This window comes from Stenotrophomonas sp. STEN020, from assembly GCF_056760195.1.
This window is the reverse complement of the sequence record NZ_JBRREI010000038.1, coordinates 1-46,698: the sequence shown is the minus strand read 5'-3', so window position 1 is coordinate 46,698 and position 46,698 is coordinate 1. Positions and strand designations below refer to the sequence as shown.

The window sequence follows — 46,698 nt, the reverse complement described above, 5'->3', positions numbered from 1 at the left end:
GCTCCTGCAGCATGGCTGGCAAGGCCCCATGCCGAGCATGGCTCGGCACTACAGCTCCCTCCCTTTTGCGCAGCAAAGGGGAGGGTTGGGGAGGGGTAAGCTTTTTGCCGGTTGATGCAATCCCGGCTTCGCGGCTTACGCCGCTCCTGCGGCATGGCTGGTAAAGCCCCATGCCGAGCATGGCTCGGCACTACGCATAACCCACGCCACGTGACCTGCATTCCCCGCAGTCCGCCCGCGCTCCTGCATAATCAGCACGATGAGCGTCCTGCGTTTTGACAATGTCAGCAAACACTATGCCGGTGGCCATCAGGCGCTGCTGGATGTCAGCTTCGAGGTGGCGGCCGGCGAGATGCTGTTCGTCACCGGGCACTCCGGTGCCGGCAAGAGCACCTTGCTCAAGCTGATCCATCTGAGCGAGCGGCCCAGCCGTGGCGCTGTCATCTTCGGCGAGCGCAATCTGCTCAAGGTGCGTGGCGGCAAGGTTGCCCTGCATCGGCGCGAAGTCGGCGCGGTCTATCAGGACCATCGCCTGCTGGTCGACCGCAGCATCGGCGAGAACGTCGCCCTGCCGCTGATCCTGCGCGGCGACCGCCGTGCCGATACCGGCAAGCGGGTGCGCTCGGTGCTGGAGCGGATGGGCCTTGGCCATCGCGAAAAGGCGCTGCCCAGCGAACTGTCGGCCGGTGAGCAGCAGCGCGTCGGCATTGCCCGTGCAATCGTCGCCGAGCCCAAGCTGCTGGTGGCCGACGAGCCCACCGGCAATCTTGATCCGACCCTGGCCGCGGAAATCATGACCTTGTTTGCCGAGCTGCCGGCGCGCGGCACCAGCGTGCTGGTGGTCAGCCATGACCTGGCCCTGCTCAAGCAGATGCGCAAGCGCGTGTTGATCCTCGATCACGGCCGTCTGGTCGATGACATCTCGCCGCAGGACCTGGCCGAATGACTAGCAGCAACAGCAGCGAGAAGTCCGCAACGAACACCAGCACGGCAGCGCCGTCGCGGCTGGCAACCTGGATCAACCACCATTTGCACAGCGTGGTGTTCAGTCTCGGCCGCGCGCTGCGCAGGCCGTGGGCGACCGCGCTGACGGTGGCGGTGATGGCACTGGCCTTGGCACTGCCGTTGGGGCTGTCGATCGGCCTGGACAACCTCAAGCATTTCTCCGGCAGCGTGCAGCAATCACGCGATATCAACCTGTTCCTGAAGACCGACGTCGATGGCGCCGCTGCGCAGGAGTTGGCCAAGACCCTGCGCGCCCGTGCCGATGTGGCGCAGGTGCAGCTGCGCACGCCAGACGAAGGCTTGGCCGAGCTGCGTCAGAACGCAGGTCTGGGCGAAGCCATCGATGCGCTGGGCGAGAACCCGCTGCCCACGTTGCTGATCGTGACTCCAACCGGCGGCGTCGACGCCGACTTGGCCAAATCGCTGGAAACCCTGCCGCAGGCAGATCTGGTCCAGCACGACGCACTCTGGCGGCAGCGGCTGGATGGCTGGCTGAACTTTGGTGCGCGCCTGGTGCAGGTGTTGTCGGTGCTGCTGGGATTGGGCGCAGCGTTGGTGGTTGGCAACACGGTGCGCCTGGATATCCAGGCACGGCGCGAGGAAATCGGCGTGCTGCAGTTGCTGGGGGCCAGTGATGGCTTCATCCGTCGCCCGTTTGTCTATATGGGCGCGTGGTACGGGCTCGCTGCCGGTGCGCTCGCCTTGGGCTTGATCGGCGTATGCGGGCTGGCCTTGCGCGCGCCACTGGCCAATCTGTCGCAAAGCTACGGCAGCCCCTTCATGTTGCATGGTCTGGATCTGCTGCATTCGGGCATGGTGCTGGTAGGCACCACGATTCTGGGTTGGTTGGGGGCATGGCTGGTTACCGGTCACTTCCTCAGGCAGACTCGCCCGACTGAAACCTGAGGCCCGCATGTCCACGCACGAGCTCAAGCACCTGATCAGCGACGCGCCGCGGGTAATGGTGGTCGATGGATCCAAACTGGTACGGCGCCTGATCAGCGACGTGCTCAAGCGCGAACTGCCGGATGTCGAGGTTGTGGGCTGCGCCAGCATTGCCGAGGCGCGTGAAGCGCTGGCAGCTGGCCCGGTGCATCTGGTCACCACTTCGCTGGCCCTGCCTGATGGCGATGGCCTGGCGCTGGCGCGTGGCGTGCGCGAAACCGCCGGACAGGCCTATGTGCCGGTGATCGTGGTTTCCGGCGACGCCCAGCAGCATCTGGAACAGCGCCGCTTCACCGAATACGTCACCGACTATTTCGACAAGGCGCTGGGCCATGAAGCCTTGGCGACCTTCATCCGTGGCTATGTGCAGCCCGAGCCGGTGGCCAATGCGACCGTGCTCTATGTCGAAGACAGCCGCGTGGTGGCCGAAGCCACCAAGCGCATGCTCGAACGCCACGACCTGCATGTCGTGCACGTGCTTACCGCCGAGGATGCATTCTCGCTGCTCACCGCCGAGTCGCTGGGCCGCACCACGCGCCAAGTGGACCTGGTGCTGACCGACGTCACCCTCAAGGGCGAGCTCAGTGGGCGCGATGTGGTCGAGCGCATCCGCGTCGACTTCGCCTATGGCAAGCGACGCCTGCCGGTACTGGTGATGACCGGTGACAGCAATCCGCACAACCAGTCGGCACTGCTGCAGTCCGGCGCCAATGATCTGGTGCAGAAACCCATTGAAGAACGTCTGCTGGTGACCAAGGTGCTGTTCCAGCTGCGGCTGGCGCGCATGGCACAGCCGGCGGTGGTGCTGTGAGCGAAGACGGCGCACAGATCCAGCTCGAGCCCAGTTGGAAGGCGCGCATTGGCGATTGGCTGCTGCGCCCGGAAATGCGCGAGCTGTCGGCCTTCCTGCGCAAGCGCAAGGCGGCCGGCGTACACGTATTCCCGCCTGGCCCGGAAATCTTTGCCGCTTTCAACGCCACCCCGTTCGAGCAGGTAAAAGTCGTCGTGCTGGGTCAGGACCCGTACCACGGCTACGGTCAGGCGCATGGTTTGAGTTTCTCGGTGATGCCGGGTGTGCCGGTGCCGCCGTCGCTGCTCAACATTTACAAGGAGCTTGAAGCCGACCTGGCTATCCCGCGCCCGGACCACGGCTGCCTGCTGCCATGGGCGCAGCAAGGTGTGCTGCTGCTCAACGCTGTGCTGACGGTGGAAGAGGGCAAGGCCGGCGCGCATCAGGGCCGCGGCTGGGAGGGTTTCACCGACCATGTGGTCGACGTGCTCAACCGTGAGCGCGAAGGCCTGGTGTTCCTGCTGTGGGGTGCCTACGCCCAGAAAAAAGGCAAGGTCATCGATACCCGCCGCCACCGCGTGTTCAAGGCGCCGCATCCTTCGCCGTTGTCGGCGCACCGTGGGTTCCTCGGCTGCCGTCATTTCTCGCAGACCAATGACTATCTGGCCCGCAACGGCCAAACCCGGATCGACTGGCGGCTGCCGGCGCTTGCGGCCTTGACGGCGTAAAGCTGGCGTTTTGGGCGCCCGTCACATCTCTCTTACGATTGTGTGTTTTTATGCCGGCCACGGGGGGCATGCATCCTGCATGGTCCGGCAGCGTTGCGCCTTAGGGGGCGTTGATGACCAGGGGATTTTTCGGCGCGATAAGCGCTCTTTTTTCATGGGTGTCTTTCAAATCGCGTGCGTCAACTGATGCCCGGGCCTTGTTCGCGCGGGTGCTCAACATCGCGCTGATGTGCACGGGAATGCTGGCGGTGCCTGCGTTTGCGCAGTCGGTGAGTTCGACGGTAAGCCCGGGCAGCTTCACTGCTGCTGGCAATGTCCTTACCTTTACCTTCAACGTGAACTCGAAGGACAGCCCCATCACCGGGGTGAGCTTCAGTGGTGTGCCTGATCCTTTCCAGGCCGGGTCGAACTGCAGTGCGCTGACGGCGACAGGCTCGTGTACGGCCAGATACACGATTACCGCCGACGACGTGGCGCTGGGTGGCGTGCAGGTCTCGCTCAATTACACGATGACACGTTCAGGGGGAGGGTCGTGGGGCGGGGCGGTTTCGTCGTCGACGTCCTGGATCTCGCTCGCTGGTGTGCCAAGTGCCCCGAGCAACGTGACTGCGGTTGCGGGCAAACGGTCGGCGAAAGTGAGCTTCACTCCATCTGCAGAAAATGGCGGCGGCACAGTCACCTACTCTGTCACGGCAATGGCAATGAACGGTGGTGCCTGGAAGTCCGCGCAAGGCAGCGGTAGCCCGATCAACGTGGTCGGATTGACCGGCAACAAGCAATACCAGTTTTACATCAACGGGACCAGCGCCGGGGGGGGCAGTGTGCCCAGCCTCACGTCCAACACGGTGACAGCCTTGCCTGCGGCACCGGAGCTCAACGCTCTGAGCCGGAGCTCCGGCCCCACAGTCGGTGGCAATTCGATCAACCTCGACGGCGAATATTTCAGCGACGCCACGGCGGTCAAGTTTGGTAGTGCGATCGCCGTCTTCTCGGTCAGCGACGACAACCGCATCGTAGCGACAGTGCCCGCTGGTACCGGTACGGTGGATGTCACTGTGACCACCGCGGACGGCACCAGCGCGACCTCGCCCAGCACCAAGTACACCTATGTTCCAGCACCCGCAGTGACGTCGATCTCGCCGACCGCTGGCCCGATCGCCGGTGGCACCTCGGTGGTCATCAACGGTACCAACTTCAGCGGTGCAACAGCGGTGAAGTTCGGTGCGAGCAACGCGAGCAGCTACTCGGTAAACAGTGCAACCCAGATCACCGCGACCGCGCCTGCAGGGGCCGCCGGTACGCTGGACGTGACGGTGACCACGGTCGGCGGCACCAGCGCGACCAGTGCCGCTGACCAGTACACCTATGCTGCGGCGCCCACAGTGACTTCCATCGCGCCGAGCGCAGGTCCTGCTGGCGGCGGCACGACGGTGACCATTACCGGTACCAACTTCAGCGGTGCCACAGCGGTAACCTTCGGCGCCACTGCCGCGGCCGGCTTCACTGTCAATAGCGCCACCCAGATCACCGCGACCGCGCCAGCGGGCACGGGCACGGTGGACGTACGCGTGAGCACCGCTGGCGGTACCAGTGCGACCAGTGCGGCCGATCAGTTCACCTATGTGGCAGCGCCCACAGTGACTTCCATCGCGCCGAGCGCAGGTCCTGCTGGCGGAGGCACGACGGTGACCATTACCGGTGCCAACTTCAGCGGTGCCACGGCGGTGACCTTCGGCGCGACTGCGGCGACCGGTTTCACGGTCAACAGCGCCACCCAGATCACCGCTACCGCGCCAGCGGGTACGGGCACAGTGGACGTACGCGTGACCACGACTGGCGGTACAAGCGCGACCAGTGCGGCCGATCAGTTCACCTATGTGGCAGCGCCCACGGTGACATCGGTTTCGCCGACCAGCGGCCCGGCCACGGGCGGCACGACAGTGATCATCAGCGGCACCAACTTCAGCGGCGCCACGGCGGTAACCTTCGGTGCGACTGCGGCGACCGGTTTCACGGTCAACAGCGCCACCCAGATCACCGCGACCGCGCCAGCGGGCACGGGCACGGTGGACGTGCGGGTGACTACGATTGGCGGCACCAGTGCAACCAGTGCCGCTGATCAATACGCCTATGTGCCAAGCCCCAGCGTAACCTCCATCTCACCGACCGCCGGTCCGACAGGCGGCGGCACGACGGTGATCATCAGCGGCAACAACTTCAGCGGCGCCACGGCGGTAACCTTCGGTGCGACTGCGGCGACCGGTTTCACGGTCAACAGCGCCACCCAGATCACCGCGACCGCGCCGGCAGGTAGCCCCGGTACGGTGGACGTACGGGTGACCTCCGGCGGCGGCACCAGCGCGACCAGTGCTGCCGATCAGTTCACCTATGTGGCAGCGCCCGCAGTGACGTCGGTTTCGCCGACCAGCGGCCCGACCACGGGCGGCACGACGGTGACCATCACCGGTACCAACTTCAGCGGTGCCACAGCGGTGACCTTCGGCGCGACTGCGGCGGCCGGCTTCACGGTCAATAGCGCTACCCAGATCACCGCGACCGCGCCAGCGGGCACGGGCACGGTGGACGTACGCGTGAGCACCGCTGGCGGTACCAGTGCGACCAGTGCGGCCGATCAGTTCACCTATGTGGCAGCGCCCACGGTGACGTCGGTTTCGCCGACCAGCGGCCCGGCTACGGGTGGCACCTCGGTGATCATCAGCGGCATCAACTTCAGCGGTGCCACGGCGGTGACCTTCGGCGCGACTGCGGCGACCGGTTTCGCGGTCAACAGCGCCACCCAGATCACCGCGACCGCGCCTGCAGGTACGGGCACAGTGGACGTACGCGTGACCACGACTGGCGGTACAAGCGCGACCAGTGCTGCTGATCAGTACACCTATGTGGCAGCGCCCACGGTGACGTCGATCTCGCCGACCACGGGCCCGATTGCCGGCGGTACGACGGTGGTGATCAGCGGTAGCAACTTCAGTGGTGCCACCGCAGTGACCTTCGGCGGGACTGCGGCGACCGGTTTCACGGTCAACAGCGCCACCCAGATCACCGCGACCGCGCCTGCAGGTACGGGCACGGTGGACGTGCGGGTGACCACGGTTGGCGGCACCAGCGCGACCAGTGCCGCTGACCAGTACACCTATGCTGCGGCGCCCACAGTGACTTCCATCGCGCCGAGCGCAGGTCCTGCTGGCGGCGGCACGACGGTGACCATTACCGGTACCAACTTCAGCGGTGCCACAGTTGTGACCTTCGGCGCCACTGCCGCGAGCGGCTTCACGGTCAATAGCGCTACCCAGATCACCGCGACCGCGCCAGCGGGCACGGGCACGGTAGACGTACGCGTGAGCACCGCTGGCGGTACCAGTGCGACCAGTGCTGCCGATCAGTTCACCTATGTAGCAGCACCCACGGTGACATCGATCTCGCCAGCCAACGGCCCGACTGCCGGTGGCACCACGGTGGTGATCAACGGTAGCAACTTCAGTGGTGCGACGGCGGTGACCTTCGGTGCGACGGCGGCGAGCGGCTTCACGGTCAACAGCGCCACCCAGATCACCGCGACCGCGCCTGCAGGGGCCGCCGGTACGGTGGACGTGCGGGTAACCACACTGGGAGGTACCAGTGCGACCAGTGCTGCAGATCAGTTCACCTATCTGCTGGCACCGACAGTCAGCTCCATCACCCGGGTGGGCAGCAATCCCAGCAACGCCAGTACGCTGAATTTCACCGTGGTGTTCTCCGAAGCGGTGACCGGCGTGGATACGGCGGACTTCACGCTGACCAGCGCCGGCGGACCAAGCGGAACGATCAGCGCCATTACTGGTTCCGGTACCACCTATACGGTGACCATCACGGGTGTAAGTGGCACTGGCACGTTGGGCCTGGATCTCAACAGCAGCGGAACCGGAATCATCAATGGCTCGGGGATCGCAATCGCCGGTGGTTACACCAATGGCGAGACCTACACGGTGGACACCATCAATCCGGTGGTGACGACGGTGACCGTGCCTGCTGCGGGCCACTATCTTGCGCCCGACGCGCTGGGCTTCACGGTCAACTTCAGCAAGCCGGTGAACGTGACCGGTGCCCCGCGCTTGCCGCTGGTGATCGGTAGCAGCACGGTCTATGCCGGTTACTTGTCCGGTTCGGGCAGCAACGTGTTGTCCTTCAGCTACACCGTGGCCAGCAGCGATGGTGATACCGACGGCATCGCCGTTGCCAACGCAATCGATGCCAATGGTGGCTCGCTGAAAGACGCGATTGGCAATGACGCGGTACTGACGCTCAATAGTGTGGGATCGACCACCGGGGTATTGGTCGGGCAGAACCCGCAGAGCCTAGTTTTTGCTGCGCAGGCAGGGCAGAGCTTCGTGTCCAACGGCACGTTCGCATTGAACCCGGTGGCCACCGCCAGCAGCGCTCTGGCGGTCAGCTACAGCGTAGCCCCGGCAACCGCGACTGTGTGTTCGATCAGCGGTACCACGGTGACGATGCTTAGCGCCGGCAACTGCGTGATCGCCGCCGACCAGGCCGGTGATGCTTATTGGCTGGCTGCGCCGCAGCTGACCCAGACCATCAGCATCGGCCAATTGTCACAGGTGATCACCGGTTTTACCGCCAACCCGGCTGCACCGGTGTTTACCCCCGCAGGTACGTTCAGCGTAGCGGCTGTGGGTGGTGCATCCGGCGAAGCGGTGGTGTTTGCCTCCACGTCTCCGTCGGTATGTACGGTCAACGGTTCCAGCGTGACCATGCTGGCGGGTGGCAACTGCGCATTGACCGCAGACCAAGCGGGCAACACCAATTACTCGGCAGCCGCGCAGGTGCAGCTGAACGTGCTGATCAATGTCGCCACGCAGACGATCACCGGCTTTGTCGCCAATCCGGTCGCACCGGTGTTCACCCCCGCAGGCACGTTCAGCGTATCGGCCGCGGGCGGAGCGTCCGGCGAACCGGTGGTATTTGCTTCCACCTCTCCGTTGGTATGTACCGTCAACGGTTCCAGTGTGACCATGCTGGCGGGCGGCAACTGCACATTGACCGCAGACCAAGCGGGCAACACCAGTTACTCGGCGGCTGCGCAGGTGCAGCTGAGCGTGTCGATCAACGTCGCTACGCAGGCGATCACCGGCTTTGTCGCCAATCCAGCCGCACCGGTGTTCACCCCCACAGGTACGTTCAGCGTTGCGGCCGCGGGCGGAGCGTCCGGCGAACCGGTGGTGTTTGCTTCCACGTCTCCGTCGGTATGTACGGTCAACGGTTCCAGCGTGACGATGCTGACGGGCGGGAACTGCGCATTGACCGCAGACCAAGCGGGCAACACCAGTTACTCGGCGGCTGCGCAGGTGCAGCTGAACGTGCCGATCGGCGTCGCCCAGCAGGCGATTACGGGCTTCACCGCCGCCCCGTCGGCACCTGTGTTCGTGCCGAATGGAACGTTTACGGTATCGGCTGTGGGTAGCGTTTCCGGCGAGCCGGTGGTGTTCGCTTCCAACTCGCCGTCGCTGTGTACGGTCAGTGGCGCGACGGTAACGATGCTGGCGGCGGGCAACTGCCTGTTGACAGCCAACCAGGCTGGCAATGATCGTTACGCACCGGCAGCGCAGCAGACCCTGAGCGTGCTGATCAGCCCGGCGGACCAGGTGATCAGCGGCTTCGTCGCCAATCCGGTCGCACCTGTCTTTGTGGCAAACGGCAGCTTCACCGTTGCGGCCACCGGTGGAAACTCCGGTGTGCCGGTGGTATTTGCCTCCACATCCTCGTCGGTGTGTACGGTCAGCGGTTCGACGGTGACGATGCTGACGGCGGGCGACTGCATGTTAAGTGCCGACCAGGCGGGCAATGCCAACTATTCGGCGGCCGCGCAGCAGACCCTGCATGTGGTGATCGGTGCGGCGACGCAGGTGATCAGCGGCTTCGTCGCCAACCCGGGCGCACCTGTCTTTATGGAAAACGGTAGCTTTACCGTTGCGGCCACCGGTGGAAACTCCGGTGTGCCGGTGGTGTTTGCCTCCACATCCCCGTCGGTGTGTACGGTCAGCGGTTCGACGGTGGCGATGCTGACGGCGGGCGACTGCATGTTGAGTGCCGACCAGGCGGGCAATGCCAGCTATTCGGCGGCCGCGCAGCAGACTCTGCGTGTGGTGATCGGTGCGGCGACGCAGGCGATTAGCGGCTTCGTCGCCAACCCGGTCGCACCTGTCTTTGTGGCAAACGGCAGCTTCACCGTTGCGGCGACCGGCGGCAACTCCGGTCAGCCGGTGGTGTTTGCGTCCACGTCCACGTCGGTGTGTACAGTCAACGGTTCGACAGTGACGATGCTGGCGGCAGGTGACTGCATGTTGAGCGCCGACCAAGCGGGCAACGCCAGTTACTCGGCCGCTGCACAGCAGACCCTGCGTGTGGTGATCGGTGCGGCGACGCAGGTGATCAGTCACTTCGTCGCCAACCCGGGCGCACCGACGTACGTAGCGAACGGCAGCTTCAGCGTGTCGGCAACCGGAGGCAGTTCGGGTGCGCCGGTGACATTCAATTCGACGTCGCCGGGCGTGTGTACGGTGTCCGGTAGCACGGTGACGATGCTGTCGGCAGGCGCTTGTGCACTGACTGCCGACCAGGCTGGTAACGCCAACTACAGTGCTGCCGCACAGGTGAAGCTGGACGTGCAGATTGGCAAGGCCACGCCGGCCCTGACATGGGTAGCCAACATACGCCGCCTGCGCAGCGAAGGTGACTTTGATCTGCCGAACCCGAGCAGCAATGCACCGGGCGACTTCACCTTCGTCAGCAGCAATACGCAGGTTGCCACTGTCAGTGGCCGCAGCGTCAGCATCGTCGGCGCTGGTATGACCACCTTGACTGCTACGCTGGCGGCGTCGGGCAACTTCGTTGCGGCCACGATCAGCCTGGAGCTGACCGTCGATGAGCGCCCCGATCCGACCCGCGAAGCATCGGTAGCCGCTGGCATACAGGCACAGTTGGATGCCAGCCTGCGCTTCGTGCAGGCTCAGCAGGACAACATCCGTGGACGACTGGGCCAGTTGCGTCATGGCCGCAACACATCTTCCAACGGAATGTCGCTGAGCATGCAGGGCGGTAACAATCAGCCAGGGCTGTCGCTGAGTGCCGACCAGGTGGGTGCGAAGGTACCCAAGCTGCCGGCAGGGTGGGGCGTGTGGAGCGCCGGTTCCATCATCCAGGGTGAGCGTGATGCCCGCGGTGCAAGCGAGGGCTTCAAGTTCCGCAGTGATGGTGTGAGCTTCGGCGTCGATCGTGCGATAGGCGAAGCGCTGGTGTTGGGTGCAGCCGGTGGCATGGGCTGGAACGACACCGACTTCGATACCGGTGGCTCGTCGCTGGATGCCAAGCAGCAATCGTTCGCGCTTTATGGCGTATGGCACTCGAACAACTGGTTTGTCGACAGCCTGTTGGGCTTGGGGCAGCTGGACTTCGACAACAAGCGCCGCAGCACGGTAGCCAACGCAACGGCCACCGGCTCGCGCGACGGCGACCAGCGCTTTGCTTCGTTCACCCTGGGCTATGACCACAGGGGTGAAGTCAGCACCTTGACCGGCTATGGCCGGGTGGATGCCAGCAAGACCACACTGGACGCCTATCGCGAACATGGCCTGGGCATCTACGACCTGCAGTACGAGCAGCAGAAGGTGAACAGCAGCTCGGCGGCTGTGGGTGTGGAGGGGCGCTACAACTTCCGCACCGCCACGGCGATGCTGCGCCCGACCTGGCTGCTGGAATGGCGTCAGTCGCTGAACAGTAGTGGCGATGCCGAGTTGAACTATGTGGTTGCACCGCGTGACAGCAACTACGTACTGGGGCTGCGCAGTTACAACGATGACCTGTTGGCGGTGGGTGCCGGCTTGGATGTGGACTTCAGTAATGGCTGGAGCATGTCCTTCCTGTTCCGTCGCGAACAAGCGCGTGATGCGTTCGCCAACAGCTTTGGTCTGCGTATTGGTTATGGGCGGGCACTGGCGCCGATCAATGCTGAGCAGGCCTGGTTCCAGAACAACGGCCTGACCCGGCCGGTGGTTGAACCAAACCGGGCGACGAGCAAGCCTTAAGGGGCGTTGAAGTTCGGGCTGGCGGTCCGCGCAGCTGCGCTGGCCAAGAGGGAGGGAGCAGCGATGCTTCCTCCCTCTGCTCTTTCCGCCGGGAGGCTCGGCGGACAGCCGAGCGGGACAGCCCGACGGGACAAAGCCTGCGAGCGGCAAAACGCAGGCGATCGTCCCGATGTCGGCCGGCCGCTGGCTGAATCTCATTGATCCTTGTCATATGCGGGAGACACTGGGTTTGCTACGTTAGTAGTCCTGTCACGGTGTCATCGTTTCTGTTGCCTATTCAGGTTTAATCTCGATTTCGCCGACAAAAATAGAACGCTGGAACTTTTTCTGTACTGAGCAGTCCAATAGTTCGACTGCTAAGATGAGGTCCTATGAACCTGAACACCTCTACTGCCCTTGTGGCAAACAATCTCCCGATCCCCAGTGCGCTCGGTTCGCTGGACGCCTACATCGGTGCCGTGCACCAGATCCCGGTGCTGTCGGTCGATGAGGAGCAGGAACTGTCGCGTCGCTTCCGTGACGAGCAGGATCTGAACGCCGCGCGTGAGCTGGTGCATTCGCACCTGCGCTTCGTCGTGCACGTGGCCCGCGGCTACAACGGCTACGGCCTGCAGTTGGGCGACCTGATCCAGGAAGGCAACATCGGCCTGATGAAGGCGGTCAAGCGCTTCGACCCGGACATGGGTGTGCGTCTGGTCTCCTTCGCGGTGCACTGGATCCGTGCCGAGATGCACGAGTTCATCCTCAAGAACTGGCGCATCGTCAAGGTCGCCACGACCAAGGCGCAGCGCAAGCTGTTCTTCAACCTGCGCAAGTCCAAGACCCGCTTGGGCTGGATGAACGCTGCCGAGGTCAGTGCCGTCGCCAAGGATCTGAACGTCTCCGAGCGTGAAGTGATGGAGATGGAATCGCGTCTGTCCGGTCGTGACATCGGCTTCGATGCGCCGTCGGATGAAGACGACGATCATGCGCCGCCGTCGCCGGCTGCGTATCTGGTCGCGCGCGATGAAGATCCGTCGCAGGCCTATGAGCGCGAGGACAGCGAAGACAACCAGCTGAGCCTGCTGCGCGAAGGTCTGGCCAAGCTCGACCAGCGTTCGCGCGACATCATCGCCCGCCGTTGGCTGGAAGCCGACAGCAAGGTGACGCTGCAGGAACTGGCAGATGAGTACGGCGTGTCTGCCGAGCGCATCCGTCAGATCGAAGCCAACGCGCTGAAGAAGATGAAGGCACTGTTCGCCGCCTGAGCAAGGCAGCAGCAGTAACACGAAGGCCCGGGGAAACCCGGGCCTTTGTTTTGTAGTGCCGAGCCATGCTCGGCAAGAGGCCTTGTGCACGAACTAACCCCGTGTAGTGCCGAGCCATGCTCGGCAGAGGCATTACCGGTGGCGGTTGGTCCGTGCATGGAGCCCCTGCCGAGCATGGCTCGGCACTACCGGTGAGCTTTCCCGTGTAGATTCGGCATTCCTCTTGCAGACGGAGCTGGTGATGAAAGGGAACTGCCTGTGCGGTGCCGTCGAAGTGATCGCCAATGAGCATTCGGAAATCGGTCTATGCCATTGCAGCATGTGCCGGCGCTGGTCTGGCGGCCCGTTGTTCGCGGTGCATTGCGATGACCAGGTGCAGGTCATCGGCAGCGCGTTGAAGACCTATCGATCCTCCGACTGGGCCGAGCGCGGCTTCTGCTCACAGTGCGGTACGCACCTGTATTACCGGCTGGTACCGGACGGCGAATACTTCGTGCCGGCCGGCTTGTTCCAGGAACAATCGTTCGAACTGGCCAGCCAGATATTCATCGACGAAAAACCGTCGTACTACGATCTGGCCAACGAGACGCCGAAACTCACCGGCCGCGAAGTATTCGAGCAGTTCGCCAACGGCAACAGCTGATCACCGCTGGCCTGGCTTCGATCAACCCGCAGGCTCCTTGCCATCCTCCTCGTCGGCATCGCCGAGGATGATGCGCGCGCTGCGCTGGTAGCTCCAATACGCTACCGCCCAGTTCAGCAGCACCACCAAGCGGTTGCGGAAGCCGATCAGGAAGAACACGTGCGCGGCCAGCCAGAACCACCAGGCCAGCAAGCCGGACAGCTGCAGCTTGCCGACATGGACGATCGCCGCCATGCGGCCGATGGTGGCCAGATTGCCCTGGTCGTTGTAGCGGAATGGCGGTGGCGCTGGCTTGCCATCAAGACGCGCGCGGATCACCTGCGCCACGTACTTGCCCATCTGCTTGGCAGCAGGCGCCACCCCCGGCACCGGCCGGCCGTTGGCCTGCATCAGCGCGACCAGATCGCCACCGGCGAAGATCTCCGGGTGGCCGGGAACGGTGAGGTCCGGTTCCACCTGTATGCGGCCGGCGCGGTCCAGCGGCACGTCCAGCGTGCGCGCCAACGGTGAGGCGGCGACGCCGGCTGCCCACACCACGGTGCGCGCAGGCACGTGGGTGTCACCAAGCTGGAAGCCCTGTCCGTCGATATGGCTGACGGCAGTGCCGGTGAGCACTTCCACGCCGAGCTTTTCCAGCTGGCGACGGGCCTTCAACGACAGCACTTCCGGGAAGGTCGAGAGCACCCGCGGCCCGGCTTCAACCAGCCGCACCTTGGCGTCGGCCGGGTTGATATGGCGGAACTCGTTCTTCAGCGTGTGACGGGCGATCTCGGCCAGCGTGCCGGCCAGCTCCACGCCGGTGGGGCCACCGCCGACGATGGCGAAACTCAGCCATGCGGCGCGCTTGGCCGGATCGGGTTCGGCTTCGGCGCGCTCGAAGGCCAGCAGCAGCTTGCGGCGTAGGTAAAGCGCGTCGTCCAGCGTTTTCAGGCCGGGCGCATCGGCGGCCCATTCGTCGTGGCCGAAATAGGCATGGGTGGCGCCGCTGGCGACCAGCAGCATGTCGTAAGCGATTTGGCTGCCATCGCCGAGTTGCACCTTCCTGGCGTGCTTGTCGATGGACACCACTTCGCCCAACCGCACCTCGATATTGCGTTGCTTGCCGAGGATGTGCCGCAGCGGCGCGGCGATATCCGGCGACGACAGACCGGCAGTGGCCACCTGGTAGAGCAGGGGCTGGAACAGGTGGTGGTTGCGGCGATCGACCAGGGTGATGCGCAAAGGTGTATCGGCCAGCGCACGGCTGGCCCAGAGCCCGGCGAAACCTCCGCCGACGACAACAAGGTGCGGGTGTTGCTGCATGACGTACTCCGGTGTGGCCGGTGAACCGGCCGTGGGGGCGGGTTGTCAGCGCACATCATCGCATTGATGTGCTTTGAAACAGCGATGACCGATACTGGCACTCAGCTTGCCGCCATGGAGTGACCCGTGTCTGAGCCTGAGAAGCGCATCGCGCTGTTGATCGATGCCGACAACGCACCGTCATCGAAGATCGATGAGATCCTCGTCGAAGTGGCCGCCTTCGGCGTGGCCAACGTGCGCCGTGCCTACGGCGACTGGAAGAACCCGCGACTGAAGGGTTGGGAAAGCGTGCTGCACGAATTCGCGATCCGGCCGATCCAGCAATTCGCTTACTCCAAGGGCAAGAACGCCTCGGACATGGCGATGGTGGTGGACGCAATGGACCTGCTGTACGCACGCAACCTGGACGGCTTCGCGATTGTCTCCAGCGACGCCGACTTCACCCCGCTGGTGATGCGCATCCTCACCGATGGCTTGAAGGTCTATGGCTTCGGCGAGCAGAAAACACCGCTGGCCTTCGTCAACGCCTGCTCGAAATTCATCTATCTGGAAGCGCTGGGCAATGCGCCAGCGGATGTGGTCGAGCCGGCGGTTGCCAGCAACACGCCTGCAGCCGTAGCTGCTGCGGATTCGGCGGAGCCAGCTGCGGCTCCGATCAAGCCGCGCAGCACCAATGAGCTTCGTGGTGACACGCGCCTGCTCAATCTATTGCGCGGCGCAGTGGATGCCGTGGCGGATGAGCAGGGATGGGCCTTGCTCAGTGCCGTCGGCAACCAGATTGCCAACCGCGCCTCGTTCGACTCGCGCAACTATGGCTATCGGAAGTTGAGCGAATTGATTGACGCCACCGGCCTGTTCGAGGTCAAGCGTGCCGGCAAGGCATCGGCGGTACGCGCGCTGCCACGTATAGGCGCGCGCGATGAGTCCTGATTTGAGAGGAGTGGCGGAATGTTGAAAATCTGGGGTCGGCGCAATTCCAGCAATGTGCGCAAGGTGCTGTGGTGTGCCGAGGAAATCGGCCTTCCTTATGAGTCGATTGAAGTAGGCGGTGCGTTTGGCGGTACGCAGACCGCTGAGTACCGCGCGATGAATCCCAATGGCCTGGTGCCGGTGATCGAGGACCATGGTCTGCCGGTGTGGGAGTCCAACGCCATCGTGCGCTATCTGTCGGCGCGATATGCGCTGGACGTGTTGTATCCGTCCGATCCGGTCGAGCGTGCGCGCAGCGAACAATGGATGGATTGGACGACATCGAGTTTTGCGGTGGCGTTCCGTGATCTGTTCTGGGGCGTGGTGCGCACTGCGCCAGCGGATCGTGATGAGGCGCGGATTGCGGCGGCGTTGTTGCGCTGTGGTGAGTTGTTGGCGCTGGTTGATGCGGCTTTGGAAAATCAGCCTTGGTTGTCTGGCGAGCGGTTTGCGATGGGCGATATTCCATTGGGCTCGTTCATCTACGCCTGGTTTGAGATGCCGATTCAGCGCCCGGAGCTGCCGCATCTGGCAGCGTGGTACGCGCGGCTGCAGCAGCGACCGGCGTATCGGAAAGGGGTTATGACGGCGTTGACTTAGGCTTCTGTGGGATGCAGGAATGCAGGAGTGCTAGCCCCTCTCCCGCTTGCGGGAGAGGGGTTGGGGTGAGGGGAGCTTTTGATTGTCGGCTTGTTGTTTTCTGCATAGGCAGCACCGCAGCAACAGCAACAGCAACAGCCCCCCATCCGCCCTTCGGGCACCTTCCTCCGCAGGCGGGAGAAGGGAAAACGGTCTCCGCCAGCTCCAATTAAAAAGCCGCGCTGTTGCCAGCGCGGCTTTTCATTACCTCCGTGCGCTAGGCACGGTTACAACAGTCTTAGAACTTCCAGTTCACGCCGAAGTAGACGACACGGCCGGCGTAACCGTTGGAGTAGAAACGGGCCTTGGTGTCGTTGCCCAGATGGGTGCGCGTCTCTTCCTTGGTCAGGTTCAACACCGAGGCACTCAGGCTCAATGCCGGGGTGATGTTGTAGGCAGCGTTCAGGTCGATCTGCTGGTAGGGCTCCTGGTAGAGGTTCAGACCGCTGACCAGACCCTGCACCACTTCGCCACGACGGTTCCACGAGGCACGCAGCAACAGCTTCTCCACTTCATAGAACATGGTGAAGTTGGCCTGGTTCTTGGCGCTGCCAACCAGCGGCGACTTGCCGATGGCGGTGCCGTCTTCTAGGGTGATTGCCGCTTCGTTGGTGTCGTTCCAGGTGTAGTTCGCCTGGAAGCCCAGGCCGAAGTCCAGCGTGTGCTGGGCGTAGAACTCCAGACCCTGCGATACCGCATCACGACCACCGGCGGTGGTGGAGTAGTTCTGCACGACCACGGTCTGGCCGCCGACGTTCTGCGTCACGTCCTGCATCACCGGTACCGAGAAGTTGCTGACGTCCTTGCGGAACAGGCCCAGGCCCAGCACCGAGCCGGGGTGGAAGTACCACTCCACGCCGATGTCGTACTGGGTGGCCTTGTAGGCTTCCAGATTCTTGTTGCTGCCCGAGCCGTACCAGCCCTGCTCACCGGCACCACCGGTGAGGCGGCGGTCGTTGACGTATTCGGGGCTGAAGTACTCAAGGCTGCCAGGTGCGGCGATGTTGCCGTAGCTCGGGCGCGAGATCACCTTGGAGGCGGCTGCGCGCAGCAGCAGGTTCTCGGTCAGGTCATAGGCCAGGTTGAAGCTGGGCAGCACGTCGGTGTAGTTGCGGTCCAGGCCGCTGACCGCGAACGACTCTTTGCGCTGCTGGTCGTCCGAGAGCCGCCAGTACTTTTCGCTGCCGCAGTAGGTATCAACCGGAGCGCCACCCGGCACCGGATCGGTATCCTGGCAGGCCAACGGATTGCCGTTGGCGTCGTCGAAGAAGTAGTCGTTGTAGGACGTCACCTTGTCGGTGGAATCGGCGTGTTGGCGGGTGCTGACCACGCGCACGCCGACGTTGCCGCGCAGCCGCTCGGTGCGGAAGTTGGCCTGCAGGTAGGTGGAATAGATCTTTTCGTCCACGTTGTAGACGAAGTTGTCCTCGTTGCGGGTCTGCATCGGCCCGTAGGTCTTGTTCAGATGGGCGATGTAGGCCGGGTAGTTGATGGCCGGGAACGCGCTTGCATTGATGCCGCCGGCCAGGTTGCCCATGCCGTAGATGAAGTCGGGCGAGAACTGCTGGGCGACGTTGTTGCAGCGGCCGTTCCAGTAGCGGTTGCCGTAGTCGCTCGGGTCGGTGCCAGGGCAGGCCCAGTAGCTGTTGCCGGTGCTGCGGTGGATGCCGCCGTCACGGTACTTGACGCCGAACTGCAGCGATTCCAGGAAGCCGGAGTCGTTATGCCAGGTGGTATCGATCTGGGCGAACTTCTGCTGGTTGGTGTTGCGGGTCCATGACGAGCCGGTGGAGCCGAGGTCAACCTGCAGGATGCCGTTCTTCAGGTTCTGCATCAGTTCCGGCGAGAACGCCATCGACGGCGTGCCGATCAGGCTCCAGGAGCTGGCCAGGTTGCCCAAGTTCCAGCTGCCGTCCGCATTCTGGCTGCGCGGCTTGAGCGGCACCGAGAACTGCAGCGACGGGCCGCCCTTGGCCCAGGTGCGCCCGCCCTTGAAGGCGATGTCAACCGACTCGCCGCGCCATTCGGCGGAGAAATCGGCGGTCTGCGACAGTGACTTTTCGAGGTTATAGCTGCCGGTGATCTGCGGGGTCGGTACGGTGCAGTCGTCCGAGCCCCAGCCACCCGGCGCCATGCCGCCGGCGGCAGCTTGGTCTTCGCTGCAGTAATAGGTCTTGCCCGGGTGCTTGCTGTAGTCGGCGCCGGTGACGATGGTGCCACTGGCGTCCATGGTCAGCCCATCGAGCAGGCGCCCGCCGGCCCAGTTGCCGTCACCCCAATAGCGGGCGATGTTCCATTCCGGCACCTTGATGGTGTGGGTCTGGGAGTTCTGCGACAGGTCGAAGCGGAAGTAGTTCGCGGTCAGGGTGAGGTTGTCCAGCGGCTTGAACTGGAGGGTCAACTGGCCGCCCTTGCGCTCGCGCTCCTCGTCCTTGACGTCGAGGTTCACCGAGGTCGGCATCATGAAGCCGGTGTAGTACTTGCCGCTCTGGTCGTAGAAGCCGGTGCCGCCCCACCAGTTGGAATTGAAGTCGGAAGGCTTGCCGTTGACGTCAACCGCAGTGCCGCCTTCGTCACGGCCATACCAGGACCAGCCTTCAGTGCTGGCGCCCATGGTGCGGGTGGTGCGCTTCTGGTCGGTGTAACCGACGAACACGCCAAAACGCTCGTCCTTGTCATGCCACGAATACGAGGCGGAGAGCTGGCCGTCGGTCTTCTTGGTGGTGTCGGCCCAGGTGCCGTCGACGGAGACGAAGCCGGTGTTGGCTTCCATGTCCAGCGGGCGACGCGTGTGCAGGATCACCGTGCCGCCGATGCCGCCTTCGTCGATGCGCGCTTCCGGCGACTTGAACAGCTCGGCGCTGCCCAGCATGTTCGACGGCAGCAGGGTGTAGTTGAACGAGCGGGTCGGGTCGCCATTGGATTCGGCGGTTGCCACGTAGTTGCCGTTCAACTCGGTAAGGGTCAGTTCCGAGGACAGGCCACGCACGCTGACGTTCTTACCTTCGCCGCCGCTGCGGGTGATGATCACGCCGGGCACGCGCTGCAGCGCGTCGGCCACGTTCTTGTCGGGGAACTTGCCGACGTCTTCTGCGGTGATTACCTCGACCACGGCATTGGCGTCGCGCTTTTGCTCAAGGCTTTTTTCGATGGCGTAGCGGTAACCGGTGACGGTTACGCTGTCGAGCGTGGTGGCGTCGGGGCTGGTGCTGGCCTGTTGCGCGAACGCAGCGCCGGGGACGGCGGCCACGGCGAACAAGGCGAAGGCAATGGCGGCGGACAAGCTGTCGCGGCCGTGCTTGCGTGTGATCTGTTTCATTTCTCTCCCTCTCCTGGATTGAATCGTTAACTGTCACGTTGATTTGGACTTGTATCGATCTAAAAACGGGTGAAACCGGGGCCTTGTTGCGTTCGCTCAATGACTGCTTTGGCGCTCGAGCAGGGTTCCGTTGCCGGCGATCGTGGGGGTGTCGATTTGGATCGATCTAAACGATTGGCGCGCATTTTTTAGCACAGCCGGGGGTTGGACGCATGTTGCTTCGCAATATGGCGTGGGTTGGCGGGGCGGGCGTGGAGGGGGCAGTGCCGGGGGGGGGGGGGGGGGGGGGGGCGGGGGGGGGGGCGGGGCGGCGGGGGGGGGGGGGGGGGGGGGGGGGGGGGGGGCTCCGGGCGCACCCTTGCGGGGTTGCGGCGTGGCGGTTATCGCCCCGCCCCAGCTTGGCTCGGGGCACTACGTCGCAGCTGCGGAGGAGCGCAGCGATGCTGTTTGGGCCTTGCCGGGAGAGCCCTGCCGAGCATGGCTCGGCACTACGTCGCACCCCCGGAGCGCAGCGATGCTGCGTTCGGGCCTTGCCGGGAAAGCCTCTGCCGAGCATGGCTCGGCACTACGCTTCGCTCCCTCCCTTTGGCCGCAGGCCAAGGGGAGGGCTGGGGAGGGCTTGGCTTTTGGGGCGTTTGTGCTTTTTCAGCTTCGCGGTTTACGTCGCTCCCACGGGATGCCTGGTAAGGCCCCTTGCCGAGCATGGCTCGGCACTACGGTGGATTTTCCTGGTGATGTTGCGCCGCAGAATGCGTTGGGCGAAACCCCCGTGCTTTACTTGGATCGATCTAAATTTTCGGCAATGTGCTTCCGGGGATGCAGGTGAGGCCGCGCAGGGCGGGGTCCAACTAGCTGCAAGTCACTGAAAACACTGCCGGGCAGCCCTTTCCAAGGCCCAATGTTTGCTGCTTTTGCTCTGCTGGCCGCCGTCGTGACGGCCGTCGGGGCAACTGCGGGGGCCAACCCGTTTTGCTGATGCCTGGCATCTCTCCCCCATCCCGTTCCCGGATGGGCTGGACATCAGCGGCCCGGCTTGTCCGGGCCAACTTCTGCCGTACCGACATTGCCGCTGTACCGACCGACCCAAGGATCCAATGCATGAGCCGATCGCCATCCACCGTCCATTCCCGCCGCCGCCCGTTGGTAACGGCAGCCTGTCTGCTGGCGCTGAGTTTCGCGCCGCTGCTGCAGGCCGCGCCGTCGGCTGCGCTGGAGCGCGAGGTCAATACCTTCATAGGCAGCAAGGATGACGGCAATACCTTCCCGGGCGCGTCGGCACCGTTCGGCCTGATCCAGGTCAGCCCGATTGGCAGCCACTACTCCGGCTGGCGCTATGACGACGAAAAGATCCGCGGCTTCGGTCATTCCTTCATCTCCGGCGCCGGTTGCTGGGAGCAGGGCGGGCAGGTCTCGGTATTGCCGGTGACCGGCAGCATTGGCCCCGGCGGTGATTTCGACACCAAGGACCCCAAGCGCTTCGACCATAAGAACTACGCCTCGGCTTATAGCCATGACGGCGAAGTCGGCCAGGCCGGTTACTACAAAGTCCGCCTGACCGATTACCGCGGCATCGACGTGGAAACCACCGCGCTGACCCGCGCCGCCGCCGAGCGTTACACCTTCAGCGCGGGCGTCAGCGAAGGCCAGGTGCTGGTCAACGTCGCCCAAGCCAATGAGCGCCATTCGGTGATCGGCAGCGTGATCGACGTGGTCGGCGACCGCGCGGTGGAAGGCAAGCTGGTCACCAAGAGCTTCTGCGGCGGCCACCAGTACACCACCTGGTTCCGCATCGAGTTTGATCGCCCGTTCAAGGCGCATGGCACCTGGGGCGAAGAAGGCGGCCTGCCCGGCGCACGTCACAGCATGGAAGGCGAGGCCAAGCCGAACGGTGCGTGGCTGAGCTTTGATCTGGCCGATGGCCGCAGTGTCACCGCCACCAGCGCGATCTCACACGTGGATGCCGAAGGCGCGCGCAGCAATCTGCGCAGCGATGGCATGCAGGGCGGCAAGCTGCTGAGCTTCGATCGCATGCGCGCGCTGTCGCAGGCGCAATGGCGCGAGCAGTTGGGTAGCGTCAAGGTCGAAGGTGCAAGCGCCGATGACCGCACCGTGCTGTACACCGCGCTGTACCACGCGCTGCTGCAGCCGATGACCGGCAGTGATGCCGATGGTCGTTATCGTGGTTATGACGACGTCATCCATCGTGCCGATGGTTGGACGTATTACGAATATTTCTCGCTGTGGGATACCTACCGCACGCAGAACCAATGGCTGGCACTGACTCGCCCGGAAGTTGCGCGCGATATCGGCCGCAGCCTGCTTGCCATCAACGAACAGGGTGGCTGGTTACCGCGCTGGGGCTATGCCAACTTCGAAACCAATGTGATGACCGGCGACCCGGTTACGCCGTTCATGGTTGACCTGTGGCGCTTTGGCGCGCTGAAGGGGCGAGAGGCGGAAGCCTGGGGCGCACTGCGTCGCAATGCATTCGAAGTGCCGCCGATCAATTCGCGTCATGCCGGTCGTTCCGGCAATGTCAGCTATCTCGCCAACGGCTACGTCGGTTACGACCGTGCATTCCCGTCCAAGGGCATGGACGTTGATCCGCACCATGGCGGTTCGGCAACGCTGGAATATGCGCTGGCCGATTGCGCCTTGGCACAGATGGCCGATGGTCTGGGCCACGCTGACGATGCAGCGACGCTGCGCGCACGCGGCGGCAACTGGCACAAGGTATGGGATGCCGATGTGCGTGATGCCGAAACCGGCTTCACCGGCTTCCCGCGTCCGCGTGACGAGAACGGCAAGTGGTATACGCCGGCCGATGGCCATTACAGCCCGCGTTCGCAGCACGGCTTCCATGAAGGCACCGGCTGGCAGTACCAGTGGCTGGTGCAGCAGGACGTGCCCGGCATGCTGCAGGCCATGCATGGTCGCGAGCAGGCCGGCAAGCGTCTGGATGCGTTCTTCGCTTACGACGCGCTGCTGCAGGCACCGCTCACCGCCGCGCGCAAGGAGTGGGTGGTTGGCCCGTACAGCTATTACAACCAGTACCGCTACAACCCCAACAACGAGCCTGACCTGCATTCGCCGTGGATGTATACGCTGATCGGCCAGCCGTGGAAGACCGCTACCGTGGTCCGCGCCGCGCAGCAGCTGTTCACCAATGCGCCGAACGGCGTCACTGGCAATGACGATCTGGGCACGATGTCGGCCTGGTACCTGTTCAGCGCATTGGGCCTGTATCCGGCGGTGCCGGGCAGTGGCCAGTTCCTGCTGCATGCGCCGCGCTACAGCAAGGCCGAGATCACCCTGGGCAATGGCCGCACGTTGCGCCTGCAGGCGCCGGGCGCCGATCCGCGCAGCCTGCAGTACATCCAGAGCGTGCAGGTCGACGGCAAGCCGCAGCCTGCGGTGTGGCTGGATTGGCAGCGCCTGCAGCAGGGTGGCGATGTACGCTTCACCCTCGGTGCGCAGGCACCGGAGCAGGGCTGGGGCACTGCCCAGGCCGACCTGCCGGTGTCGTACTGCGCCACTCCGGGCAGCGCCCAGTCGTGAGCTCGGGCAGCGCCAAGGCCGGAAAGAAGGGTACGGGCAGCGCAAGCGCTGGCCGTGATCCTTTAGGCTTGGCGCATCCCGGAACCGCAGCGGAAATGATGAAAGACACTTCTACCGGCGCCAAGGGCGCACGCAAGACCGGCCAACGCGCGGTCACCGTCACCGACATCGCACAGGCGGTGGGCGTGTCGCGGGCGACCGTATCGCTGGTCCTGCGCGGCAGCCCACTGGTCAATGTCGACACCCGCGCCAAGGTTGAAGCCGAGCTGCGCAAGCAGCGTTATGTGTACAACCGCACCGCCGCCAACCTGCGTCGTCGCACCTCATCATCGATCGCGCTGGTGATCAACGATCTATCCAACCCGTTCTTCGCCGAATTTGCTTCAGGCGTGGATGAGGCGTTGGGTGGCAAGGGCTTTGTGACCCTGCTTGGCAGCACCGGCGAATCGCCGCAGCGTCAGCAGGCGGTATTGAGCACCTTGATGGAGCACACGCCCACCGGCTTCATCCTGTCGCCTGCCGAGGGCAGCGATGCTGAGGAGCTGCGGCATGTATTGGGCGCGCACGCCAACGTGCTGTTGTTCAACCGTGAACTGGCAGGCGCGGACTGGGATTTCCTCACCCTGGACAACCAGCACGGCGCGTACATGGCGACCCGTCACCTGATCGAGCGCGGTCATCGCGATATCGCCTTCTTTGGCGGGCATGGGGCATCCAGTTCCTGCGCGCAGCGTCGTTTGGGTTATCAACAGGCATTGAGTGAAGCGGGCTTGCCCTTCCATGCGGATTGGTTGATCGAGTCCGCACCCAATCGCCTTGAAGCCGCTGCACGCACTGGCGAATTGTTCGAAAGCGCACAGCGTCCAAGCGCGGCGGTCTGCTACAACGATACGGTTGCATTGGGCCTGATGCTGGGCCTGACCTCACGTGGCATACGCCCGGGCGGCGACTTCGCCGTTACCGGGTTCGACGATATCTCCGAGGCTGCGGTCGCGGTGCCGCCGTTGACCACGTTGACTGCTGATCCGCGTGAGCGTGGTCGTCAGGCAGCAGCCTTGTTGCTGCAGCGCCTGGATAACCCCGATGCGGCACCGATGCGCACCGTCGCACCGGTGCAGCTGCGGATCCGCGAGAGCAGTGCAGCAAGGCCAAGTTGATTCCGTAGCCCCACCTTCCGATTACCGTATCCAGGCAGCCCACATGCACATACCAACATCGCCGTCATCTACATCAAGCCAGTCGGCGCCCGTGGTCAATACGCGCGTGGCCTTGGCGGTGGTGACCACCATTTTCTTCATGTGGGGCTTCCTGACCTGCCTCAATGACATCCTGATCCCACACCTGAAGTCGGTGTTCCAGTTGAATTTCGCGCAGGCGATGCTGGTGCAGTTCACCTTCTTCGGTGCGTACTTCCTGATGTCCTTGCCAGCTGGCCGGCTGGTGGCAAGGGTGGGCTACAAGCAGGGTATCGTCATCGGTTTGGTGATTGCCGGCATCGGCGCGCTTGGTTTCTGGCCGGCGGCAGAGCTGCGCATCTATGGCGCGTTCCTGACGGCGCTGTTCGTTCTGGCCACGGGTATCACCGTGCTGCAGGTCGCCGCCAACCCTTATGTAGCGCTGCTTGGCCCGGAGCGCACCAGTTCCAGCCGATTGACGCTGGCGCAGGCGCTGAATTCGCTGGGCACCACGCTTGCACCGTTCTTCGGTGGCGTGCTGATCCTGTCCAATACCGTGCGTAGTCCAGAACAACTGGCGGTGATGCCGGAAGTCGAGCGCGCAGCCTACTTCGCCCATGAGGCACAGGCCGTGCAGGGCCCGTATCTGGGCCTGGGCATCTTCCTGTTCCTGCTGGCGGTATTCGTATTCCTGTTCCGCCTGCCGGCGCTGACTGAAACCACCGAAGCGGCCGACACCAGCAGCCACAGCTGGGGCGATGTACTGCGTCATCGCCATCTGGTCTTTGGCGTGCTGGGCATCTTCTTCTATGTAGGCGCCGAGGTTGCCATCGGCAGCCTGATGGTCAATTACTTCTCGCTGCCGGAAATTGGTGGCATCAGCGAGGCACAGGCTTCGCATTACCTGATGGCATACTGGTTCCTGGCGATGGTGGGCCGTTTCGCTGGCTCGGCGTTGATGGTCAAGCTGTCACCGCGCAAGCTGCTGGCGACGTTCGCCGCCATCAACATCGCCCTGCTGGCCATCACCATGACGAGCACCGGTGCGGTGGCGATGTACAGCCTGATCGCGATCGGCCTGTTCAACTCGATCATGTTCCCGACCATTTTCGCGCTGAGCATCGAGCGCCTGGGGCCGTTGACCAGCAAGGCCTCCAGCCTGCTGATCATGGCCATCGTGGGTGGCGCCATCGTGCCGTACCTGCAAGGTGTGCTGGCTGACCGCATCGGCCTGCATCACTCCTTCATCCTGCCGTTGCTGTGCTACGGCTACATCATTTTCTACGGGCTGGTCGGTTCGCGTACCAGCACCGGCGTTACCCAACAGGACTAAGGCCAGATGGGCAAGATTGTTTGTTTCGGCGAGATTTTGATCGATCTATTAGCGCAGCCGCCGGCCTCGGCGGACACCCCGCGCGCGTTCCTGCAGTACGCCGGCGGTGCTCCCGCCAACGTCGCGGTGGCGGCAGCGCGGCTGGGTGCCAGCAGCCATTTCGCCGGCATGCTGGGCCGCGACATGTTTGGTGACTTCCTGCTGGAGAGCCTGCAGCAGACCGGTGTTGAAACCGACTGCATCGTGCGCACCGACGCAGCCAAGACCGCGCTGGCCTTCGTCGCGCTGGACGCGCATGGCGAACGCAGCTTCAGCTTCTACCGGCCGCCGGCGGCGGACCTGCTGTTCCGTGCCGAGCACTATCTGCCGGCCTGCTTTGACGGCACCGCCTGCTTCCATGTCTGTTCCAACAGCCTGACCGAAGCGGATATCGCCGCAGCCACGTTCGAAGGCATGGAGCGCGCACGCGCCGCTGGCGCCGTGGTCAGTCTGGATCTGAACCTGCGTCCGGCGCTGTGGCCAGCCGATGTCGATCCCTCGCCGCGCCTGTGGCAGGCGCTGGACCGCGCCGACCTGATCAAGCTATCGCGCGAGGAACTCGATTACCTTGCCGCGCCGCTGGGCGCCGATGGCGATGCACAGGTGCTGCGCCGCCTACTGGCTGCGCAGGCGCGCTGGGTGATCGTCACCGACGGGGCGGGCACGCTGCGCTGGTATACGCGCGATGGCCAAGGCGAGGTGCCGAGCTTCCGTGTGCAGGCGGTGGATACCACTGCTGCTGGCGATGCCTTTGTTGGTGGCGTGCTGGTGGGCCTGGTCGAACGTGGTGGTGCGGGCGCTGGCTTCGCCGCGTTCTGCGAGCAGCCTGAAGCAATCAATGGCACCTTGCGTTTCGGCGCCGCCGTAGGCGCATTGGCGGTTACCCGCAAAGGCGCGTTCGCCGCCATGCCGAGTCTGGACGAAGTACAGCAGCTGCTGCAGCAACAGGAAGCCATCGCATGACCACTACGCCCGATTTCCGTTCCCCGGCCTTCCTGCGCGCGCATATCGCCGACACGATGGCCTTCTACCACCCGCATTGCATCGATGCGGATGGCGGCTTCTTCCACTACTACCGCGACGACGGCAGCATCTACGACCGCAGCCATCGCCACCTGGTCAGCAGCACCCGCTTCGTCTTCAACTATGCGATGGCCTACCGCGAGTACGGCAACGCCGAGTACCTGGATGCGGTGAAGCACGGTGTGCGCTACTTGCGTGAGGTGCACCGCAATCCCGCCACCGGCGGCTACGCCTGGACCCTGCGCGATGGCAGGGTCGAGGACGACATGAACCACTGCTACGGCGTGGCCTTCGTATTGCTGGCTTACAGCTGTGCGTTGAAGGCTGGCATCGAGCAGGGCCGTGAGTGGATGGACGAGACCTGGCAGCTGCTGGAGCGCCACTTCTGGGAGCCGCAGCACGGCCTGTATCGCGACGAAGCCGACACCAACTGGAACTTCACCGGGTATCGCGGCCAGAACGCAAACATGCATATGTGCGAGGCGATGCTGGCGGCGTTTGAGGCGAGCGGCGAACAGCGCTATCTGCAACGCGCTCTGCAGTTGGCCGACAACATGACCCGCCGGCAGGCGGCCAAGGCTGGCGGTCTGGTCTGGGAACACTACGACATCGATTGGAACATCGATTGGAACTACAACCTGGACAATCCCAAGCACCTGTTCCGGCCATGGGGCTTCCAGCCCGGCCACCAGACCGAGTGGGCCAAGCTGCTGATGATTCTCGATCGTCATGTCGATGCCGATTGGCTGGTGCCGACCGCGCGACACCTGTTCGATACCTCGATGACGCGATCGTGGGATGAAGCGCGCGGTGGCCTGTATTACGGATTCGCACCGGAGTCGCGCCGCCAGCCCAACATGGACGGCGCGGCAATTGGTGGCGACAGCTTCGTCTGCGACGACGACAAGTATTTCTGGGTGCAGGCCGAGTCACTGGCTGCCGCTGCGCTGCTGGCCAAGCGCACTGGGGACGCCAGCTACTGGGGCTGGTATGACCGCTTGTGGGCGTACTCGTGGCAGTACTTCGTCGATCATCGTTTCGGCGCGTGGTTCCGCATCCTCGATGCAGACAACGGCAAGTACGACGACGAGAAGAGCCCGGCCGGCAAGACCGATTACCACACCATGGGCGCCTGCCATGAAGTGCTGAACGTAGTGCGCGAGGGCTGACGAACAGCGCTCGCAATACTCCAGTCGTCATCCCCGCGAAGGCGGGGATCGCTCTTGCTCTTCGCTTCAGTAGTGAATTTCAGAGCAAGAGTAGTTACAGATTTTCGTTGGTAACGGTTTGACGGCAGTTGCTACTGGGCAAGAAAAGCGCAACCAGCCACAAGGAGGAAACAGCATGCAGCACGTGCACCTGAAATTTGGATCGATGCAAATTCATGCTCAACGCGCATGCCGTGGCCTGTTGCTGTGCGCCCTGTGGCTGGCTTCCAGTGCCGCAGTGGCTGCGCCATTGCAGGCGCAATGGAACTTCCGCCTACTGCCGGGCGACGCACAGCTGCAAGCGCATCCGGGCATGGACGCGTGGAAGAACGCAACGGTGCCCGGCAGCGTACATACCGATCTGATGGCTGCCGGTTTGATCGCAGATCCTTACGTAGGCGCGGCTGAAGCCGGCCTGCAGTGGATCGGCCTCGCTGATTGGGAATACCGCGCGCGTTTCGACGTGGATGCGGCGACCTTGGGGCGGCCACACGCCGAGCTGCGCTTCGATGGCTTGGACACGTTTGCCGAAGTCCGCCTCAACGGCCAGCCGCTGTTGAAGGCCGACAACGCGCACCGCACCTGGCGCGCACGCGTGGATGGCCGCCTGCGCGCGCAGGGAAATGAACTGCAGATCGTGTTCCGCTCGCCGATCCGCACGCTGCTGCCGCAGGTGCAGGCGATGCCGCACAAGATTGCCGGCAATTATCCTTCGCCTTACGGCGATGAGCCCAAGGATGCGATGGTAGGCAACTTCGTACGCAAGCCGGCCTACCACTTCGGTTGGGATTGGGGCCCGCGCTACGTTACTGCCGGCGTTTGGCGGCAGGTGCACTTGGACAGCTGGGATCAGCAGCGCATCACCGACCTGGCCGTGCGCACCGATACGCTGGATGCGGACAAGGCAGCGCTGAACGTGCTGTTGCAGGTGGAGCAGGCAGACAAGGCCGCGACCCAGCAGATCGTCATCGATGTGCGGGATCCGGACGGCAAGACGGTCGCGCAGATCAAGCGCGATGTCGCGCTGACGCCGGGTGAGAACAGCGTGTCGCTGCCGCTGCAGATCGACAAGCCGCGCCGTTGGTGGCCGGTGGGCTATGGCGCGCAGGATCGCTATACGGTGCAGGCACGGCTGGGCGACGGCAAGCAGGACGCATTGGAGTCCCGCATCCGCATCGGCCTGCGCACCGTGCAGCTGCAGCGCGACGAAGACAAGGACGGCGGGCAGGGCTTCGCCTTCGTCATCAATGGCGTGCCGGTGTTCGCCAAAGGCGCGAATGTCATTCCGTTCGATGCGTTCCCGGCACGGGTGACACGCGAGCGTCTGCGCCGTGATCTGCAGGCCGCGCGCGACGCCAACATGAACATGCTACGCAACTGGGGCGGCGGCTATTACGAAGACGATGCCTTCTTCGACATCGCCGACGAACTCGGTCTGCTGGTGTGGCAGGACTTCATGTTTGGCGGCGGCATGCAGCCGGGTTATGACCCCGCGTTCCGAGCCAATGTAGTGGCCGAGGCACGCGACAACATCCGCCGCCTGCGCCACCACCCCAGCATCGTGCTGTGGTGTGGCAACAACGAAGAAGAAACCGCTTGGAAGGATTGGGGCCACGGCAAGACCTTGAAGGAGGCCGATCCGATGTTCGCCGAGAAGGTCTGGCAGGGCTATGTGGACCTGTTCGGCAAGGATCTGCGCAGCGTGGTCGCCGAGGAAGGGCTGGGCGTGCCTTACTGGGCCAGTTCGCCCAGCAATGATCTGGATACCAAGGCCAACGACTCACGTCGTGGTGACAAGCATTACTGGGAAGTCTGGGGAAACCCGGCCTTGCCGCCGACCGCCTATCTGAAAGAAACCCCGCGCTTCATGTCCGAGTTCGGCCTGCAGGCCTGGCCGCAGTTGTCGACCATCAACGCCTTCGCCACGCCGGATGAGCAGCATGTGGATGGCCCAGTGATCCAGGCGCACCAGAAGTTCCTGGCAGGCAAGGGCAATGAGCGCCTGCTGCACTACATCGAGATGGAGTTCGGTACGCCGCGTTCCTTCCCCGACTTCGTCTACCTGAGCCAGATGATGCAGGCCGAAGGCATCGAGTTGGCGGCGCTGCACCACCGCGCCTCGCGCCCGTACACGATGGGCTCGCTGTACTGGCAGCTCAATGATGTGTGGCCGGGCGCTTCCTGGTCCAGCGTGGATTACTACGGCAACTGGAAGGCACTGAACTTCCACGCGCGTCGCTTCTTCGCCGAGGTGGCGGTGGCTGCGCTGCGCGATGAAGGTAGTACACGCTTCAGCCTGCTCAACGATGGCCGCGAGTCAGTGCAGGGGCAGTGGCGTGTACGCGTATTGGATTTCGATGGGCGCGAGCTGCAACAGCAGCGCCAGGCCGTCAGCTTGCCTGCGCTATCGGCTACCGAGGTTGCACGCCTCAGCGACGCCGAGCTGCTGCAAGGCGCGGATCCGAGCCGCAGCGTCGCCGTATTCGAACTGCTGCGCGGTGATGCGCTGCTGGCACAGCGCCTGGTCTATTTCGTCGCCGCCAAGCAACAAGCCCTGCAGCCGGCACAGCTGCGCAGTGAGCTGCGCGCCGAAGGCGATCATTACCTGCTGCAGCTGCACGCCGACAAGCTGGTCCGCGGCATCTGGATCGGCTTCGACAATGCCAATGCCAGCGTCGAGGACAACGCCTTCGACCTGCTGCCCGGCCAGAGCCGCACGCTGATCGTGCGCAGCACCGCACCGCTTTCCACCCTGCGCACGGCCCTGCACCTGCAGACGCTGGGCGACACCCTGCAGTCCCGTCCCGTTGCATCGCAAGACAACGCTTCCGTCGAGAGGATCCACTGATGACCCGTTCCCTGCGTACCGCCCCCCTGGTCGCCGCGCTGATGCTGGCGCTTTCCGCCTGTAGCCAGCAGGCCGCCGCTCCCGCCACCACCCCGGCTGCACCAGCCGCAGCTGCTGCACCGGCTGACGCCGCACTTCCGGCCGTCGATGACGCCGAAGCCGCACGCATGGCCGAGCAGGTCCGTGAGGCTACCCGCCATGCCTGGCAGGGTTACATGCAGTACGCCAAGGGCCACGATGACCTGAAGCCGATCAGCGGCCAGCCGCGCGACTGGTATCCCAAGCCGCTGCTGATGTCGCCGGTCGACGCACTGGACACGCTGCTGCTGCTCGGCCTCGACAAAGAGGCCAACGAAGCACGTGAGCTGATCGTCACCCAGCTGTCCTTTGACCAGGACATGGACGTGCAGAACTTCGAGGTCACCATCCGCCTGCTCGGTGGCCTGCTGTCGGCCTACCAGATGACCAACGACGAGCGCCTGCTCAAGCTCGCCGATGACCTGGGCACGCGCCTGTCGCCGGTGTTCGACAGCCCGACCGGGCTGCCGTACACCCACGTCAACCTGCACACCGGCAAGACCAGCGGCAAGATCAGCAACCCGGCCGAGACCGGCACGCTGCTGCTCGAGTTCGGCACCCTGGCCAAGCTCACCGGCAAGCAGGCGTACTACGACAAGGCCAAGCGCGCGCTGGTGGAAACCCACAAGCGCCGTTCCAAGATTGGTCTTGTCGGTCTGAACATCAACGTCGAAACCGGCGAGTGGACCAACAAGGATGCCTCGATCGCTGGCGGCATCGACTCGTACTACGAGTACCTGCTCAAGTGCTGGAAGCTGTTCGGCGACGAAGACTGCAAGAAGATGTGGGACGAGAGCATCGGCCCGATCAACCAATACCTGGCCGACGAAGTGCGCGAAGGCGAGCTGTGGTACGGCCACGCCGACATGGACACCGGCGCCCGCACGTCCACCACTTATGGCGCGCTGGATGCGTTCATGCCGGGCCTGCTGGCCCTGGGCGGTGACCTGGATCGTGCCAAGCGCCTGCAGGAATCCAACCTGAAGATGTGGCGCCTGCACGACATCGAGCCGGAGTCGCTGGACTACGCCAAGATGGAAGTGCGTTCGCCGAGCTACGCGCTGCGCCCGGAGATTGTCGAGTCCGCGTACTACCTGCACCATTACACCGGTGATGTGCGCTACCGCGGCATGGGCAAGGAGTTCTTCGATGACTTCGTGCGTTACACCCGCACCGATCACGGCTTCTCCGCGCTGAAGGACGTGCGCAGCAAGGAGAAGGACGACTCGATGGAGAGCTTCCTGTTCGCCGAGACGTTCAAGTACTACTACCTGCTGTTCGCCCCGGCCAAGACCCTGGACTTCGAAGGCATCGTATTCAACACCGAAGCCCACCCGCTGCGCCGCACCTGGTAAGAGCGAGAGCCAAGGCTTCCCGGATTCATCCGGAGCAAGGCTTTCTGGTAAACCATCCGGAGCAAGGCTGTTTCGTAGATTGTCCGAAGCTGGGCTTCCTCCCCTCTCCCGCTTGCGGGAGAGGGGCAGGGGGTGAGGGCCGCCTCGCCTATTGATCCCAACGGAGGTAGCTTTTGCCGTCCCGAGGTCGCGGATAGCCCCCCGTAGAGCCCCATCACAATCCCACCATAAGACCACGCTAAACTCCGCCACAACACGGACCATGGCGGGGGCCGATGGAGCTGTCTTCCATTCTGATCATCGACGACGACGCAGCTTCGCTGGCGAGGCTGGCTCGGCTCGTGGCTGAATTGCTGGTCGAGCAAGCGCCGCAGATCCATACGGCCGACAATCTCGGCAGCGCCCGCACACTGCTGCAAACCCATCACGTCGACCTGGCCTTGGTCGACATGCAGCTACCTGACGGCACCGGCACCGATCTGATCAGCTGGATGCAGCAGCACGTACCGCAGTTGCAGGCGGTGATCGTGTCCGCATTCGCCGAAGAAGAAAGCATCTTCGCTGCATTGCGTGCAGGCGCCGTCGGCTACCTGCTCAAGGACCGCGACGACATCGAGTTGAGCATCGCGCTGCGCAGCCTGCAACGCGGTGGTGCGCCAATCGACCCCATGATCGCGCGGCGGATTCTGGCATTGCTGCCCGCCGAACAGCCGCCTGTCGCCGCACCGCCAACCCCCAGCGTGCATCTGTCAGAACGCGAGCTCGGCATCCTGAATCACGTCGCACAGGGCTATGGCAATCGCGAGATCGCCGAGCTTCTGGGACTGTCACGGCTCACCATCGAGGCCCACACCCGCAACATCTACCGCAAGCTTGCGGTAGGTTCGCGTACTGCTGCGGTATACGAGGCGCGCGCGATGGGGCTGTTGCCATGATTCGTTGGTTGTTGCTGTTGCTGTTGCTAGCCGACGTTGCTAGCGCCAGCGCGCAGCCAGCGGAGATTACCCCCATCGCCGCCGCCGAGGCGGTGCGTGCCGACTGGCAATCGTCAACGCCACCTGCGCAAGGCTGGGTGCAGGTGACGCTCGCTGACCAGTGGCAGACCCGCTGGCCGGATCATGACGGCGTGGTCTGGTATCGGCTGCGTTGGCAGCAAGGCGATGCCAGCCAACCGACTGGTCTGTTGCTGGACTACACCTGCATGGCGGCTGCTGTCTATCTCAACGGCAGCCTGATCGATCGTGATCCATCCTTGGTCGAGCCGCTGTCGCGCAGTTGGCACGTACCACGCTATTTCCTGTTGCAGTCGCCGCTGCTCAAGCAAGGCGAGAATGAACTGCTGGTGCGGGTGTCGGGCCTGGCTGCTTACCAGCCCTCGCTGGGTGTGGTGGACGTGGGCGATCCGCAGACCTTGCAGGAGCGGTTCCGCAAGGAGGTTTTCGTCCGCCATGACCTGCAGGTGCTGGATAGCGCGATTGGCTTCGTGCTGGCGGCGGTGATCGGCATGTTCTGGCTGCTGCGGCGCAAGGAGTCGATGTACGGCTGGTATGCCTTGAGCGCGGTGTTCGGACGCCTGTATGACAGCAATTTCTTTGCCAGCAGCCCGTGGCCGTTCGCCACCACCGATGGCTGGCAGGCTTTCATCGGTGCCTGCTACGTCGCAGCGGCAGCGGCGCATACGATCTTCCTGCTGCGTTTCTGCGAGCGTCGCTGGCCGCGACTGGAGCGCGTGTTGCTGGCTATCGCTGTACTGGTCATGGCAGGCGCCTTGCTGTGGCCGCAATGGCTAGGGCCAAACCGGAATGTCTACCTGGTACCGACCATCGCCTTCCTGTACATGGTGTCGTTCACCTTCATGGGCTATGCGCTGCGTAGTGGTCGTCGCGACTACCAGGTGCTGGCGCTGTGCATCATCCTGCCGATCGCGGTGTCGCTGCACGACCTTGGCGTGTACATGGGCTGGTATGGCGGAGTGAGTTATCTGGGCTCGTTCACCTCACCGTTGATGCTGCTCGGCATGGGTTTTGTACTCGCGTATCGCTTCGCCAACACCATGCAACGGGTCGAAGGCTTCAACGAAGAACTGCGTGATGAGGTACAACAGGCGACCATGCAGCTGGCCGATACCTTGCGGCAACAACATGCACTCGAACTCGCCCACAGTCGTGCTGGCGAACGCCTGCAGCTGGTGCGTGATCTTCACGATGGCTTCGGCGGTACCTTGGTGGGTGCCATTGCACGCCTGGAGCAGGCGCCGCAGGAGATGCCGCGAGAGAAGGTCATCGGCGTACTGCGCGAGATGCGTGACGACCTGCGTCTGGTCATCGACAGTACCGCACGCGAGCAAGCCGATCTGGCCGAGCTGCTGGCGCCCTTGCGGCACCGTGCCAGTGGCTTGCTGGACGCGGTCGATATCCAGGCGCACTGGCATCTACAGGATATCGATGGGATCGAGCTTGGCGCCAGCCGCAGCCTGGACCTGTTGCGCTTGCTGCAGGAAGGCCTGACCAATGTGTTCAAGCACAGCCGCGCGCAGCGCGTGGATGTTTACCTGCGCAGGCAGGGCGACCAGCTGCAATTGCATATCGACGATGACGGTATCGGCCTGGTACAGGGCGATGACGGAACGGTTGCGACGCGTACAGGCGCAGGATTGGCCAGCATGCGCTTGCGCGCGCGCAGGTTGGGCGGGGAGTTGCAGGTATCAGCCGCTGCCAACGGCGCGGGCACCCGGCTGGCGTTGGTGTTGCCACTGATAGCGTGAGCCGGAGGACGGACCGGCAATTTACCGATACCTGATTTCGTGGATGCGGGGCGGGCGCGCACGGCGTTAGGTTTCCCCTTGCTGATTCGGGGGACTCCACCATGAACCGTAATGTCGTTACCAAGGCCCGGCCGCTGGCGGCGGCTGCCATGTTTGCCTTGCTGCCATTATTGCCGGCGCAGGCCGCTGAAGTCGTTGGCGGTACCTCGCCGACGGGGCCTTGCACGCAGGACACCGCCACCGGTGCCATCGCCTGCCAGGACGGCAGCCGGGTGGGTAGTGATGGCCCCGCTGGCCCGCCGAGGCTTGGCTGGAGCAGCTCCGCTGGTGGGCTGGGCAATGCCACCGGCAACACCGCTTTCGGGCAGGGCAGCTCGGCCGGCATGGGGGGGCAGGGTGGCAATGGAACTGCGGGTGGAACAGGCGGGGTCGGTGGCAATGGCGGCACCTACAACCTGGCGTTTGGCAGGGGCAGCAGCGCGGGCAACGGTGGCACGGCGGGCACCGGAACTTCGGGCGGTACTGGCGGAAACGGCGCGGACGGTGGCAACTTCAATATTGCCTTGGGCGATGGCAGCCAAGCTGGCAACGGCGGTACTGGCAATGACATGTGCTGTGGTTTCGGGGGCGCGGCGGGTGCCGCAGGTACCGATAACAACGTCGCCATCGGCCGGAATGCCGTAGCTGCCGGTGGCGGTTCAGTAGCGTTGGGCTACGGGAGCAGTGACGGTGGCCTCGCCAACGTGGTCTCGGTGGGCTCGGCGACGCTGAAACGCAGGGTCACCAATGTGGCTGCGGGTGTGGCGGACAACGACGCAGCCAACATGGCGCAGTTGAATGCAATGGCAGCCGCCACAGGCGCGGGGCTGGCCGGCGTTACTTCGTGGCTGGGCGGTGGAGCGAGCTACAGCGGCGGTGTACCGACTGCGCCGACCTATTCCATCCAGGGTGCCGCACATCACGATGTTGGCAGTGCATTTTCCGCATTGGATGCGACCGTCAGCCAACAGCAGACCACCCTGCAGGCATACGCTGATGCCGGGGCCGTAGCGACGCTGGCGGCGGCCAATGGCCATACCACGGCACGCGAAGCCGCAATACGCACGGACATGGGAGCGGGTGATGCGGCCACCCTGGTGTCCGCCAATCAGTATGCGGATGCGCGAGAAACTACTGTTCGCGCGGATATGGCCGGTGGCGATGCCACGACCTTGGCCGCTGCAAACCAGCACACCGATACCCGTGAAGCGGCAATCCGTGCAGACATGTCCGGCGGTGATGCAGCAACCCTTGCTTCTGCAAACAGCTACACCGACACCCGTGAGGCGGCCATCCGTGGTGACATCGCAGCCAATGGCACCGCCGCGCTGGATGCGTCCAAGGCACATACCGACGCACGTGAAGCGGTGGTCCGTAGCGACATGGCCGCTGCGGATGCACAGACGCTGACGTCCGCCAACCAGTACACCGACACCCGCGAGGCCGGCATCCGCAGTGACATGAGCGCTGGCGATACGGCGACGTTGAAATCGGCCAAGCAATACGCCGATACGCGAGAGACCGCTGTCCGCAGCGATCTGGCCGCTGGCGACGTCGCAACCCTGGATTCGGCAAACCAGTACACCGACCAGCAGGTCGCCAACAGTCAAGCGATGGGTGTGCAGGCGGCGCGCGCGCATGCCGATGCCGGCGACGTCGCGACCTTGGCCGCGTCCAACGGTTACACCGCTACGCAGGTGGCGACAGTGCGCAGTGAAGCCCGCGCGGGAGATGCCGCGACCTTGGCTTCTGCAAACCAGTACACCGATACAACCGCAACCCAGACCCTGCGCAGCGCCAACGCCTATACGGACAGCGCGCTGGCGGCATTCAGCGACGATTTCACCCGTTTCCACGACGGCGTGGAGCAACGCCTGCGTAATCAGGACCGGCGTATCGACCGGATGGGCGCGATGACCTCGGCGATGACCAACATGGCGATGAATGCTGCCGGCGGACAAAGCGCACGCGGCCGCATCGCGGTGGGTGCTGGGTTCCAGGGTGGCGAGCAAGCGTTGTCGATCGGCTATGGCGTGCGACTGGGCACGCGCGGTTCGTTCTCGCTGGGGGGCGCCTTCGGTGGCGGTGAGAAGTCTGCCGGTGTTGGCTTCGGCGTTGATCTGTGATGTCGATGGACGCGGATGCATAGCGTGGCAGCCGTCGCGGTGCCGATGGAGATGCGACTGGATGGGCCGGTGTTCGCTGCCGAGGCGAGCGTGAAATGGCCGAGCCGTCGGGTCTGCAGTGGGCCATGCATCGTGCATGATCCAAGGCTGCGGCGTGAGCTTGAATTATCCGTCGGTAGTTCAGCGTGGCATGTCGTCATCCGCGAACAGAAGATGATGCAGATGCTTGTGCAACATTCTGGTCGCTGAGTTTCGCAACGCCAGGCTCGACCCAGCCATGGCGCCAACGAATGCCTAGCGCGGGTGATCGGGGGTTTTAAACCTTTTCGTCGTTTCAAGCATCCAAGTCTGGAGTCGGTAATTGCGGTGGTCGCGATCCGGCTTTCCCCAGCCAGTCACGACCGGAGCCAGACGATGCGATGTGCAAGCCCCCGAAACCTGCTGTGCCTGGCGGCGTTTCTCTGTGTGCTTCCTTTCCAGTTGGCTGCGGCCACGCTGGATGCTGCCAATGACGCGACGCGGCGCTTCATCGCCGCCACGATGAAGGACAGAGGTATTCCGGGGCTGCAGGTTGCGGTGATCAAGGACGGCAAGGTGGTGTTCTCGGAGGCGCATGGTCTGGCCAATGTCGAGAACAAGGTGGCAGCTACACGTGCAACGTTGTTTCCACTCAACTCGGCCACCAAGGCGTTCACCGGCGTAGCAGTGATGCAGCTGGTCGAGGCGGGAAAGCTGGATATCGATGCCCCGATCTCCACGTATCTGCAGCAGCTGCCCGCTGCATGGCAGCGGATACGGGTGCGACAGCTGCTTGCCCATACCTCCGGCTTGCCGGATATCGTCGATGCGCAGGGCCTGGTTGGTGGTGGCTCCGAGGCACAGGCTTGGAAGCTGGTTGAACAGCGGCCGATGCAGGCTTTTCCGGGTGACCAGTTCGTCTACAACCAGACCAACTACGGCTTGTTGGCGAGGATCATCAGCCAGCGCACCGGCAAACCTTATGAGGACTATCTGGCGGCCAGTCAGTTGCAGCCGCTGGGTATGAACCATGTCGCGTTCGGCGACAGCTACGATCTGCTACCGAATGCGGCCACCATGTACAGCTTCTTCCCGCGTAGCAGTGATGCCGCCGATGCACCGAAGCGTCTGTCGCGTTGGTTCTACGACATGCCGCACGGCTTGTGGGCGGGCGGCGGAATCCAGACCACCGCCGATGATCTGGCGCTGTGGTTGGCGGCTTTGTTGCAGCAGCGCCTGCTACGCGCCGACAGCTTGGCGCGGATGTGGACGCCCGAGCGTTTGAACAACGGCAAAGATGGCGCCTGGGCCGCAGGCTGGCCGGTGTCAGGCCCGGCTGCGAAGCGTCAGGTCAGTAGCTTCGGCGGTACACGTGCGGCGTTTGTGGTCTATCCGGACGAGGGCTTGGCGGTGGTGATGCTGACCAATCTGGTTGGCTCCAATCCGCAGCAGTTCACTGGACAAATTGCCGATTTCTACCGTTAGCAGCGTAGTGCCGAGCCATGCTCGGCAGAGGCTTTCCCGGTAAGGCTTCAGCCGAGCATGGCTCGGCTCTACCGGGCTTGCATGCATTGCCAGCCTTTGCGGCTTACGCCGCTCCCGCAAGGCACGAGGTCAATACAGATCCATCGGGTCCACATCCAGCGACCAGCGCACGCGGCGCGCCTGCGGCAAGCCGTAGGCCTGTGCCATCAAGCCATCCAGCGCAGCATGCAAGGGTCGCCGCTGCTCGGCTGACAACAACAGCTGTGTACGCTGGAAACCGGCGCGGCGCGGCATCGGTGCCGGCATCGGCCCAAAGCGTTCGACGTCGTTCTGTTTGGGAAGCAGGTGCTTGAGCGCAGCCAGGAATTCATTGGCCTGCTCCACCTGTTTGGCTTCGGCACGCAGCATGGCCATATGCGCGAAGGGTGGAAATCCGGCCGCTTCGCGCTGCAGCAGTTCGGCTTCGGCAAAGGCGTGGTAGCCGCCGTTGACCAAGGTGTGCAGCAAGGCGTTGTCCGGATGATGCGTCTGCAGCCAGACCTCGCCGGGGCGCTCGGCTCGACCGGCGCGGCCGGCGACCTGGATCAACTGCTGTGCCAGTTTTTCGCTGGCACGGAAGTCGGACGAGAACAGGCCTTCATCGATGCCGACCACCACCACCAAGGTCAGCTTGGGCAGGTCATGGCCCTTGGCCAGAATCTGCGTGCCAACCAGGATGCCGGGTTGATCGCCGAGGGTTGCCAGCGTCTGCTCCAGCGCATCGCGGCGACTGGTGGTGCTGCGGTCGATGCGCAGCACCGGATAGTCCGGAAACAACTGCAGCAGCCGTTCTTCCAGACGCTCGGTACCAATGCCCTGCGGCTGCAGCGCAAGGCTGGCGCAATCCGGGCAGGCCAGCGGCACTGGTTGGCGCGCGCCGCAATGATGGCACTGCAGCCGCCGGCCGCCGCCGTGCACGGTCATCGGTGTCTTGTGCAGTGGTGTGCTGCAGCGTTTGCACGGTGCGGTCCAGCCGCAGTCATGGCAGAGCAGCACCGGCGCATAGCCGCGGCGGTTTTTGAACACCAGGACCTGGCTGCCGGCTTTCAGCTGCTGCTCGATGCCGACCAGCACCTCCGGTGACAAACCATCCTGCAACGGCCGCTTGCGCACATCAAACACGCGCACGCCCGGTGGTTTGGCATCACCGGCACGCTGCTGCAGACGCAGATGCGTGTAACGACCGCTGCGTGCGTTGTGCAGGGATTCCAATGATGGCGTTGCGCTGCCCAGCACCACCGGCACGTTCAAGGCCTTGCCGCGCACCATGGCGAAATCACGCGCGTGATAACGGATGCCGTCCTGCTGTTTGTAGCTGCCGTCGTGCTCCTCGTCGATGACGATCAAGCCGGCCTGCGGCAGTGGCGTGAAAATCGCCGAGCGGGTACCGACGATCACCCGCGCTTCGCCGCGCGAGGAGGCTGCCCAGACGCGTGCACGCTCGTTGTCGTTCAAGCCCGAGTGCAGTGCATGTACCGGAATCCCCAAGCGGCTGCGGAAACGATGCAGGGTCTGCGGGGTCAGGCCGATTTCCGGCACCAGTACCAGCGCCTGCTTGCCTTGTTGCAGGCAATGGCAGATGGCCTGCAGGTAGACCTCGGTCTTGCCGCTGCCGGTAACGCCGTCGAGCAGGAAGGGCTGGAAGCCCTCGGCCGCCTGCAGTGCGTCGATCGCCGCTTGCTGCTGTGGGTTTGGCACCGGGCCGGCGACAATGCGGGGCTGCGGAATCACCGCCGCCACTTCGATGCGCTGCGCGTGCTCGCGCTTGAGCAGCGCGCGCGCGGCGCTGCGCCAGTCGTCCAGCTGATCGTCCAGCAGGTCTTCATTGACCGCACCTTCCAACAGCAGCGTGGCCAGACGTTGCGGACGGGTACCGCTGCGCAGGCGGTCGTAACCGGCGTGGCCGGCTTCGGTCAGTTCCCAGGCCCAGCCGTGGGTGTCGGGCAGCGGCTCGCCGCGCCGCAGCGGTGCGGGCAGCGCGGTGGCGATCACCTCGCCCAGCGGGGCGTGGGTATAGCGCGCCAGCCAGCGCAGCGAGGCGCTGAGTTCGCCCTGCAGCAGCGCGGCTTCATCCAGCCATTGCAGGGCCGGGCGCAAGGCCGCCGGGTCATCACTGTGGCCGATGGCCTCGACCACCCCGACCAGCTCGCGCGGGCCGAATGGCACCCGCAACCGACGTCCCACATCGCTGGCCTCGGGCGCGGGGGCGCCGGCCGGGGGCAGGTAGTCGAACAGCTGAGGCAGGGGCACCGGCAGGGCGAGGCGCAGAGTGGGGCAGTCAGGCATGGGCCAAGTTTAGCCGCTGGTGGAGGTTTGGCTGCCGCCATTCACCCGCGTCCAGATGCTGTGAAGTCCTGCATAAATGCGGCGTAAACGCTGGCTGCGCTTGGAGATTTATTGTTATCCACACTTCCTGTGGATAACTCTGTGGGTGAGTAATGTGCTCCACGCGTTCAGGGCGATGGAGCAAGCCTTTGGGTCAACTTGGTCAAAAAACAGCCACATCAAATATTCAATTAAAATCAATGAGTTATCCGTGAAACAAAAAAGAAATACAGTCTCACGGCGGCTTGCTTGAGTCGCTTGTCACAGCGTATTGACGCTGTGCACAAGTTGTTGCAGCGGCTTGCAGAATCGGTCCGCTGATGGCTTGGGGCGTCGGCAGCAGGGTGTGCGCTCGGTATCATCACTGCATGACGGAGTTCACATGATGGCTGCACCAGCCCCTCTTTCGCCGGCCGCAGCCAACGCTCTGTCCGCCTTTTTGCGCGGGGTGGAACGCCGCGCCCTGGTAGTTGCTGAATTGCAGGCCGGCGATGCCGCCGTCGGCGAACGTGCGGTGGCCGTAGCCATGCGTGCGTTTGCCGGGCATGCCGCGCAGTTGCTGATGGTCGAATGGCCGGCCCGCTTCTGGGGCCTGCTATGCAGTACCCCGCAGTTGCTGAAGCCAACCAACCCAGGCAACTGGGAGCCAGCCTTGGCACATCTGGGTACGCTGGCGGCGGGCGAGCGTCTGGCGTTGTTGCTGCGGATTGGCGCCGGCCTGGATGAAGCACCTGCCTCGGCGGTGCTGGGTGTGGACGCTAATGCCTATCGGCAAGCGCTGGCTGGCGCCTGCCCGATGGATGCGGGTGGTCGCCCGGATGCCGCCAGCTGGCGTGCCTTGGCCGAGCAGGTGCAGGCGCTGATCCGTGATCTGTCGCCGCCGCGCCTGCAGCAGCTCGAACAGCTGCGCGAATCGGTTATTACTGGTGCCTTGCCTGCTGCTTCCGTTCCGGCCGCCAGCGCAAGCAGCAGCCCGCGCGTGGAAGACGACCGTCGTCGCAAGCCCGCACCGCGGCGCAAGCAGTCCAAACCGTGGACGCTGCGCACCTGGCTGCTGCTGTGCCTGCCGCTGTTGCTGCTGGCGGTGGTGGCGTTGTGGTGGTGGCGTTCGCATACGGTAGTGAGCGCCGACCCGAATGGCGGCAATGGGGTGGCCGACAATGGTCCGGTGCAGGTGGAATCGCTGCCCGACGACAGCACCCCGGCCGGACCGGGCGAAGACCCGCACGCGGCCGCCGATGCGGCCATGTTGGCCGATCCTGCGTTGGACACGGCTCGCGATGCCGATTTCAATGCCTGGTATGCAGCCGGTGGCCCGATCCCGGTGGATGAATCACAGCCACAACCCAGCCGACCGGAACCGGCCGGTGCTGCGCTGGAGACGAGCGATGCGGATGAATAAGTTCGGCGTGGTCTGGCTGGTTCTGATCGTGGCGCTGCCCTTGCATGCTGCCGCACCGACTGCGGTGCCCGTGCTGTCGCCCAGTCCCGTCACCACCAGCGTCGTTAGCACGCAGGCTGCCTGGGCCTCGATGAGCCCGGAGCAGAAGCGCGAGGTTCGCAGCCGCTATGCAGCCTGGCAGGCACTGCCGGCCAGTGAACAACAACGCATCCGCCAGGCAGCGGCAGCAATCGCTGCATTGCCGGATGCGCAGCGCCAAGCCCTGCGTGCGCGCTATACGGCTATCGACCAGATGCACCGCGATGGTTGGTTGCTGGGCCCGCAACTGGGTGTGTTGTATCCACGCCTGCAGCCCTTGCTGGGCTATCTGCCGGCTGCCGAGCGTGAGCCTGTGATTGCCCTGCTGCGGCAACTCGACGCTGCCCAGCTGGAGCAGCTGAGCCTGATTTCGCAGCGCACCCCGCCGCAGCAGCGTGAAGAACTGCGTACGCAATTGCTGGCCCTGGCACCAGCACAGCGCGATGCCTGGCTGCGCGAGAAAGTCGGGCACTGAGTGCCTCGCGGTGCGGCACCGCTCCGCCCGTTCATCCGCGGTGCGGGGCCGTAACTGCCTTGCCACGCTAGAATAGGCGGCCCGCGACCCGGCATCTGTGCGCTTCCTGCGCCGGCCGCAGTCCGCGTCTCCCTTGTTTATGTCCATGTCTCCCGCCACGCCGCGCTTCATGCAAGAAGTGCGGACGACCGGTCTGCTTGCCCTGCCTCTGGTGCTGGGTCACGTCTCCACCGGTCTTATTGCCTTTGTCGACAACACCATCGCCGGCCACCACGGCACCGATACCTTTGCTGCGGTCAGCATTGGTACGGCCCTGCTATGGCTGCCGATGCTGGTGCCGATCGGCACCCTGATCTCGCTTACCGCCTCGGTATCGCAGCTGCACGGCGCTGGCCGTGACCGCGAAATCGGCCCCTTGTTCCGCCAGGCACTGTGGCTGGGCGTGGGTCTGAGCGCGCTGATGTTTCTGTTCCTGAGCGTGGTGCCGGCGTTCCTGCCAGCGTTCGGCATCGCCCCTGAAATCGTGCCCGGTGCCACCGACTTCCTGCATGCCATCCGCTGGGGCGTGCCCGCGCTGACCCTGTACTTCTGCATGCGCTACCTCAGTGAGGGCATGCACTGGACACTGCCGACCATGTTGATTGGTTTCGGTGGCCTGCTGGTGTTGGGGCCATTGGGCTATGCGCTGTGCAACGGCAAGTTCGGCTTCCCCGAGATGGGCGCCGAAGGCCTGGGCATCGCCTCTTCGGTGACCATGTGGGTACAGGCCATCGCTTTCGCCACCTACCTGTGGACCACCAAGCGCTTCGCCCATCTGCAGCTGTTCAGTCACTTTGAACTGCCGCGGCCGCGTGCGGTATGGGACCTGCTGCGTACCGGCTTGCCGATCGGTATCACCGTGCTGATGGAAGGCGGTCTGTTCATCATCACCGCGCTGCTGATTGGCCGCATCGGTGCCACCGAGGCCAGCGCCCACCAGATCGCGATCAACGTGGCGCAGCTGTGCTTCATGATCCCGATGGGCGTGGCCGAGGCCACCACCGTGCGCGTCGGCCATGCTGTCGGCAGCAACGATCCGCTGGGCGTGCGCCGGGCAACCTGGGCCGGCTATGCGATCGTGCTGGTGACCCAGATGGTGTCGATCACCGCCTTGTTGCTGGGCCATGACGTGGTGGTGGGTCTGTACACCGACGACCTTGCGGTGGCCGCGTTGGCCTCCACCTTGTTGTTGTATGCGGCGACCTTCCAGATCCCCGATGGCATCCAGGTGCTGTCCGCCGGTGCTCTGCGTGGGCTCAAGGACACCCGGGTGCCGATGTTCATCGCCATGTTCGCCTATTGGGGCGTGGGCATGCCGGTCGGCGCCGGGCTTGGCCTGGGTCTGGGCTGGGGGCCGCAGGGTATGTGGATCGGCCTGATCATTGGTTTGACCGTGGCCGCGGTGCTGTTGGGTTGGCGACTGCGGGTCAGCAGCAGCCGGCTTATCGCCCAGGCTACCCCCTGACTTAAAGGCCATGCCGGTGGCCTCCGGTTATGCGTATCCTGACTTGCAACCAGCCCCCAACGGAGCGTCCATGAATCCCCCTCCAGTGCCACGCCGCAATCCCGTTGCCAGTTTCTTCATCGGCATCTGGGATGTGATGAACTTCACCCGCCGGTTGATCCTCAACCTGCTGTTCTTCGGCTTGTTGTTCCTGATCCTGATCGGCTTGATGGTTGCCGTGGGCAAGGGCGCCTCGTCGGCGCCGACGCTGCAGGAAGGCACCACCTTGGTGATCGCTCCTGAAGGCCGGCTGGTCGAGCAGTACAGCACAGACCCGCTCAGCCGCGCGCTGGGCAAGGCGCTGGGTGAAACCAATGCCGAAGAGCTGCAGCTGCGTGACCTGATCCGCGCCATCGAAGCGGCCAAGGACGACAAGAAGATCAACCGCGTGGTGCTGCAGCTGGACAAGCTGCAACCCAGTGGCTTTGCTTCGATGCGTGAAGTGACCGCTGCGCTGCAGGATCTGCGTGCTGCCAACAAGCAGGTCGTGGCTTTCAGCGAAAACATGGGCCAGTCGCAGTACCTGCTGGCTGCGCAGGCCGATGAGGTCTATCTCGACCCGATGGGCGGTCTGTTGCTGGAAGGCTTGGGCCGCTATCGCCAGTACTTCCGCAGCGGTCTGCAGGACAAGCTGGGCGTGGACGTGCATCTGTTCAAGGTGGGCGAGTTCAAGTCTGCCGCCGAGCCTTATGTGCTCGACGCCGCCTCGCCGCAGGCCAAGGAAGCCGACCTGTTCTGGATGAACGACGTGTGGCAGCGCTACCTCGGCGACATTGCCAAGGCACGCAAGCTCGACGCCGCACAGCTGGCCGCCGGCATCGACACGCTGCCGGAAGGTGTTGCCGCAGCCGAAGGCGATCTGGCCCGTTTCGCCCTGCAGCAGAAGCTGGTGGACGGGCTTAAGACCCGCGAAGAAGTAGATGCCCTGCTCACCGAGCGCGGCGTTGCCGACGGCGATGCTGACGGTGGCTACCGTCAGATCGGCCTGGGCGACTACCTGACCCAGCTCGACGCACGTCGCTCGCCGATGGATTCGCGTCCTCAGGTGGCGGTGGTGGTTGCCGAAGGTGAAATCGGCGGCGGTGACCTGCCGGCCGGTCGCATTGGCGGCGTCTCGACCTCGGCACTGCTGCGCGAGGCACGCGACGACGATGACGTGAAGGCAGTTGTGCTGCGCGTGGATTCGCCGGGCGGTGAAGTATTCGCCTCCGAGCAGATCCGCCGTGAAGTGGAAGCGCTCAAGGCCGCCGGCAAGCCGGTGGTGGTGTCGATGGGTGACATGGCCGCATCCGGTGGTTACTGGATCAGCATGAACGCCGACCGCATCTATGCCGACGAATCCACCATCACCGGCTCGATCGGCATCTTCGGCATGATCCCGAACTTCGCCCGCAGCCTGGACAAGATCGGCGTGCACACCGACGGTGTCGGCACCACCCGTTTTGCGGGTGCGTTCGACGTGACCAGGCCGATGGACCCGGCCGTTGGCCAGGTGATCCAGTCGGTGATCAACAAGGGCTATGCCGATTTCACCGGCAAGGTGGCAGCGGCACGCAACAAGCCGGTTGAAGCGGTGGATGAGGTCGCACGCGGCCGCGTGTGGAGCGGTGCGCAGGCCAAGGAGCGCGGTCTGGTGGATGCCTTCGGTGGTCTGAAGGCGGCCGTTGCCGATGCAGCGCAGCGCGCCAAGCTTGGTGAAAGCGACAAATTCCGCGTGCGTTACATCGAGAAGGCAGCCACTCCGTTCGCGCAGTTCATGACCGGCTTCGCCGGCAGCCGCGCCGGCGCGTGGATGCTGGCCGACTCGGGCATCGCACGCATGCTGATCGCCAAGCAGATGCCGGAGCTGGACACCCAGCTGCGTTTCGTTGAAGACGCAGTGAAGGACCGCAATGGCGCACCGGTGAAGTCACTGGCGTATTGCTTCTGCGGTTTGTAAGCGCGTTCGCGAGATGTGTAGTGACAACGCCGCCCAAGGGCGGCGTTGTTGTTTGCCATGTAGTGCCGAGCCATGCTCGGCAGGGGCTTTCCAAGCAATGCCCTGACATGTAGTGCCGAGCCATGCTCGGCAGATGCTTTCCCGGTATTGCCCCTTGCCGAGCAT

The 46,698-nt window shown here is 64.0% G+C and carries 29 protein-coding genes; 24 read left to right on the top strand and 5 right to left on the bottom strand.

From position 1 onward, the window contains the following. The first annotated feature begins 259 nt into the window (after positions 1–259). Genes ftsE through ung form a run of 4 tightly spaced genes read left to right on the top strand, consistent with a single transcriptional unit; the run spans position 260 to position 3,468 of the window. Complete coding sequence (ftsE, locus tag ACVOLZ_RS15445) at positions 260–946, top strand: cell division ATP-binding protein FtsE (protein ID WP_481510910.1); 687 nt, start codon at positions 260–262, stop codon at positions 944–946. Continuing rightward, positions 943–1,911: a permease-like cell division protein FtsX gene (gene ftsX / locus ACVOLZ_RS15440; protein ID WP_481516904.1), complete on the top strand. Its 969-nt coding sequence runs from the start codon at positions 943–945 to the stop codon at positions 1,909–1,911. The genes ftsE and ftsX overlap by 4 nt, the downstream gene beginning before the upstream one ends. Before the next feature lie 7 nt (positions 1,912–1,918). Continuing rightward, positions 1,919–2,761 carry a response regulator gene (locus tag ACVOLZ_RS15435; protein WP_282272954.1) on the top strand — a complete coding sequence of 281 codons (843 nt, stop codon included), beginning with the start codon at positions 1,919–1,921 and terminating at the stop codon, positions 2,759–2,761. After that, positions 2,758–3,468: a uracil-DNA glycosylase gene (ung, locus tag ACVOLZ_RS15430; RefSeq protein ID WP_481516903.1), complete on the top strand. Its 711-nt coding sequence runs from the start codon at positions 2,758–2,760 to the stop codon at positions 3,466–3,468. The genes ACVOLZ_RS15435 and ung overlap by 4 nt, the downstream gene beginning before the upstream one ends. A gap of 100 nt (positions 3,469–3,568) precedes the next feature. Here ung and ACVOLZ_RS15425 read toward each other — a convergent pair whose 3' ends face one another. After that, positions 3,569–3,922: a hypothetical protein gene (locus ACVOLZ_RS15425; protein WP_481516902.1), complete on the bottom strand. Its 354-nt coding sequence runs from the start codon at positions 3,920–3,922 to the stop codon at positions 3,569–3,571. A gap of 241 nt (positions 3,923–4,163) precedes the next feature. Between ACVOLZ_RS15425 and ACVOLZ_RS15420 the strand changes: the two genes are divergently transcribed. The 3 genes from ACVOLZ_RS15420 to ACVOLZ_RS15410 all read left to right on the top strand — a co-directional run bounded on the left by ACVOLZ_RS15420 (position 4,164) and on the right by ACVOLZ_RS15410 (position 13,454). After that, positions 4,164–11,564, top strand: coding sequence for an IPT/TIG domain-containing protein (locus ACVOLZ_RS15420; RefSeq protein WP_481516901.1), 7,401 nt, complete (start codon positions 4,164–4,166; stop codon positions 11,562–11,564). Positions 11,565–11,935: 371 nt separating this feature from the next. Next, the gene (gene rpoH / locus ACVOLZ_RS15415) at positions 11,936–12,811 is read left to right on the top strand and encodes an RNA polymerase sigma factor RpoH (RefSeq protein ID WP_282272958.1); all 876 of its coding nucleotides are present in this window, start codon (positions 11,936–11,938) and stop codon (positions 12,809–12,811) included. Between the two features lie 241 nt (positions 12,812–13,052). Then, positions 13,053–13,454, top strand: coding sequence for a GFA family protein (locus ACVOLZ_RS15410; protein WP_481516900.1), 402 nt, complete (start codon positions 13,053–13,055; stop codon positions 13,452–13,454). A 21-nt stretch (positions 13,455–13,475) separates the two neighbouring features. On the opposite strand, the gene ACVOLZ_RS15405 is transcribed toward ACVOLZ_RS15410, so the two are convergent. Further along, positions 13,476–14,756, bottom strand: coding sequence for an NAD(P)/FAD-dependent oxidoreductase (locus ACVOLZ_RS15405; RefSeq protein ID WP_481516899.1), 1,281 nt, complete (start codon positions 14,754–14,756; stop codon positions 13,476–13,478). Positions 14,757–14,882: 126 nt separating this feature from the next. Here ACVOLZ_RS15405 and ACVOLZ_RS15400 point away from each other — a divergent pair, with 126 nt between their 5' ends. Together ACVOLZ_RS15400 and ACVOLZ_RS15395 are read left to right on the top strand one after the other, a co-directional pair. After that, positions 14,883–15,686 carry an NYN domain-containing protein gene (locus ACVOLZ_RS15400; protein WP_481516898.1) on the top strand — a complete coding sequence of 268 codons (804 nt, stop codon included), beginning with the start codon at positions 14,883–14,885 and terminating at the stop codon, positions 15,684–15,686. Between the two features lie 18 nt (positions 15,687–15,704). Further along, on the top strand, positions 15,705–16,325 hold the full coding sequence (locus ACVOLZ_RS15395) for a glutathione S-transferase family protein (RefSeq protein ID WP_481516897.1): 621 nt from the start codon (positions 15,705–15,707) through the stop codon (positions 16,323–16,325). A 277-nt stretch (positions 16,326–16,602) separates the two neighbouring features. On the opposite strand, the gene ACVOLZ_RS15390 is transcribed toward ACVOLZ_RS15395, so the two are convergent. Continuing rightward, positions 16,603–19,683, bottom strand: coding sequence for a TonB-dependent receptor (locus ACVOLZ_RS15390; protein WP_481516896.1), 3,081 nt, complete (start codon positions 19,681–19,683; stop codon positions 16,603–16,605). A gap of 1,098 nt (positions 19,684–20,781) precedes the next feature. Between ACVOLZ_RS15390 and ACVOLZ_RS15385 the strand changes: the two genes are divergently transcribed. The 11 genes from ACVOLZ_RS15385 (at position 20,782) to ACVOLZ_RS15335 (ending at position 38,732) form a co-directional block, all read left to right on the top strand. After that, a complete protein-coding gene (locus ACVOLZ_RS15385) occupies positions 20,782–23,241 on the top strand; it encodes a GH92 family glycosyl hydrolase (protein ID WP_481516895.1) in 2,460 nt (819 codons plus the stop codon). Positions 23,242–23,339: 98 nt separating this feature from the next. Beyond that, positions 23,340–24,398, top strand: a complete 1,059-nt coding sequence (locus tag ACVOLZ_RS15380) for a LacI family DNA-binding transcriptional regulator (protein WP_481516894.1) — start codon at positions 23,340–23,342, stop codon at positions 24,396–24,398. 43 nt (positions 24,399–24,441) lie between these two features. Continuing rightward, on the top strand, positions 24,442–25,749 hold the full coding sequence (gene fucP / locus ACVOLZ_RS15375) for an L-fucose:H+ symporter permease (protein ID WP_481516893.1): 1,308 nt from the start codon (positions 24,442–24,444) through the stop codon (positions 25,747–25,749). 6 nt (positions 25,750–25,755) lie between these two features. Further along, positions 25,756–26,751, top strand: a complete 996-nt coding sequence (locus ACVOLZ_RS15370) for a carbohydrate kinase family protein (RefSeq protein ID WP_481516892.1) — start codon at positions 25,756–25,758, stop codon at positions 26,749–26,751. Continuing rightward, complete coding sequence (locus ACVOLZ_RS15365; RefSeq protein WP_481516891.1) at positions 26,748–27,980, top strand: AGE family epimerase/isomerase; 1,233 nt, start codon at positions 26,748–26,750, stop codon at positions 27,978–27,980. The genes ACVOLZ_RS15370 and ACVOLZ_RS15365 overlap by 4 nt, the downstream gene beginning before the upstream one ends. 205 nt (positions 27,981–28,185) lie before the next feature. Then, a complete protein-coding gene (locus ACVOLZ_RS15360) occupies positions 28,186–30,867 on the top strand; it encodes a beta-mannosidase (protein WP_481516890.1) in 2,682 nt (893 codons plus the stop codon). After that, on the top strand, positions 30,867–32,300 hold the full coding sequence (locus tag ACVOLZ_RS15355; RefSeq protein ID WP_481516889.1) for a glycoside hydrolase family 47 protein: 1,434 nt from the start codon (positions 30,867–30,869) through the stop codon (positions 32,298–32,300). The genes ACVOLZ_RS15360 and ACVOLZ_RS15355 overlap by 1 nt, the downstream gene beginning before the upstream one ends. Positions 32,301–32,575: 275 nt before the next feature. After that, on the top strand, positions 32,576–33,235 hold the full coding sequence (locus ACVOLZ_RS15350; protein ID WP_481516888.1) for a response regulator: 660 nt from the start codon (positions 32,576–32,578) through the stop codon (positions 33,233–33,235). Next, positions 33,232–35,064: a sensor histidine kinase gene (locus ACVOLZ_RS15345; RefSeq protein WP_481516887.1), complete on the top strand. Its 1,833-nt coding sequence runs from the start codon at positions 33,232–33,234 to the stop codon at positions 35,062–35,064. The genes ACVOLZ_RS15350 and ACVOLZ_RS15345 overlap by 4 nt, the downstream gene beginning before the upstream one ends. A gap of 101 nt (positions 35,065–35,165) precedes the next feature. Beyond that, positions 35,166–37,229, top strand: coding sequence for a hypothetical protein (locus ACVOLZ_RS15340; RefSeq protein WP_481516886.1), 2,064 nt, complete (start codon positions 35,166–35,168; stop codon positions 37,227–37,229). Between the two features lie 414 nt (positions 37,230–37,643). Then, the gene (locus ACVOLZ_RS15335) at positions 37,644–38,732 is read left to right on the top strand and encodes a serine hydrolase domain-containing protein (RefSeq protein ID WP_481516885.1); all 1,089 of its coding nucleotides are present in this window, start codon (positions 37,644–37,646) and stop codon (positions 38,730–38,732) included. 129 nt (positions 38,733–38,861) lie between these two features. Here ACVOLZ_RS15335 and ACVOLZ_RS15330 read toward each other — a convergent pair whose 3' ends face one another. Next, positions 38,862–41,057, bottom strand: a complete 2,196-nt coding sequence (locus tag ACVOLZ_RS15330; protein WP_481516884.1) for a primosomal protein N' — start codon at positions 41,055–41,057, stop codon at positions 38,862–38,864. A gap of 421 nt (positions 41,058–41,478) precedes the next feature. On the opposite strand from ACVOLZ_RS15330, the gene ACVOLZ_RS15325 reads away from it, so the two are divergent. From ACVOLZ_RS15325 to sppA, 4 genes are all read left to right on the top strand, one after another. Continuing rightward, a complete protein-coding gene (locus ACVOLZ_RS15325; protein ID WP_481516883.1) occupies positions 41,479–42,498 on the top strand; it encodes a hypothetical protein in 1,020 nt (339 codons plus the stop codon). Continuing rightward, positions 42,485–43,051, top strand: a complete 567-nt coding sequence (locus ACVOLZ_RS15320) for a DUF3106 domain-containing protein (protein WP_481516882.1) — start codon at positions 42,485–42,487, stop codon at positions 43,049–43,051. The genes ACVOLZ_RS15325 and ACVOLZ_RS15320 overlap by 14 nt, the downstream gene beginning before the upstream one ends. A 139-nt stretch (positions 43,052–43,190) precedes the next feature. Next, positions 43,191–44,555, top strand: coding sequence for an MATE family efflux transporter (locus tag ACVOLZ_RS15315; protein WP_481516881.1), 1,365 nt, complete (start codon positions 43,191–43,193; stop codon positions 44,553–44,555). A 70-nt stretch (positions 44,556–44,625) separates the two neighbouring features. Continuing rightward, positions 44,626–46,533 carry a signal peptide peptidase SppA gene (sppA, locus tag ACVOLZ_RS15310; protein ID WP_481516880.1) on the top strand — a complete coding sequence of 636 codons (1,908 nt, stop codon included), beginning with the start codon at positions 44,626–44,628 and terminating at the stop codon, positions 46,531–46,533. Here sppA and ACVOLZ_RS15305 read toward each other — a convergent pair. Beyond that, the coding region (locus ACVOLZ_RS15305) for a hypothetical protein (protein WP_481516879.1) at positions 46,504–46,698 on the bottom strand (195 nt) is incomplete at its 5' end. The two genes, sppA and ACVOLZ_RS15305, sit on opposite strands and share 30 nt — an antisense overlap.

Coding starts and splice junctions, on each gene's coding strand:
- rpoH (WP_282272958.1), top strand. CDS start 11,936: ATGAACCTGAACACCTCTACTGCCCTTGTGGCAAACAATCTCCCGATC.
- ACVOLZ_RS15335 (WP_481516885.1), top strand. CDS start 37,644: ATGCGATGTGCAAGCCCCCGAAACCTGCTGTGCCTGGCGGCGTTTCTC.
- ACVOLZ_RS15365 (WP_481516891.1), top strand. CDS start 26,748: ATGACCACTACGCCCGATTTCCGTTCCCCGGCCTTCCTGCGCGCGCAT.
- ACVOLZ_RS15360 (WP_481516890.1), top strand. CDS start 28,186: ATGCAAATTCATGCTCAACGCGCATGCCGTGGCCTGTTGCTGTGCGCC.
- ACVOLZ_RS15395 (WP_481516897.1), top strand. CDS start 15,705: ATGTTGAAAATCTGGGGTCGGCGCAATTCCAGCAATGTGCGCAAGGTG.
- ACVOLZ_RS15405 (WP_481516899.1), bottom strand. CDS start 14,756: ATGCAGCAACACCCGCACCTTGTTGTCGTCGGCGGAGGTTTCGCCGGG.
- ACVOLZ_RS15330 (WP_481516884.1), bottom strand. CDS start 41,057: ATGCCTGACTGCCCCACTCTGCGCCTCGCCCTGCCGGTGCCCCTGCCT.
- ACVOLZ_RS15355 (WP_481516889.1), top strand. CDS start 30,867: ATGACCCGTTCCCTGCGTACCGCCCCCCTGGTCGCCGCGCTGATGCTG.
- ACVOLZ_RS15410 (WP_481516900.1), top strand. CDS start 13,053: ATGAAAGGGAACTGCCTGTGCGGTGCCGTCGAAGTGATCGCCAATGAG.
- ftsX (WP_481516904.1), top strand. CDS start 943: ATGACTAGCAGCAACAGCAGCGAGAAGTCCGCAACGAACACCAGCACG.
- ACVOLZ_RS15325 (WP_481516883.1), top strand. CDS start 41,479: ATGATGGCTGCACCAGCCCCTCTTTCGCCGGCCGCAGCCAACGCTCTG.
- ACVOLZ_RS15345 (WP_481516887.1), top strand. CDS start 33,232: ATGATTCGTTGGTTGTTGCTGTTGCTGTTGCTAGCCGACGTTGCTAGC.
- ACVOLZ_RS15340 (WP_481516886.1), top strand. CDS start 35,166: ATGAACCGTAATGTCGTTACCAAGGCCCGGCCGCTGGCGGCGGCTGCC.
- ACVOLZ_RS15380 (WP_481516894.1), top strand. CDS start 23,340: ATGAAAGACACTTCTACCGGCGCCAAGGGCGCACGCAAGACCGGCCAA.
- ACVOLZ_RS15420 (WP_481516901.1), top strand. CDS start 4,164: ATGGCAATGAACGGTGGTGCCTGGAAGTCCGCGCAAGGCAGCGGTAGC.
- ACVOLZ_RS15315 (WP_481516881.1), top strand. CDS start 43,191: ATGTCCATGTCTCCCGCCACGCCGCGCTTCATGCAAGAAGTGCGGACG.
- ACVOLZ_RS15435 (WP_282272954.1), top strand. CDS start 1,919: ATGTCCACGCACGAGCTCAAGCACCTGATCAGCGACGCGCCGCGGGTA.
- ACVOLZ_RS15390 (WP_481516896.1), bottom strand. CDS start 19,683: ATGAAACAGATCACACGCAAGCACGGCCGCGACAGCTTGTCCGCCGCC.
- ACVOLZ_RS15385 (WP_481516895.1), top strand. CDS start 20,782: ATGAGCCGATCGCCATCCACCGTCCATTCCCGCCGCCGCCCGTTGGTA.
- fucP (WP_481516893.1), top strand. CDS start 24,442: ATGCACATACCAACATCGCCGTCATCTACATCAAGCCAGTCGGCGCCC.
- ACVOLZ_RS15350 (WP_481516888.1), top strand. CDS start 32,576: ATGGAGCTGTCTTCCATTCTGATCATCGACGACGACGCAGCTTCGCTG.
- ACVOLZ_RS15370 (WP_481516892.1), top strand. CDS start 25,756: ATGGGCAAGATTGTTTGTTTCGGCGAGATTTTGATCGATCTATTAGCG.
- ACVOLZ_RS15320 (WP_481516882.1), top strand. CDS start 42,485: ATGCGGATGAATAAGTTCGGCGTGGTCTGGCTGGTTCTGATCGTGGCG.
- sppA (WP_481516880.1), top strand. CDS start 44,626: ATGAATCCCCCTCCAGTGCCACGCCGCAATCCCGTTGCCAGTTTCTTC.
- ftsE (WP_481510910.1), top strand. CDS start 260: ATGAGCGTCCTGCGTTTTGACAATGTCAGCAAACACTATGCCGGTGGC.